The following is a 57,671-nucleotide window of genomic DNA, read 5'->3' as shown; positions in this document are numbered from 1 at the left end:
TAGTTATAAATTAGAATTATTTCAGTCTACAAAGCTAATAAAATATAAGACTAGCTAACCTTTTAGGCTTAGAAAATAAAATTTTGATTCTCGAAAGCTATTTCAGTTTCAAAACATTACATGTCTCTAAAAACTTAAATTTTCAAAATAATTATTTTAAAGCTTAAAGTCATTTCTGTTAACTAAGCCCTTTTACTACAAACCAATTATTTAAAAGTTCTTCCCTATTATACAACATACGCTTTTTGGTAGCCCAATCTATAACTTCAAAACCTGCATGTTCACAAATAGCTTGCCCTGCAGCCGTATCCCACTCCATGGTAGGAGCGAATCTTGGATAACAATCCGCTTGACCTTCAGCGACCATACATAATTTTAGCGAGCTTCCTTTAGAAATCAGATTTACATTACCATGCTTTTCTCGCATTTTCGAAACATAAGTTTCCGTTTCTGGTGACATGTGCGAGCGACTTGCTACAACTGTAAATGTTTTATCTTCTCGTTCTAATGGTAATTTTTTACCAAGATTTAATAATGAATCTATACTATAATCTTCAAGGTTTACCATTACTTTAAAAGCACCTTTTTCTTTAGTTGAAAAATATAACTCTCCTGAAACTGGGACAAAAATGACACCCAATATGGTTTTCTGATCTTCTATCAACGCGATATTAACTGTAAATTCGCCATTACGTTTTATAAACTCCTTTGTACCATCAATAGGATCGACTATCCATAGTTGACTCCAATCTTTACGGTCATTATAAGGAATAGATTTACCTTCTTCGGATAACACAGGAATATTTGTTGCTTTCAAATGCGATATAATCACATTGTGTGATGCCGTATCTGCTTTGGTTAATGGTGAATTATCTCCTTTCAGTTCTATTTCAAAATCCTCCGACTTATAGATATCTAGAATTACTTTTCCGGCTTCTAGGGCTGCGTTGATACTGTGATGCAGTAATTCGGTGAGGTGGTGAGGCGGTGAGGCCGTGAGGCGGTGTGACGGTGAGGCGGTGAGGCCGTGAGACGGTGATTCGGTGATTCGGTTATTCGGTAGATTAGAGCTTTTATTATTCATTTTACTTACTTAGTTTTTTACTTAAAGCCTGTTTTAAACGGTATAACATTTTTCTAATTGTAATGATGTTGTTTTGTAATGTATCATCGAACGTTATATACCCAATTCGTTCTGCTATGACTAACTGTGTTTCTATTTCGGCCAGTGATCCCGATGCAATATTTAAAAATCGAATAAAATCCTTTGTAGAACCTCTACTCGAACCCTCAGCTATATTAGAAGGCAACGAAACAGCTGCTCTTCTAAGTTGAGAGGTCAATCCAAAGTTTTCAGACGCAGGAAAACCCTTTGTAAGTTTATAAATATCCTCTACTAGATTTAAACTTAATTTATAAACTTCTAAATCTTTATGAGTCATAATTAAAATTTTAAAATCCCTATTCTAAAGATTCACCGCATCACAGTCTCACTGCATCACAGTTTCACTGTATCACCGTTTCACCGCATCACCGTTTCACCGCATCACCACTATATAATCATCCCAGCACCAATAGTCTCATTGGTTTGCTCGTCTATAATAATGATACTTCCAGTTTGACGATTCTTCTTATACGCATCATAAAATAAAGGCTTAGCTGTTCTGATAGACAAACGCGCGATATCATTCATCTCCACTTTATCAATACCTTCTATTCTGTGTAATGTATTAATATCTATCTTATACTTTAATTCCTTAACCATACCAATAGACTCGTTTGTGGTATGTTTAATAACCACCTTCGTACGTGCCTGAATTGGTTTTGTACTCATCCAAGTCACTAACACTTCTAAATCTTGACTCACTAAGGGCACATTATTTTCGCGCACAATCATGTCTCCACGACTATTATCTATTTCGTCTTCTAGAGTCATCGTTACAGACATAGGCGCAAATGCTTCCGAAATTTGCTCCCCATTAAGTTCAATGGTTTTTATCGTAGACACGAATCCTGAAGGTAACGACTTCACCTTATCACCTGGCTTAAAAACACCACCATCAATACGACCTGCAAAACCTCTATAATCCTGATTCTCTAGTGTATGAGGTCTTATCACAGATTGAATAGGAAAACGACAATCCACCAAATTATGATCGCTAGAAATATGAACGGTTTCTAAATGGTACATTAACGTACTTCCGCCATACCAATCCATGTTTTCAGAACGGTTAACAACGTTATCTCCATTTAAAGCTGATATAGGAATAAACTGAATATCACTAATACCTAACTTTGATGAAAAGGCTTTAAAATCTGAAACTATTCCGTTATAGACATCTTCGCTATAATCCACTAAGTCCATTTTATTAACACAAACAATAGCATGTGGAATACGCAATAAAGACGCGATAAATGCGTGACGATGGGTTTGCTCTAGCATTCCTTTTCGTGCATCTATAAGTATAATGGCTAAGTTCGCTGTAGAAGCGCCAGTCACCATATTACGCGTGTACTGTATATGACCTGGTGTATCTGCTATAATAAATTTACGCTTTGGAGTCGCAAAATAACGATAAGCTACATCAATCGTAATGCCTTGCTCGCGTTCTGATTTTAATCCATCTGTAAGTAATGATAAATCAACATAATCAAAACCTTTAGATTTACTAGAAGCTTCAACGGCATCTAGTTGATCTTGAAAAATTGATTTACTATCGTATAATAAGCGTCCTATTAAGGTGCTTTTTCCATCATCTACACTTCCTGCTGTTGTGAACCTTAATAGTTCTATGTCTTGATATTTCATGGTGTTGTGTGTTTTCTGTTGTCTGTCTTCAGTTGTCGGTTGTTGATTGTCTGATGTGTTTTAGTAGGTCTTATATTCATGAGGTTACTCATAAATTCATATTATTTTTTATTTTCTCATTTTCATTTTTTGCTTGATCAAAACTGCGAAGCACATCATGAGTTCAAAACAAAAATAAGAATAGACGAATAAAACGAAACAAAAAAAATCATAACTGAAAATTATTTTACTAAAAATTTCTTTTGCTACGGCACAAAAATGGTCTGCCGTTTTCTCAAAATCACTTAAATTTATATTTATAATACGTTTTCATTATTGTAATCTGTTTCCTAATATTTTTGTTTAACCCTTCGCTTCAAATCATTTTTTCCGTAAAATAATTGTTAGGTTGTTTTGGCATTTCGTGAAATTTGAACATCATTTTAAAACGATATAATCTCCCCATTCAAATTATTTCGCCGTTAAACAGGTTCTTATTGAAAGCGAACCTTGAAATAGCACTCCAAAAAGTCTATATTCTAGGCTCTAACTTCTATTCTCTTTTATTTTAAAAGTAACCTTGTTTTTTACGATCTTCCATCGCTGTTTCTGCACGTTTATCATCTGCTCGTCCACCACGTTCAGTAGTTCTTGTAGTTGCAATTTCTTCAATGATTTTATCTAAGGTATTTGCTTCAGATTCTACTGCACCAGTAATTGGCATATCTCCACAAGTTCGGTAACGAATCGTCATATTTACGACTTCCTCTCCTTCCTTTAATTTAATAAATTCTGAGTTTGCTAAAATCACACCGTCTCTCACGACACAGTCGCGTTGGTGAGAAAAATAAAGTGATGGCAAATCAATGTTTTCTAATTTGATATATTCCCAAACATCCATTTCTGTCCAGTTAGAAATTGGAAATACTCTAAAATGCTCTCCGTAGTTTTTACGTCCGTTAAACAAATTCCATAACTCTGGTCTTTGATTTTTAGGATCCCATTGTCCAAATTCATCTCTATGTGAAAAGAAACGCTCTTTCGCTCGGGCTTTCTCTTCATCTCTTCGTGCTCCACCCATCGCTGCATCTACTTTATACGCTTCCAAAGTATCTAATAACGACACAATTTGAAGTGAATTACGAGACGCATCTGCACCAGTTTCTTCTTTTGCACGTCCGTTATCGATAGCTTCTTGTACAGAACCTACTATAAGTTTAACCCCTAGTTTTTCTACTAATTCATCACGAAAAGCAATTGTTTCAGGAAAATTATGACCTGTATCAATATGTATTAAAGGAAACGGTATTTTTGCCGGAAAGAACGCTTTTTTAGCTAAATGCGTCAACAAAATAGAATCCTTTCCTCCTGAAAATAATAATACTGGATTTTCGAATTGTGCTGCAATCTCTCGAATCACAAAAATGGCTTCCGATTCTAATTCTTTTAAATGATTAATTACGTAATTACTCATGTTATTTATTTTAATTTTTGAATAATAAAGTCTAGAATAGTTTGAACAGATGCTTCAATGGACTGATTATCTGTTACGATTTCTAAATCTGGATTGATAGGAGCTTCATAAGGTGCTGAAATTCCTGTCATATTTTTAATTTCTCCCGCTCGTGCTTTTTTGTAGAGACCTTTTACATCTCTACGCTCGCACTCTTCTAAAGAGGTGTTTATATATACTTCTATGAAATTTTCTTTACCAACGATGGTTTTAATATTCTCTCTGTCTTTAATATAAGGAGACACAAAAGCGGCTAAAGTTACAACACCTGCATCTACCATTAAGTTCGCAATTTCGGCAATACGTCTTATGTTTTCAGTACGATCTCCTGGAGCAAACGTTAGGTCTTTATTAATACCTTGTCTTATATTGTCACCATCTAAACTAAAAGTAGAAATGTTACTTTTGTGTAATGCAACCTCTACTAAGTTAGCCAAAGTAGACTTCCCAGAACCAGATAAACCTGTAAACCACACTAAAAAAGATTGGTGATTATGTAAGCGTTTGCGATCTGCTTTTGTTATTTTATAATTATGTCTAACCGTATTTAGACTCATAATTCTCTTTAATTTTTCAAATTATTTAATCGTTTTCTTTCTTTTCTTCGATCTAAACCATAGTTAATGCGATACCAAAGTTTTTCATGTCCAAAATACAATAGCATTTTTGTTACGACTTCGGCACCACCAATTTTAAGTCCAGTTAACGGATTCCCTGAAATCAACCAACCTAAAATAATGGTATCTAAAGTACCTACACCGCGCCACGAAAAGGTTTTAAGAATATGCCGTTTATTAGACGACTTTATTTTCGATTTAAACCAAACCCTTTCATGTATGTAATACAAGACCATTTTAGTAATCATTTCAAATGCCCCCATTTTCATACCAATGGCTAAATCACCAGAAATATACCATGACAATAATAACGTGTCCAAGGTTCCTATAATGCGCCACGTAATCGTTTTAGCGAAATGTCTTTTACTAAATTTCAAACTTTACCAATATTAAAATTTTATAGCCATTCATTTATAGTGTTTTGAACACTTATATCCTTCGTACTTTCTTTTAAATAAAGGGATGATTTTCACCTCTATTAGAACAAAAAACGAACCGATATACAAATCAAAATTGAGCAAAAATACTTAATTAACAACTCATAGCTTTTAAAAAAATCATATTATTCATACAATTGATAAATTGAGAATTATTATTAGGATATTTTAAGATTTCAAATTTTTGAACCAATATTTATGATTTAAACTCAATCTAGTCTTTTTTAAGTTTAATTTTTAGACAAATCGAAACTAAATATCATTATAAAATTTAAGTTTAAGATATTTAATTACATAAAAATCAGCACTAAATGGTTAAAACAAAAAACACTGAAGCATGACAAAAGAAACACTCCTAACGTTTAATTAAATAAAAATGTACGATTTTTCATATAGTAAATAATATTACGTATTTGCAAGTATAATCGACAATAAAACACTCTAGCTTCAACATATTTTGTTAGGCATAGTTATCACAATTTTCATTATCTTTGACCCATCTCAAATTTAAGTAAACCTCCTACATTTCAGTAAATTAATACTACAATTTAAAAGATTTAATTAAATAGAGATTATGACTAAAACTTACATTTTTTGCATTTTGGTTTCCCTTTTTTCATATGGGTTTAGCCAAACAATCGTAACCGTAGATCGTCCCAATATTGTTGGACCAACACAAACAGACCATGTAACCTCTGTCTCTTCTAGCGGGTTTGTTCGTGGATCTGGTGTTAATCTAAGTTCTGCTAATGCTAATTTTACATCAAATGATTGGACTGTTGGTGGAGACCAACCAACTGCGGCAGCTAATAATGACTACATAGAGTGGTCTATTTCAGCTAATACTGCATTCGAAATCACATTAGATGAGTTAGATATTAGACTGAGAAGAAATCCTAATGGTCCTAGTGACTTCCAAATATTTTATAGTTTAGATGGCTTTGCCACTACTGGGACTTCCTTAGACGGATCTCGCACATTAGCAGCGAATTCGAATACTAATATAAACTTAGCTAGCTTAAGTGTTTTATCTGGAATTTCAGGAACTATAACATTTAGATTATATGCATGGGGAGCCGGTAGTAGTGGAGGAATCTTAAGAGTACTTCCTAATGCCGCTTGGTCAATTTCTGGTGTCGTTCCTTCCCCAGGATTAAGACTGGTTGGTAGCGCATCAACAAGCTCAACGAATAGTGCTAATTCTGATATTATAGCTTCTACTTTCCCTTTATTCCCTGTTCAACAAAACATTGATTATAATTCTACATATATAACGCCTTCTGGTCTTAATCTAAGTAACTCTGTTCCTTTAGGTGCGTTTACGATTAGAGACGGTGGTATCGGTACAGATACTGATTCCGATGGCACGACATTAACATCCATTGAGTTTGACGTAGACAAATATGAAAATATAGCTGCATTAGCCATATTAGATCTAGGCACATTCACAATTATCTCGGAAGTTACAACTGTTACTGAATTCACAACATTTAATGGTCTAAACTTAACGGCTGCTGACAACAGCAGTAGACAATTTTTAATTTTAGGGTCATTTAAATCTGTAGTAACAGATAACGAACAACTACAACTAACCATCACTAATGCAATTACACTTGCAAGTGGTAGTTCTCTTTTCGGATTAAATAACGCAGGTGGCGCACAAACCTCAATCGTTGGTGACGATAACCGTATTGAAGTTATTGCAAGCAAGTTTGAATTTGTACAACAACCCACTAACGGAAACCAAAACGAACCTATAACACCTTTTCCTACAATAATTGCTGTTGATGTGAATTCAAATTTAGATTTAGATGCGAATATTACAGGTATTAGCGTTACCGCTTCTCCTAGTAGTAGTATTGCACCAGAAACATATAATATGATCAATGGTGAAGCAACTTTAGATAATGTGGTTTTTACAAGTACAGTTTCAGGCGTAAGTATAAACGCTAGTGCTTCGGATATCTCTGGAACCAGTAACGTCTTTAATATTAACGGCCCATTATTAGCTATCGCTGAGCAAAACTTTGATACAGCTACAGGTTGGACTTACATTACCAATACAGCACCTTTTGGTACTATTACAGATTGGGGCGATACTATCGGTTATTTTGGAGAAATTGCCTTAGCTGATGCATCCCCATTAGATAACATATTGTTTTCTGGAGACATTTTTGGAGAAAATGATTTGAATGATGACGGAAATTCTTTTGCGACTTTAACTTTTTCGGATATCGATGTTACTGGTCGAACAGATATAAGAATAGAATTTGATTGGCAAGTTATTGGTTACCTCAACAATGCAAATGATATACAATATAGATTAGTCCTCAATGGTAGCGCAAGTGGCGGATGGGTTTCTGTTTTTAATGGAATCTCTGGAGATGACAGTAATGACAATGATCAAGGTAGAGCTAAAATTATTATACCTGATGGCAATTCTACCGTAGGGCTTCAAGTGAGACTAAGAAATAATCTTGCAAATGGTTATTCTGGTTTTGATAATTTCAGATTAGTTAGTCAGTTTAGTGGATTAATCTACACTAATGCAGGCGGCTGGAAAGACAACATTAAACCTGATACAACAACAGGAGCTTTAAACGCTCTAGTTATTGATGGTACATATAATGTAGATAATAATGCGAACATCAATAATTTAATAATTAATGATGGTGCTTTTACTGCAATTGACTTTGGTAAGTCCATTACAACAACGAATAACGTGATAAACGAAGGTTCTTTAATCTTAAATTCTATAAGTAATAGTTATTCAAGTTTAATAGTCAATGGTTCAATACTAAATGAAGTCACCTATAATCGTCACGTAAATCAAGTTGCCGATACAGGTTCTACTTCTGGAAATAACGATTTAATATCAGCACCAGTAACTAATGCTAGTCAAACATTCCTTGCCTTAAGAACCGTTAATACAGAGATACCATCTGGCGTTATAAGTGGAGTACCTTCATTTTTATTTGGACCTTTTAATAACAACACAAATGCTTACGTTAACTACTCTGCAGCTGACGATGCATCCGTAATAACATCTGGTATAGGTTATAGAACAGCTTCGGACACCCCTACAGGCTCTACTTTTGAATTTGTTGGAGATGTTGAGACTGGATCTGTATCTGTTCCTATTACAGTAGGCTCTAGCAGCACATTTAATCTTATTGGAAATCCTTACCCTTCTTACTTGAGTCTTTCAGAGTTCTTGTCAAATAATGGAGCTAATTTTAGTTTATCTAGCTACGGAGTTTATGGTTACACTGGTGAATTATCTGTATTTACAGTATGGAATCAAGCTTATTCTGACGCGAACCCTTCTGCGAAATTAGCACCAGGGCAAGGTTTCTTTGTGTCTTCAAAAACTGGAGGAGCCACTATTGCATTTACTCCAGCAATGCGAAGAACAGGAACAAGTGACGATTTTATTAGCGGTAGATCTCAAAATCAAAACTTAGCGCATTTAAATATTGAAGTTGCAAAGGAAAATGGAGCGTATCAAACCGCCTTATACTTTAACGACAATGCCACATTAAGTATGGATCCTGGTTATGATTCTGAACTATTTGAAGCTAACACACCTGCTTTTTCTATCTATTCGCGTTTAGTAGAAGATAACTTAGGAAAAGATATGGCAGCGCAATCTGTAAGCTATTCGGACTTAAACAATGTTACTATTCCTTTAGGGATTAATATTGCACAAGGAGAGCAAGCTGTAGTTAGTATTGCGGAACATAATATTCCTGAAGGTACTACGGTAATTTTAGAAGATAACGCCGCAAGTACATTTACCAACCTATTAGAAGGTGATTATACGTTTATACCAGCTACAACTTTAAACACTACTGGACGTTTCTATTTACATTTCGGACAATCTACATTGGGTGTCAATGATAACTTACTTAATGGTTTAGAAATTTTTGTAAATACTAGTCCTAAGTCAATTGTTGTAAAAGGACAATTAGAAGGTCAAACAGCATTCAAATTATTTGACATACAAGGCAGACTAGTAACCACACAATCACTAAACTCTAATAACACAGAGCATAATATTGATGCTTCTAATCTTACTGCTGGTATTTACGTTGTACAATTACAAAATACAACTGGCAACAGAACTCAAAAAGTTATTATTAGATAAGTCTAATACTTATATCATTTAAGCCAAAAGTGCATCTTAATAAGATGCACTTTTTTTTTGTTTCTAAACCAATAGAACGCGAATTGCGTATAAAGAACTTATCCCGATTAAGCAATAATTATAAATAAAATAATAAACATTTTTTCAGCTACTACACCTACCACTTAACAAATTAAAATACAACAACTTATACACCATAAAAATCTACAACCCAACGCACCACTAACTTAATCTTAATGATTTGTTAATATATTTAAAAACGTGCATTACCCACTTTTGCTATATTTGCAATCCCTTATCACTAGGGCGTTTACGCGCTTTTTTGACATTTTAGCTATTAATAACTCATTATGATGTTGTACGTCTTAAATATGTAGGATTTTTCTTTGAATAGTCCTTTTTATTTATCCATATATCATCTTAAAACTGACACAATTTAACACATGAAACACATTTACACATTTTTAATTGCTCTTTTTATTGGGAGTTTTGGGTTTGCCCAAGGCACTGAAACCTTTAGTAACATACCAACCATTGCCGCTTATAACGATGGAAACTGGACAGGCGATGATGGCTCTACATGGGAAGCTACAAACTCTAGATCAGACCAACCAATTGATGGTAAGGCTATTACTTTGAATGATGATGCAGCCAACACATACATTCAATCTGGAACTATTAGTGGTGGTATTGGAGATATTACAATTACAACTCAAAGAAAATTTAGTGGGAGCTCTGGTACATTAGATGTTTTAATTAATGGTTCAAGCGTGGGAACTATTCCGTACAGCGGATCAGTTCAATCTACAACAATTTCGGGAGTAAACATATCTGGTGACATCGTAATTAGAATAGACAATAACATAGGAGGATCCAATGGAGGTGGTGCAGATCGAGTTGCTATTGACGACATTACTTGGACGGCTGCTGGCCCAACTTGTGCAGCACCAACAACTCAAGCGTCGTTATATAACACTACTGCTTTAGGTACTGCATCTGCAACCTTAAACTGGACTCCTGGAAATGGTGATGAAGTATTGGTAGTTGTAAACGAAGGTTCTCCTGTTGATACAGACCCTGAAAATGGAATAGATTACGAAGACAATACTGCCTTTACTTCTGGAGACGAAATAGGGACTGGGAATTATGTTGTGTATTCAGGTATTACAACAAATTCGGTTAGTATTACTGGCTTAAGTGAGGCAACAACATATCATGTTGCAGTTTATGAATACAACACCATTGATACGTGTTATGAGTTAACTGAGTTAACAGGAAGCTTTACAACAGAATGTTCTACACCTTCTGAAGTCAATACATTTACAGCTACAGCAGGTAACGAAGAAGTAGATTTAACATGGTCTAATGGTAGTTGTTATGATGAAATTTTAGTCATAGCTAAAGAAACATCTGCAGTAACGGTTACACCAACAGGTGATGGTTCTGCTTACACCGCTAATGCTACTTTTGGTTCTAGCGCAGATTTAGGTACTAGTGAGTATGCTGTTTATAAAGGTATTGGTACATCAGTAACTGTAACAGGTTTAACTAATGGAAACACTTACCATTTTTCAGTATTTACAAGAAAAGCTACATCTTGGAGTGCAGCAGTTGCGGATGATGCGACATTAGCTTGTACTGCTCCAGCAATACAAGCTTCTACATTTACAACTTTATCACCTACTACAACAGATGTTTCTATTGAATTTACAAGAGGTGGTGGTGACGATGTTTTAGTCGTAATGAAGGAAGGTTCTGCTGTTGATACGGATCCGACTAGTGGAACAAGCTATAATGCAAACAGCATATTTAATGGTTCTGGAGCAAGTGAAATAGGAACAGGTAATTATGTTGTATTTAATGGTAATAATGGAACTTCAAACCCTGGCACTGGTGGATCTAGCTTAAGCATCTCAGTTTCTGGCTTAAACCCGAACACTACATATCATTTAGCTATTTATGAATATAACACTACAAATACCTGTTATAATTTAATTGAATTCACTGGCGACTTTACAACAGTTTGTTCTACACCTTCAGATGTTACTGCATTTACTGCAGAGGAAGGCACTACTGAAGTAGATTTAACATGGTCTAATGGTAGTTGTTTCGATGAAATTTTAGTCATAGCTAAAGAAACATCTGCAGTATCGGTTACACCAACAGGTGATGGTTCTACTTATACCGCAAATACAGAGTTTGGATCTGGTTCAGATTTAGGTACTGGTGAGTATGTTGTTTATAAAGGAACAGGCACTTCGGTAACTGTAACTGGTTTAACGAATGGTACCACCTATCACTTTGAAGTTTTTGCTCGTAAAGCTACAATTTGGAGTACAGGAGTTACCGCTAATGCTGTACCAGATTTAACTTGGTGTACAGTTTCAGGAACGACTACATTTGATACCTCAATAACTTTAGTAAACTTTGGAACCATTAATAAGGCAAGTGGACAAGGCAGTGGTTATGATGATTTTACGGCAGAATCTACAGACGCTATACAAGGTAGTGATATAGATTTAACAGTGAATTTAAATACTGATGGGGCATATACTATTTATGCAAAAGCCTGGATAGACTGGAATCAAGATGGCACATTTGATACCTCTACTGAAGAATATGCATTAGGAACTGCTAATGATGAAACGGATGGTCCAACAACTTTAAGTCCACTAACAATAAGTGTTCCTGCAGGCGCAACATTAGGAAACACCAGAATGCGAGTGACTTGTCAATATGACTCATATACTGGACCTTGTACAGACTCAACTGATGGTGAAATAGAAGATTACACTATAAACGTTATCGCTGCTCTAAATAATGACACAGACACAGAAGTTTACGTTTCGACACCACAGGTAGCTGAAACAACTATTGTTGCAGCAGATGCTACAACTAGCGGAACCGCTTTTGATGCTTTAGGTTTTATAGTAGAAGATTTTGGATCTGGTGATACAGAACCAACAAACATTACCACGATGCGTTTTGTTCCTGGCCCAAATAATACAGCCGATTGGTCAGACCACATACAAGGTGTTACATTATTAGACGGAAACGTTATGCCTTACTCACCGACAGCCACGATTACGGATACGGAGATTGTATTGACTTTTGGAACTCCAGTTGTAGTAGCTAATGGTACATCTTTAGAGTTTTTATTAGGATTATACTTAAATGAGACAGCTATTGTAGATGGTAGTATTATACAACTACAAATTGATGAAAGCGCAAGTGGGTTCGAGACTGATATGATGGGTTCTGGCCTTGCTGATCCGTTCTTATTAGGAGATGTCGTTGGTAATGAAATGACTATTGATGTAGATGCTACAGAGCTTGTTTTCTCTCAACAGCCTTCTGACACAGAACTTAATGCTGTAATGGCACCAAGTGTAACGGTTTCTGGTGTAGATGCCAATGGTAACTTAGATACAAATTATAATTTAGATATAGTAATTACCTCTACAGGTACACTTACAGGAACTCCTGTAACAGAAACTGCCGTTAGTGGTATTGCAACATTTTCTACATTAACTCACACAGCAATTGGAACAGGCTTAGAATTAACTGCTGATGATGGATTATTATCAACTTTTGTTAGCACAACTTTTGATATTACTGAGCCTGTAGTTGGTGCTACAGATTTATTCTTTTCAGAATACATTGAAGGATCTAGTAATAATAAATATATTGAAATATATAATGGTACAGGTGTTACAGTAACCCTTACAGATTATTCTGTTGAATTATATGCCAATGGTAGCTCAAGTCCAAACAATACAGAAGACTTTAGCTCAGGTTTCCCTGCAACACTTGCAAATGGAGAGGTTATTGTTTTAGAAAATTCTGGTGCTACAATATATGGAGGTACTGCATATAGTTCTGGTGTATGTAATTTTAATGGTGATGACGCTATAGTACTGAAAAAAGATAGTGATATAATAGACATTATAGGTAATATAGGATGTGACCCTGGAAGTGAATGGAGTGAAGGTTCAAATTACACTTCTGATCGTACACTTGTACGAAATTCGGATGTTTGCGGAGGTGTTACTGTAGATCCTGCTAGTTGCACATTCCCTACTTTAGAATCTGAATGGACTGGTTACTCTCAAAACACAATTAGTGGTTTAGGTTCTCATACAGCAACATGTGGCGCACCTACAACCTACACCTACAACGGCACATGGTCACCAAGTGATCCAAATGGAGCAGCTACTGCTAGTGATGATATTGTAATTACTTTAGGAGATGCTACAATTGACACCAACACTACTGCTAATTCAATAACCGTAAATGCTGGTGCTGGTCTTACTGTGGACACCGGTATTACACTTACTGTTACTAACGGTTTATTATTAGAATCTGTTTCAGATAGTTATTCTAGTTTAATACTAGATGGTATTATTACGGGTACTATTAACTATGAACGTCATGTTAATGGTAACACTATTTTAGAAGATGCTAATGCAATTGGTAATAACGATTTAATTACACCACCATTATCTGGTCAAACATTTGGAGATTTTGTTGCTGCCAATAGTAACTTACTTACTAATCCTGGGGATGCTACAGAAAAAGCATTTGCCATATTTGATAAGTCTACGGGTGATTATGAAAACTATAACACAAATGATAATGCTGGTACACTTTTAGTAGCAGGTACAGGCTATAGAGCTGCATCAGACAACACGTCAACACTTATATTTACAGGTACTGCGAATTCAGGAGATATCGACATTAATATTGACCATTCTGGACCTAGTTACCTAGAATGGAATTTAATTGGAAATCCTTATCCTTCGTATTTAGATATTGAAGCCTTTTTAGCTTATGAAGTAGACACAGATATTAAGAATATTGATTTACTAGGGGATACTTCTGGTATCTATGGTTATGACGGCGATTCCTCAAATGGATGGGATATCATAAATCTTGCTAATGCTTCAGGAAGACTCATGACACCAGGTCAAGGTTTCTTAGTAGGTGCAGATGCAGCAAATGTTGCTGCCTACGATTTAGAGTTTAAAGCAGCAATGAGAACCACAGGAAGTGGTGATGATTTTATTGCTGGTCGTGATGCCAATACTTTAACCTTTTTGAAACTTAACGCGCGCACTACAACTCAAAATTACACAACTCAATTTTACTTTAACGCTAATGCTACTAAAGGTTTAGATGCCGGTTATGATGCTACCATTTGGGGAGGTACTGCTCCTAACTTCTCATTATTCTCACATTTAGTTGAAGATAATAGTGGGTTACCAATAGCGCTTCAAACCTTAGATGTAACCGATCTTTCTAATGTTACTATTCCACTTGGCGTAAATGCAAACCAAGGAGAACAATTAACGTTTAGTATTAACGCATCTACACTATCAAGTACGGTTAGCGTGTATTTAGAAGATAACGTGGCTAATACCTCTACGCTTTTAAATACTACTGATTATGTGCTAACACCAAGTACTACTTTAAGTGGTGTAGGTCGTTTCTATTTACGTGTAGCAAATAGCACATTATCTACCATAGATAATACCTTAGACCAATTAAGTATTTACACTAATAAAGCAGATAAAACTATTGTCATTGCAGGTCAATTATTAGAACCTACAACAGCGTCTGTTTATGATGTTCAAGGACGTTTGGTATCTACTACGCAATTACAAACTACTGTTAGATCACAAGCTATAGACGTAAGTAACTTAAGTCCTGGTATCTATGTTGTAAAACTGCATAATGCGGCTCAAAACAAAACTCAAAAAGTGATTATAAGATAAGTCGTCTTATTATATTTCTTACTGTTAAGAAAACGCGTTAAACTAGGTTTAGCGCGTTTTTTTTTTATAAAATACACACTTGCGTAATAACGATTTCTTAACAACGAACGTTACTTAAATGTATGCTATTGTTATTTCTAGTTATGGTTATGTGAGTTATATTATCCACAGGTGGGGATTTCAAAACATTAAGATTCGGACTCCCCCTACAAATTCAGTATTAGAGTTCAAAACATACATTTCAGAAATCAATAGAAAACAACGAATGAATCGCTGCACTTATCCACAGGTCACATTATGCAAGTATCTATGCTCTCACGTTAACAGGTAAAATTTAACTACAACGAAAAAAGTAATTATACCTTAAGTACTTATGGTTTTTTCATAAAATATTACATATCTTGCGCCCGGTTTTGATTATAAGTGAGTTAGTAATTAGCACATTACATTTTGTAATATTATATTTGTAGCTTGAATAAGCTTCAAATATCGTAAACTATATATCATAAAATTAAAGTATGTTTTTCTTGAATTTTGAAGTCTAAGATTTTAGACATAAATTACAGGAAAACATTACCATTTTAGAGATAAAATTAATTTTTAATGTAAACCTTTTGACATTTTAGGTTGTTAAATAAATAATTTTATTATTTTTGAACTCAAATTTAGGGCAAAAGCCATGAAGAAAGAAAACAACATAGATAAAATCACTCGTAAAGAAGCCATTTCAAAAATGGGTAAATATGCTGCTATAACTGCAGTAGGAACGTTTGTGATTTTAAATCCACTTAAATCACAGGCAAGTTCACTTCCTCCAGATCCAGGCGGGTTGCCATGGTAATTAACTTTTAACTTCTATTTTGAATACTAAATTAGCACCAACATATAAAAAAATGTTCGGTGATTATTGGATATTGTGGTATTCTATTTCTAATAGTTACAGTGTTATAAATTCGGATTTTGAGTTACTCTTAGATACGTATTTAGCCTCCAATACACAAAAGGATTTTTCCAATACCCTTTCTGACCAAATCCCTGTTTCTGATAGCTTAAAACTTTCTGAAACTATTCATAATTATCTCAAGGATTGCAATAATCGTTACAGTCCACCCAATACAAGCTCAGACACTTTAGATACGTCTCACCGAAATATTTCTAAGCATTATTTATTTGGCTCTAAAAGAATTCAGATTTATTACAGCTCAGAACTAGTGCTCAAAACGGTTCATCCTGCTATTGCCTATTATTGTAATACAAGCACAGCCAATACAGATGTAACATTCGATATATATTTAAAGAATGATAACCTATATCTTTTTAAGAATGGAGAATTAATGTCTTGTGTTCCTAAAAGAGAGTATCACCTTTTACAAGGTAAATTCATCATGCAGTTACTCTGTTCCTTACATAATAAAGTAGAACAAGATTGGATTGGAACACTTCATGGGTCAACGATAACAGATGGTAATTCGTCCATCCTATTTGTTGGTAAATCTGGAAAAGGAAAAAGCACCTTATCAGCATTATTAGCCACAAATGGCTTTGAACTATTAGCTGATGATGTATCTCCTTTGCTTTCCGAAAACCAACATATATATTATAATCCCTCCTCTATTTCTATTAAAGAAGGAGCTTTTAACCTGCTGCAACCCTTAGTAAAGAATTTTGAAAAATTACCAATAGTCGAATTTAACAAAACTAAAGGCCAATTAAAATATATGCCTTGCACGAAACCAAAACAAGACCATTATCCTTGCCATGCTATTGTTTTAGTGAATTACGTATCCGAGTCAGAAACTTTAATTGAGCCGATTTCTATTAAACACATTTTAGAAACCATAATAGAAGATTCTTGGTTATCACCGAACCCTAAACATGCTCAGCAGTTTTTAGACTGGTTACAAAAAGTTAAATTATATCAAGTAACTTATAGTGACACAAATAGTGTATCTTCTGAAATTTCAGCTTTATTTAAACAATTTAATTACCAAAATCAATAGTCTATATTAGTAGTTTGTATTGAAATCTATGGATAATTTAGCTACTACATATCAATATATTGCAGATATCTTAAGTTTTGAAACCCCAAATTCTAAACTAGAGAAATCGATTAGTGACCCCACATTTAATTGGGATATTATAGTGATAGAAGGTAGCAAGCAATTAGTATTACCCGCCATATATTGTAGATTAAAGGCAAAACAGCTTCTTCATTTATTACCTGAAGAGTTGATTAATTACCTAGAAGAAATCACTAATATAAATAGGTTTAGAAATCTAAGAATACTCAATCAAGTACATAGCATATCACAAATTTTAAACCAACACAATATTGACCATGTGTTTTTAAAAGGTACTGCCCTACTGGCTTCAGGTTACTATAACGACGAAGGAGAACGTATGATTGGTGATATTGATATTTTAGTTGAAAAATCGGAGGTATATAATGCGTTTGATATTTTAAAAAACTCAGGCTATAATAAAACATTTGGTTTTGCGTATAACAAGAAAGATTTTAGACATCTTGATCGCTTAATTTCAGAGAACGAATTGGCTGCCATAGAACTTCACACCGAACTTTTGAATAAAAGACATTGGCCGCTAATGAATATGCCATCTATTCTTAAATCTAAGAAAATTAAGAACACCATTCCTATTCCGAATACACACGACTTAAGCCAACACCTCATATTGAGCTGGCAGCTTAATGATAAGGGACATTATTATAATATCATAAGTTTAAAATCAATTTATGATTTGATTTCTATAGAAACCTACAAGGACAAAAATCACATAGATACTTTGTTAAATTCCAAATATGGTCAATCTTATTTAGTATTGGCAAAATACTATTTTACTGAATTCTCTGATATAACTTCTAATAATTATATGACATACAGAGGTTTTTTTCATAAAATGAAAATGTCCTTTAAACCTCTACGCGTTGTTATTAATTATATCAAACTAATCACAATTTTTATAACGAGTCGCTTACACTTAATTTACACCAATAAAAGTTACACAAAACATATAATAAAAGAGAAATTTTTGAATAAAATAAATCTTTTTAAGAGCTTTTAATCTTCGGCCTTTAAAAATATCGAAGTTTATTTTTTTCTATAATAGATTTTTTAGCTTACATTAATCCATTGCTTTTCAGTTTTATAAAAAAAACAGAATCATTTAAACGCAAAAAATGACACAAAAACATTCGATAAATTAATTTTAAGTCGAATTAAAATCACTTTTATTTTTTTTTGCTTATTATTATAAGAACTTTACCTCTATATTTGTTTTATAATCTATAAAGTTTACCTTTGACAAAATTATTTTAGTATGAAAAAAATACTTTTACTAGCACTTATATTAATATTTAGTCTATCCTCTTTTGCACAAAGACGCAATAGCGATTGGTCTTTAAGTATTGGTGTTAATGCTATAAACAGCTTGGGATCTCAGTCGCCAATTAACAGCCCAGGAGATTGGAGCTTTCAGACCCCAGTTTCTGCTGCAGTAGAATATAATTGGGCAGACCAATTTGCAATAGAACAATCTATTACGTTCAACGGTTTTAATGATGATTCGAGTATCGATTTTAACCCAACGAATGAAGACTATAATTATATATCTTTAGATACGCATGTAAAATATTATTTCGGCGAACTTATTTTTGGTCGTGGTAGAAATGATTGGTTTGACATATACGCCAATGCTGGTGTCGGTTTCTTTCACATTGATGAGACTAATATATCTGCAAATCTAGGTGGTGGTGTTTTATTTTGGTTAAACGAAAATAGAACTTTTGGCTTAAGAGCTCAAACTATCGCAAAATTTGCTTTCGATCACTCTAATAGTGGTTATGACAACAATCACTATCAATATCATCTACAAGCTGTATTTAAGCTTTAATCTTTTAATAAAATTAAAAAAAAAGACTCACAACAGTGAGTCTTTTTTTTGCGCACAATTTCAGAGAACCGCAGTTAATACCCCGCGAACTTAAAATTAAGCATCTGCTTCATACATTTATATAATTCAGGAAATTGAGATTTAAATTCAGAAGGAGTTTCAATAAAATTCTCTAATAAAACAGCAAAAAACTCATATTGATTGGTGTAAGCATATGCTCTAAAATATTTTGAAGCAATTAAATCCTGCCTAACAGCTTCGTGATTTTGCAAATACGTAGTTAATCTATTAAAGCCTTGGTTAAAAATCAAGCTACTTATATCATTATTTTTAGAAGCATTTAAATGTATGGCATGTCCAAATTCATGGATACCAAGATTAAGATTATCATCTTCAATGTTATGCCCATGTTTAAAATCTTCCCAAGAAAACACAATAGCCTTTAACCGAGGATTCACCTCACCTTTGTGGAACTTTTTATTAATTTGAGAGTAATAGGCATTGGGATATATCATAACCGTTTCAATAATGTCTAATTGATATTTTTTAAATCCAAAGCTTAACATGGTTGCAGTAGCCGCAATCGTAACTTTCATTTCATCGGTAACTACAAGGTCTTGCTTACCAACAAATGTATTCGTTTGAATAAATTTAGAAACCCTGTGCTCAAATTGAAGTTGATCTTTCCTTGATAAATTTCGAAAGAAAGAATGCTCGTTTTTTAAAATCTCATATTGAGTTCGTGTTAAATTATTCAGCGTAAAATAACGCTGTGCAAATAATGGCTTTTTATATATTGAGGCGTAAGAATACTGAAAAATCTTTATCAGTCTATACAGTATAAAAACACCTATTAAAACAATACCAATTGGTACTATATAATTAGAAATTAACTCCATTTCAAAAATTTCTTGTTCAGTCTTAGATACCATTAATAACCTAATTTAATAATTATGTACTCTAAATTTTGCTTAAAAATGTGAGTCTGTGTTTTTAAAATTTTAATTATGCTTAAATATAAAAATATAATGAAACATAACCATTTTAAATAGGAATGTCCATATGGTATAAGTACAATTTAATAAGCAAGCATAAGTAAATTATAAACAAAACTATTATCTTAACACCTAATTTCATTTCGCAAAAACTAAATACAACATTAGATCTGATGAGTACAAACGTAAAATCACAAAACAACCTAGTTCCAATTTTAATTATTGCCGGACTCTTCTTTATTTTTGGTTTTGTAACCTGGATTAATGGTGCCCTCATACCTTTTATGAAAACCATTAACGAACTTACGGATGCTCAATCTTATTTAGTAGCTTCAGCGTCCTATATTTCGTTTGTGGTGATGGCGCTTCCTGCATCGTATATTCTAAATAAAATAGGCTATCGCAAAGGCATGTCACTCGGTTTATTTATTATGGCTATTGGTGCTCTGATATTTATTCCAGCAGCGGAAGCCAGAACCTATTGGGTATTTCTAACCGGGATTTTCATTCAAGGTATCGGTATGACTATTTTACAAACAGCTTCTAATCCATATATCACAATTTTAGGCCCTATTGAAAGTGGAGCCAAACGTATTGCCATTATGGGTATAGCAAACAAAGTCGCAGGTGCTTTAGGATCTATAATTTTTGGCGCCATCCTTCTTTCCGGAATTGATGTCGTAAAGGAACAATTAGCTACGGCCTCTGATTCTGAAAAAGCCGTACTTCTAGACACTATGGCGGATAGTGTTTTTGTACCCTATGTAATTATGGCCATCGTTTTAATTATTTTAGGTGTGTTGATAAGAAAAGCTCCGTTACCTCATGTTGAGGCCATAGAAGATGAGGCAATAACTAAGGAAGGATCTTCTAACAAGACGATTTTCCAATTCCCACATTTATGGTTGGGAGTTTTAGCATTGTTTGTATACGTAGGTGCAGAAGTTATTGCAGGCGACACCATAATCGCTTATGGTATTTCCTTAGGTTTTACAGGCGAAGAAGCTAAATACTTTACAACTTACACCTTAATGGCTATGGTTGCTACGTACGCTTTAGGCGTCTTTTTAATTCCGAAATATATTAAACAAAAAACGGCATTAATTATTAGTGCTATTTTAGGAATTATATTTAGTCTTATAATTTTATCAACTACAGGATTAACATCTGTTTTATTTGTTGCTGCTCTAGGAATCGCAAATGCATTAGTATGGCCAGCTATTTGGCCACTAACTCTAGACGGTTTAGGTAAACACACTAAAACAGCCTCTGCGTTATTGATTATGGCAATTTCTGGTGGTGCAATAATTCCACCGTTATACGGGAAAATAGTTGATAGCAAAAAATTAGAACTCATCAGTTCAGGAATCAACGAATCAGAAGCTTTAGCAAATGCTTCAACAAGTAGTTATTGGATTCTTATCCCTTGTTATGCTCTCATTTTATTCTTTGCAATTTGGGGACATAAAATAAGAGGCGGCTCTAAAAAATAACATGTGCTCTATGACTAGAAGTAACAACAATCATTATTGATTCATTTTAACATTAGTATCTATTCTAGTTAAAGCTAGCAACCATCACGTAAAACTAAAAAGCAAGTACCCTTAGAAAAGGATACTTGCTTTTTTATATTAGACTTAAAAAATCTAAAGTCTATGGAAAAATACCGCGTTGTACATAGGCTTTTTCTATACGCTCAATAGCGATACAAAACGCTGCCGTCCTCATGTCTATACCTCCTCTTTCTGAATAATCGTAGACTTTATTAAACGAACCATTTAGCTTCTTAGTTAGTTTCTCCATAACTTCTTCTAGATGCCAAATCTCACCACTTCTATTCTGTAACCATTCAAAGTAACTACCAATAACTCCTCCTGAATTACATAAAATATCTGGTATTATAAAAATACCTCTATCTTTTAATATCTTCTCCCCTTCAACATTTGTTGGACCGTTAGCTCCTTCAGCAATTAATTTTGCTTTTATATTGGGTGCATTCTTTTTTGTAATTTGATTTCCTAATGCAGCAGGAATACAGATATCACAATCTATTGAGAAGAATTCACCTTTTTCCACTGGTTTAGAGTCAGAATAGTTTACAATAGTTCCCTTATTTGATTCATTATATTTAAAAAGGTCTTCAACATTTAAACCGTCTTGATTTTCAATACTACCTTGAGCATCTTGAACACCAACTAATTTAGCACCATCTTTTTCTAAAAAATGTGAAGCCCAGTACCCTACATTACCAAAACCTTGAACAATAAACTTTTTACCGTTTAGATCCATATTGTTTTTCTCAGCCCAAAACTTAATAGTTAAATACACACCAAATCCTGTTGCTCTATCTCTACCTTCTAATCCTCCACTCCCATCTGGCTTACCTGTAACAACATGCTGATTCGCGGTACGCTGCGCTGGAGGTCTCGTACTCATATAAGTGTCTGCAATCCATGCCATTGTTTGGCTGTTGGTATTAACATCTGGAGCAGGTATGTCGTGCTCTGGACCAATATTATCAGCTAAAGCAAATGTAAAACGTCTAGTTATACGCTCTAATTCGTTTTCTGAATATAATGCAGGGTCAATTTTTATACCTCCTTTAGCTCCACCATATGGTAATCCGGCTAAAGACGTTTTCCATGTCATCCACATTGCTAATGCTCTTGCCGCATCTAAGTCTACCGTAGCGTGGTAACGTAAACCACCTTTATAAGGCCCTAAAGCTCCATTATGCTGAACGCGATAACCCGTAAAAACCTCAACTTCACCGCTATCCATTTTTACCGGAAAATTCACTAAAATTTCATTATTAGTGATACTTAATATTTTCCTAATATTAGGGTGTAGATTAATGTGATCTGCAGCACTATTAAATTGCTCCATTACATTATCCATCATTCCTTTTAAAGGTACCTTTTTTACTTTTGGTTTGGTAATATTTTTTGAATTTCCCATTTATGTGGTCTTATTTTTGGAATTATATATTTTTATAACGCAAAAATAACACTTTCCATAATATAAAGGGGTTATATTATTAAATAACTAAATTAGATTTTACTAAAAAATTACTATTGTTTCGCAATACCATTATGAACGACTAAATAAATGGTTTATAGGAGGCCCTAATAGAATATTTCAATTTTTAAACCACGTAATTAGTTCTTAAAAAAGATAGGTTTAATGGCGTATAAACAGATATAATTTAAACGATAACTTCTGATAAGCACTGAAGAATAATTACATTAATGTCTTTATAATAAATAGAGTCATTTTATTATAAAGACATGAATCAAAAGCTAGTTTCGTTTTAGCACGTTTGCAATAAGCAAATCATCAACATTAATCCTTAGTTTGAATTTTAGATGATGTAGAACTCAGAATCACATAACCTATTATGGCAGAGATTAGCGACCCTATTAAAATACCAATTTTAGCTGAATCAATATATTCTGGAGTGGTTGCAAATGCTAAACTCGCTATAAATATAGCCATAGTAAATCCAATACCTGCAATAAATGAAACACCTAAAATATGCTTAAAGCTAATTTCACTTGGCACTTCTATCAATCTAATTTTTTTCGCTAAAAGCACAATCAAACTAATACCGATACCTTTACCTAAAACTAAACAAATAATAATATTAGTTACTAAAGCTATCTCAAGATTCTCGGTGCCACTAATTAATACTCCAGCATTTGCCAGCGCAAAAATTGGAATGATAAAGTAAGCCACCCAACCATGTAAATTATGTTCTAAATGTTGCAGCGGTGATTGAAACTTAGAAGACCAATCTTCTAAATCATCTATATGCAAAATTTGTTCCGTAGAAAGAATTGGTTTTTTTAATACGCTTGCCGTCTTAATATCATTATAAACGTTTTCTAATTGCTCTAAAAATGTTGATGTATCTATCTTCTGTCTAATAGGAACAGAGAATGCTAATAAAATACCTGCTACTGTTGGATGAATTCCTGCTTTTAAAAATAAGAACCATATAATTACACCTAAGAAAAACACTAGAAATTTAGAGTAAAATCCTTTAAAGGATAAAAAATATAGGAAAGCAAGCATCACTAAAGCTATTAATAATAGGGTAATATTTATACTTCCGCTATAAAATAAAGCAATAACTAATACTGCACCGATATCATCTACAATGGCGAAAGCAGTTAAAAACACTTTAAGACTTAAAGGCACCCGTTTTCCTAAAACATTTAAAATAGCTAATGAAAAAGCAATATCAGTTGCCATTGGTATCCCCCAACCTTTGGTGGTGTCTGGATTTTGATTAAGCACTAAGAAGAAGATTACAGGAACCAACATACCTCCGATAGCACCAACTAAAGGAAATGCAATTTTTTTAGGAGAATTCAATTCACCTATTGAGAGTTCGCGCTTTATTTCTAATCCAATCAGAAAGAAGAAAATCGCCATTAACCCATCATTAATCCAGAGAATTAACGGTTTTTTAAACTCAAAAGTTTCAGTTACAATTCCTATATCATATTGCCATATTTCTCTATAAACATCACCATAAGGCGAATTTGCCCAAACTAGTGCTAATATTGTAGCAAACAACAGTAAAATACCACTAAAGCTTTCAATTTTTACGAATTTTTGAAATGGTGTGAGAAATACTTTTTTAATCATATAATTGGTTTTGTTACAAACAAGGTTTAACTTCAAATATAAGATTTACAGATGAAACACGTTAAAAATAAATGTTACATTTTTGTGAAAACTCATCATAAATTCCAAAAAGCAAATTTTGTCATATAAAAAAAAAGTCTTTTCAATTTAATCGAGTGCTCATTTTACGAGATTTTTAAAAAATCTTAAGATAATTATCGATTCGTAAAAATAATTCGTAAAAAAAGACAAAGCACGCAATTTTAATTTATTATTTGATTGGGTAATCCTATCTTTGCCAATTAATTTAAAATTATCACCATGAAAGTCCGTGAATATTTTATTCTAGTTTCTATAATTCTTGTTTTGGCTATTATCGGAATAGCTTTTGTTTGGCAGCCTATTTTATGGGTATTCCTGTTAATAGTTCCACTCATTATTATGGGTGTTTTTGATATTTTACAAACGTCTCATACTATACGACGTAACTTTCCATTGCTAGGACGATTTAGATACATGTTAGAATCTATACGCCCAGAAATTATGCAGTATTTTGTTGAAACTGATACTGAAGGAAGACCGCTTAATCGTATTTTACGATCTTTAATTTATCGAAGAGCAAAAGGAGAAAATGACACGGAGCCTTTTGGTACACAGATGGACATTTATCATTCTGGATACGAATGGTTAGAACATTCTATGTATGCCAAAACAAATCCTAAAAACATAGGTGAATTTCCACGTTTATTAATTGGAGGTAAAGATTGTAAGCAACCTTATTCTTCAAGTTTATTAAATATCTCAGCGATGAGTTTTGGGTCCTTAAGTAAAAATGCTGTAATGGCATTAAACAAAGGTGCCAAAATGGGGAATTTTGCTCATAATACAGGTGAAGGTGCTATTAGTGATTACCATTTAAAACATGGCGGAGATTTAATTTGGCAAATTGGTACAGGATATTTTGGTTGCCGACATGATGACGGTACATTTAACGAAGTCACCTTTAGAGAAAATGCATTGCGGACAGAAGTTAAGATGATTGAGATTAAATTGTCTCAAGGTGCTAAACCTGGTCATGGTGGAATTTTACCGGCTTCAAAAAACACCGAAGAAATTGCAAAAATCAGACACGTAAAACCTGGGATTGCGGTACACTCTCCTCCATCGCACTCAGCATTTTCGGATCCTATTCAATTTATGTATTTCATAAAAAAACTTAGAGATCTTTCTGATGGAAAACCTGTTGGTTTTAAATTATGCTTAGGTAGAAAGCAAGAATTTATGGACTTCTGTGAAGCTATGATTTTCACAGGGATTCTTCCAGATTTTATTACTGTAGATGGAGGTGAAGGCGGCACTGGTGCTGCTCCTGTTGAATTTTCTAATTCTATGGGTATGCCTTTGCGTGAAGGCTTAATTTTTGTGCATGATACCTTAGTTGGTTTCAACTTAAGAAAAGACATTAAAGTTATTGTTGCCGGAAAGATAATTACTGGTTTCCACATGGCAAGAGCCTTAGCATTAGGTGCTGACGGCTGCAATAGCGCACGTGCTATGATGCTTTCTATAGGATGTATACAAGCATTACAATGTAATACGAATACATGTCCTGTTGGCGTAGCAACACAAAACCCTTCTTTAGTAAAAGGGTTAGTTGTTGAAGATAAGGCACCAAGAGCAAAACGCTATCACGAAGCTACAATTCACAGTTTCTTAGAACTTGTAGCTGCTGCTGGACTTAATAGTCCTGCGGAATTAACACGAGACCATATAAGCAAAAGGGTTGGTCTTTACGTGGTAAAAACATACCATGACATTTACCCTCCTATTGAAGAAGGGTCTTTATTAAACATTGATACGATACCTAAGGAATACGAAAAGTTTTTCCAGTTGACACGTATCATGAAATAATACGGATACGCATTATATATTTTTAGCTGTTAACTTTAGTAAAAACATAAGTTAACAGCTTTTATTTTTTCTAACCTATATTTCTTTTTGCTACAGAGAAATAAAAATTCGCTTCTCTATTCAAATCGTATCTTTGTACGAAACCATTAAATCATTAATCCAATTTTAACTTTCATCTCAAAACCCGCTAAAGAGTTACTAGAATTCTTTAAGAGCACTAGCTTTTCAAAAGCCGTTTTAATTGGCATTGCTGTTACAATTCCTATTGTTTTAGGAATTATAGCTAATCATTTTGAAATTGGTCTTGCCCTTTGCTTTGGTGCATTTTGGTGTTCACCAAGTGATGTTAGCGGACGTTTAAAACACAAACAAGTTGGGATTCTTTTTTCTGCAATTTTAGTCGTCCTAATTAGTTTTATTGGTGGTTATCTCAATATTTCAAATTTTCTACTCTTCCCTATTTTAGGTGTATTAACGTTTAGTATTGCCTTTCTATCTATATATGGCTTTAGAGCTTCGCTAATCAGCTTTTCGGGATTATTAGCATTGGTTTTAAGTTTTGCACATACCTCTGAAAACTTAGAGGTTTATGAATATGCTTTATTCATTGGACTTGGTGGCTTGTGGTATTTATTACTTTCTACATTATGGTATCAACTCAATCCAAAAGCTCAAACCGAACAGACTTTAAATGAAACATTTTTACTCACTGCTGATTTTCTAGATATAAGACGACAACTTATTGGCGACCAACCAGACCGAGAGAGCTTACAAACACAATTGATGACCTTACAGAGTGCGCTGACAGAACATCATGAAACCTTACGGGAAATATTAATTTTATCTCGAAAAAGCTCAGGAAAATCAAACTACCAAAGTAGACGCCTATTAGTTTTTGTTCAACTTGTAGATATATTAGAAACCGCGATTGCAAATCCTGTAAATTATGATAAAATGGATGTGCTTTTCGGAAAATATCCAGAGTTAAAAACTGATTTTCAAAAATTGATTTTAGAATTATCTTATCAACTTCGATCTATTGCTAAAAACATCAATAAGTCAAAATTATTTCCGTCAAACAAAGTGCTTTCTGATGCTTTGCAAACCCTTGAAAATGATATTTTAAAGTTTAAAAATGAAAACCACATAGAAGATTATGAACGCTATCTAATGCTTCAAAATTTATTAGACTATCAGAAAAAACAGTTTGAAAAATTAAAGAAGATTAAGTGGCTATTAGGGAATCCGGAATTATCATCAGACGATTTCATTAAAAATGATAAATTAAAGCGCTTTATAGGTTCACAAGATTACGACCCAAAATTAATTCTTACAAATCTGAGTTTTAGATCAACCATCTTTAGGCATTCGTTACGATTAGCCGTTGCGGTAATGTTGGGTTACGGTATTGGTTTATTCTTTGATTTTCAGAATCCTTATTGGATAATACTCACCGTAATTGTGATAATGCGACCAAGTTACGGACTTACAAAAACACGCTCTAAAGACCGAATGATTGGCACACTCATTGGTGCAGCTCTAGCAAGTGGACTCGTGTTTTTAATTTTCGACCCTTATGTTTATGGGGCATTGGGTGTATTATCTTTAGTCATTGCATTTTCTATGGTACAGAAAAATTACAAAGCCTCTGCTACCTTTATTACATTGAGTGTTATATTCATCTATGCGATATTACAACCCGATATTTTAAAAGTTATCCAATTTAGAGTTATTGATACTTTGATTGGAGCAACTCTCTCTTACATGGCCATGAGATGGCTTTGGCCTGCTTGGTCGTTTATGGAAATTGGAGATGCCATTAAGGACAGTTTAAAAGGCAATACCGCCTTTTTTAAATCTATTAATACCTTTTATCAGAAAAAGGGAGCTGTGCCAACAAGTTTAAAAGTAAATCGTAAAGAAGCTTTTTTACAAATGTCTAATTTAAGTTCTGCATTTCAGCGGATGGCTCAAGAACCAGAGTCCAAGCAAAACCATATCGATGATATTTATGAATTAGTGGTCATTAATCATAGCTTTTTATCGTCTTTAGCCTCTTTGAGTTCATACATACAAAACCACCCAACAACTGAAGCTTCAGACGATTTCATACTAATTTCGGACAAGATTAATAACAATCTCGATAAGGTCTGTACACAATTGAATGCTATAAATTTCGAAGATCCTAGAACCAATAGTTCAATCTATAAACCAGAACCTTTTGATTTCCCTTTTAATCGTATTGCAAATGATACAATTTCGCAAACAGATAGCGAACGAACCCACAGAGAAGCACATTTAGTTTGGGAACAGTTGTATTGGTTATTTTCATTAAGTGAAAAAATGCTAAAACTAACATCTAAGTTTAAAATCAATTAATATTTTATTAAACCACATTAAGCTTTTAAAATATTGACAAAAAAAACGTCTTTCAAAATGATTTTGAAAGACGTTTTTTTGAAATATAATAGATTGCATTTAAGCCATAACCATTGCATTATCGCTTTCTACAGTCGAGATCTTAGTTGCTATAAGGTTATTGACATAGTCTTCCCATTTTTGCGCTATAGCAATTTCATTATTTAAAACCATTTCATCGTCGTTATTGTATAGCATTAATTCTGTAGCGTCCTTTAGATTATGATGTGTAAATGATAGTTGGAGTTTATCAATAACATCGTAATGCTTCGTTTTGTCCTTAACACGTTTGTTTTCTCTTATTGTTTTACAAGACACTAGCGATTTTAAGTCTACAACTTGCGCAAACGCTAGTTCACTTGTTTCTTTGTAGAAAAACAACTTTTCTTCAGCTTCATCAACTCCTATAGCGAAGTTACTATCAACTTCAATTTTAGATAATTTACAATTGTTTTGCGTTGCTTCAGACTGCAATGCCTTTCTTAATTTTCGTTTTCTTTTTTTACTTCCGTTTATAAATAGTGCAAATGGTAAAATAACGATAGCGATTATAATCGCATCGATAATAAATAATCCTGTTCCCATGATTTTAATTGTTTTTGATATTAATTTAAGTGTATAAAAAATGATATGACGGTTTTATGTCATAGACAGACATCATATTACATGATGTTATTACACTTATTTTACCAAAAGGAATGAAATGGAAAAAGAATCTCCCGTAAGTAAAGCGTATTAAAACTATGAGGCTCTGCAATACTAAACTGAGAGCGTAGGACAGCAGAAAGATGCTTACTGCGATTAGTAATTCCATTAGAATTCTCTAAAACCCTATCTACGCGAGACGGCTCAGTATCATTGAAGAAAACAACACTATAGTTCTCTGTTTGAATATCAAAAAACGAATGATGCGTTGTAGAATACGCAGCAATTTCATTAGAGCTATCAATACTTAATGACGATTCTAAATCACTATTTAGCAATTGTGTATCACAAGCATGGGCAGAAGTACCCAAACTAGCAAGAAACAATAGTATACTAAAAAGTGTTTTAATCATTTTTAAATTCAAATTATAATACAAAGTAAATCTATAATTCAATATTCCTATGCAAAATGACTGTTAAATTATTGTCTTTTTTTAACATTTTAAATTGTATTAACAGAGCTCAATATAAAATTAGAATTACTAGACATATTAAAATACATTGATAATCTCATAGTATTCTTCAAATCAAAACGGAGCCTAAAAGGATTGCTGAGCATCCCTTATGCTCCATTCTGAAAAATAGTTTCAACAAAAAAACGCTCAAGCTAGCTTATAATATTAATTCCTTTTAAAACAGAACGGTGCATAAGGGATTGCTGCGCATCCCTTATGCTCCATTCTGAAAATAGTTTCAACAAAAAAACGCTCAAGCTAGCTTATAATATTAATTCCTTTTAAAACAAAACGGTGCTCAAGGGATTGCTGCGCATCCCTTATGCTCCATTCTGAAAATAGTTTCAACAAAAAAACGCTCAAGCTAGCTTATAATATTAATTCCTTTTAAAACAGAACGGCGCTCAAGGGATTGCTGCGCATCCCTTATGCTCCATTCTGAAAATAGTTTCAACAAAAAAACGCTCAAGCTAGCTTGGCGTTTTTTCTTTTGAAACTATTTATTTGTGACCGCGAAGGGATGCCGAAATAGTTTTTTACATAAAAGCTAAACCATCTATAAACAACACCACAAACTTACAAAAACATCTTAAAACAAGGACACACATAATACTCAAGCAAAAACCTAAGCAAAGTTAAACCAACCTAAACAAATTAAAAAGTGACACAAAAAATGACATAAAAAATCATAATGTGTCACTTTTTAATTATATTTGAATATAAGTTTAAATTATTATGGCAAAAGTTACATTTAAGGTAAGAAAAGGAACAAACAAATCAGCGTCTATACAATTATTTTTCAATTACGGAAGCAACAAACGCTTAAGATACTCTACTGGTCTTAAAGTTTCAGATATAAAGAATTGGGATGATTCCAAAATGAGAATTAAAAATGTTGTCGTTGAAGTACAAAAGAACGAAGTCAACAATAAATTAACCGACATACATGCATTAATAGAAAGGACATATACAGACTTAGCTATCACAAAAAGCATAGAAGTCACTAATCAAATGCTAAAAGAAGTATTAGACCAGTATTTAAATAAAAATCAAGTAGCAGAAGAAAAACCTCAACACTTAGAATTATTGCCATTCTACAAATGGTATATCGAACACTACCAAAAGAACCCATTAATAACGACTGGAGCACCAATGGCTAGTGGAACAGCAAAAACATATCGCAATGCCTATTCATTATTAAAAAAATTTAACGATACAGTACTAACGCTTACTTACGACAAAATAAATCTTGAATTTTATGATGAATTCTTAAACTATCTACACGACAACAACTATTCTTTAAACTATATCGGTACTCAGATTAAAATTCTAAAAACAATCATGAATGCTAGTTTTGAAAAGAATTATCACTTTAACTTAGATTTCAGAAAAACATATTTTAAAAAACCGTTTGAAGAAGTTTATAATATATACCTAAACACAGATGAACTTGAAAAAATATTTGAATTAGATTTTTCGAATTTTGAACCAAAACGAATTAACAAAGATTTTGTCATCACTAAAGACAAATTAGAAATCGCACGCGATCTGTTTTTAATATCAGCTAATACGGGGTTGCGCGTGTCAGATTTTAACAATCTTTCTTCTAAAAGCATAATAACAGAAAAAGGTTCTAGTTATATTTCAGTTATCACTAAGAAAAATTCAAAGAGACTAACTATACCAATTAATAGTACAGTTAATAATATATTAGACAAAAGAAACGGAAATCCACCAAATAGGATGACGGAGCAACATATAAACTATTGCCTAAAAGAAATTGGTGAGCTTGCACAAATTAGCGAACCTATTAATAAAGAAATAACTAAAGGAGGTATTAAAGTATCTAATACCGTTAACAAGTTTGAACTTATAACAAATCATACTGGACGAAGAAGCTTTTGCACAAACGCATACAAGAGCGGAATGCCGACAATTGACATCATGGCAATTTCTGGACATAGTACCGAAAAAGTATTTTACAATTATATTAAAGTTGATGATTTAGAGCGCGCCGAAAAGATTTCAAAACATAAGTTTTTTTCGTAATTAAAAAGCATGATCTAATCATGCTTTTTTTACTTTAAATACTATATTTAGCTGAATTTTTATTAAAAATAGCGATGAACAAAGAACATGAAGAATACCAAGTAGGTGAATTTTCTTCTGCAGAATTAGAGTTTTTAGACTATCAAGGAGATAATATAGAAACAAGCAAAGAACAGGACGATGATTTTTACGAATTATCCTCTTCGATACATACTGGGGTATTATTACACATAAAACTTACAGAAAAACTCAATAATATAAATCCAGAATCCGCCTCTAAAAATGAAGTTCTAAATCTAATTCTGCAGATTAATAGCACTTCCGAATCTGTAAACTCTTTAATTAAAGATGTCTATCATTATTCTGGTGTTACCAATACCTTTTGGCTTCATTGTCCTCTAACAACATACAGAAATTATTCACAAACATTAAAATCTACTTATTTAACTAAACATGAAGGCAGTACTGATTTAGATTTCCACAAGCACGAATACTTATTCTTTCTTAAAAACACAAAAAAAGAAAAATATAATAACACGAATCATATTCACAATTCACTAAAAACAAAAGACCTTTTCCTTATTACAGAATACTACAAGGTGATAGATTATGAAACGGAAGAACTACTACAAATAAACAACCAAAGAAAGTTAGATTTTATTTCTAACGAAATATTCGACTTAGGATACATAATCCAATTAGCTAAGACAAAAAAAGATGTATACATTAATTTGATTCCAGTGCCCGAAACTAATGATTTTGAGAAATTAGATGAAACTGTATTGAGTAAATCACAATTACCGAATTTTAGTTTAATTGAAAGATATGAAATGCTAGATCAACTTGGATTCATAAAAAAACTACATGAAATAACAGAAGTTAAAAAATCAAAAAACAAACTACTAGCAATAACAATGAATTGTAGTGTTGACAATGCTAGAAAGTTGCTTGATAACACTTATAAAGTAAAAAATCGAGAGCTAAACAAAGCAAGAAAAGTAAATTCAGAAGAAGAAGTTCAAGGTTTCTTTAGAAGAAATGACATAAATATATAATTACAAACAAAACCAAAAAACACACAACACACTTAAATACTGGTAGTTATAATCGTATTAAAACTTAAAGGGGTCTAATTGTTTCAAAAACAGTTAGACCCTTTTTAAGACCCGCCTCTCCTTTGTTTCAACGAAACGATAAAAAAAGGAAATTATGATTCAACTAATTCAAATTACAGAAGAAAAGCTAACGTCTAACATCTTATTAGCGCTAAAGCAAGAGCTACAACAGTTCAAAAAAGATTTTCAACCTCAACAACCTCCTACATGGGTTTCGCGCAAAGAAACCGCCAAAATGCTCGGAGTGAGCTTCACTACACTTACTAACTGGCACAAAAAAGGTGTCCTTACTGCTTATAGCATAGGAACACGAGTTTACTACAAACTCGATGAGGTTCACAATGCACTAACTCCAATTGCGTGCTGACCAAAACACATAAATAGGAGGGGCAAAACCTCAGCTAGCATATCACTGGCTCACTAAATTATTTTTAAAATTTTAACAACTAAAAATCAGTTAGTTAACTGCTTTTTAAAAAAAAAGAAGGGTATAACTATTCACTTTACCCAAGGTGCATAGTATTTATTAATACCAAGTCCGAGCTGTGTCTTGTTATAAACAAATTTAAATATGAAAAACAAAGTAGAAATTAAAAAAGAGTATAACGATTTAATAAAAGGTATTAACAAAAACAGATATGATAAATGGTACTGCCTTAAAGATATAGTTGCTATTAAAAATATCAGTTACAAATCATTAAAGAATATGGTTAAGAGGATTTTTGAAAAGTATCACCCACAAGGAACAATCAAAAAAGAAAAAGGTAGATACCACATTCATTATTCTATTCTAGATGCATTTAAACTGAAAACACCTCAAAAAAATAAGTCACCAACCATATATAGCCATAATTGGAAAAGCAATATAGTTTGGACTACTAAAGATTATTACGATCGTGATTATCACCAATACTTAATAAATCATTTGAAGGTATTAACACGAGATGTTAACTATCTCGAAACGATAGAATATGATAAACAAGATAGACTTCATGTGCACCTATTGGCGGATGAAGAACCAACGATTTTAAAGCCCGTTTTAGAAGGCTTACTCCAAACTTTTCTAGAAGATAATAGAAACTATAGAATATACTGCGAAAGCGTCGCAAATACTGGGTGTAGCGTTGATTACCTATTCAAAAATCAACAATAAATTAAATTTAAATAGATGAAAAAAAATGCATCACAACCAATTATTGAAATGGTTAAAAATTCAATAATCAAAATTAATTATAACACTAAAAAAGAAAAACTATGAAAGAAGTACAGAAAAATTTAATTGGAGCTTACATGCTCAGTACAAACAGAGAATATATACTTATTCATGATGTTCACATAGAGGGAATGTATCAACACCTTAAACAAATAGGGATGTTAAGCGCATTATTCACCTACCATGACCCAGAAAACTTAGAATTAGAATTCAATGAACACCAGAAGAATGTATTAAAGGAATATATCAGCATAATGTATGAAGAAAATGCTGTTTATACAGATGATATATTATTAAAGGAGTTTAACCATCTAATAGAAGTAAACTTATTGCATGAGTTGTTTGAAAATTAAATAAAAGGAATAATAAATAAAAATGGACAATCCTCTCTACAAAAACACCCAGAGAGGAACATCCAAATTAAGTAAAAATTAAAATAATAAATATTATGAATAACAAAAAAGAAGTTAAAAGCCTACAGATTGTAAAAGACCTAAAACATCATCCTTTTTTATGGGAACTACTAAAGATACACACAATCAATAATGAAGGTAAAGATCACAACTATCCCAAAGAACAATTAACGATACTTATCAACCACTTGATTCACGAAAGAATGCATGGAGATATCCTGGGGGTTTTACTTAGTGAGGTGAGAAAAAACGCACCCACAGTAGACGGATATAAAATTTATCACCTCGAGGATTTAGAGCTAAGCAATTGCCCTATGCTCGTTGGATTAATCAGTGATTACATACTAAAAATCCCAAACGACAGAACTTATTCTGTTAAAGGTTTCATGGCTGAACTTCAGTGGACATTCAATCATCAACTAGATGAAGAAATTGTTGAAATAGCATTAACCGAAGGAAACGAAAATACTACACTTCAACAAAATTCAAGTTATAATGATGAAGTGGAACTTTCCGAGACATCGAAAAAATTACTCAGCAATTATTTAACACGGAAAGATAGAGAAGAAATGGATAAACACTATTTAGATAAATATATCATAAGCGAATATAAGCGTCTACGGAAAGAAGGTCTTCTACATGAGGTTTTTGAGAGTAAAGAAATTTCAGATGCAGACTTTAACGATGAAGATTGGGACGAATACATAAAAATTGTCGAAGCTGGAAAAGACTCTAAGAAACCCAAAGGTATATAACAAACAGTTTTGGACACCTCCCTCCCCTCACGTACTTCCATACTTGGGAGGGAAACCAAAACCCGTGACCGCTCTTACATAAAGAAATAATTAAACAATAATTTACACACATGATCTGGCAAAGAAAATTTTTAGGTAAAATTTTAGCCATTTTACTGTACCTTTTGCACCTACTCACTCCCCTATTTACAAGCCATAACATTAAAATTAACTCCCTAAAAAGCTAAATAGCGTAATAAACTCGATGAGGTTCTCAAACCGAATTCAAAAAATCAAATAAAATTTAAAAATGGATAAAAACGAAATAAATAATAAAATTGTACTAAAACAAAAAGAAATAGACTTAGAACAAGACTTCAATAAAAAGAATAAATTAAGACGTGATTTACAAATACTTCAATTAAGATCAGAAATAATTGTAGCAAAACAAAAAATTGATAAAATAAATCGGACTACTTAATTACATTAAGTTATCTTAATAGGACTAGCTAACCTACACGCCCCACCTTTTCCCTTTGCTGTAATAGAATACCTATCCATTAGTCTGTCTTCATAAATTATATTAAACTCATAAACAACATCATTCAAAGATTTTTCCGAATTATTAATCATAAAAATCCACCTCCTATTTGTTTCATTAATTATTCCTTGATCAAACTTAGGTTCTAATTCAAAAGGCAAATGCTTATTTCCCTCATCACACACTAAATCCCCAGATATAATTTGAAAATCTAATAATTTACACCACTCTCTTTTATTATTTATATCAAAATCTATCCTATTTTCACCACCCCTAAGAGCCACAACATTCAACCACAAATGAGGTTGATATTTTAGTTCTAAATCTTTAGTTAAAATTTCAGCAACCCTCTCTAAATGAGATATTTTATTGCTTTTATTGTAATCTTTTATAAATAAATAAATTAGCGATAAAGCTGTGGCTACAGCCCCAAATGAAGCACAAATATAAAATGTTTTTTGCCAATCAAGATGATGTATTAACAGAACCAACAGCATAAGTTTATAATTAGAAGTCTACTTTAAATAATTTACTTGTAGGCGATAATGTTAAAATAGAATTTTGGTCAATATATTCAGGATTAATGATTTCCTCATCTCCAAATTTATCGGATAGAGTACCTTCTTCATTAATTGTTGTTATGTACTGAATTTTACGACCAGTTGAAACAATACCTTCAATAAACTTACATACTGAAACAAAATGAGCTTTATCAACCCCGTCAAAAATCCCATCATGAATCAAAAACCTAGGAAAATTATTTGTATTAATAATATTATACAATAATACTGACAGATCGTAAATTAATGTCCTACCTTGATTCTTTCCTTTCCCAAACATATCGGGAAGAGAAATATCAATTTCTAATATACTGTTTTTTCTTGACCCGCCGATAATAGATAACTGTGAAGTATCTTTTTTATTCAAGTAAATTTCATTATATACTGAGTCAAAATTTTCTGAAAATTTTAAAATAAAATCATTTTCATCATTAAGAAATTCGAGCGACTCACTACTCATCTTTGTTAACTCGGCGAGTATTTCATCTAGCTCCTTTTGTAAATCAAAAAGAATTTTAGTGTTAGCTTCTAAATCACCTAACTTATTCCTTTTCTCGTTTAAATTATAAAAAGCTTCTGTTAAATCTGTAATCGCCTCTTTTGCTGCTAAAAACGTAAATATTTTAGCTCTAGTTTTTTCACTTTCTTGAATTAGCTCATTTCTTAACTCAATATTACCTTTAATTTTATCAATTTCCAATTGCAAAAACTCCTTTCTAGATTCATTCAATTTTTTCCTAAAATCAATCGCCTCTTTTAGAGTTTTATTGACTTTTAAAGCAAATTCTTCAGAAATCTCTTTATACATAGAGTTTATCCTTCGCATATTAATTTTACTTGGCAAAGTAAAGCTGCTTTTATATGATTTCAATTTTTCAGTATCTATGAAATTTTGATATAAATTATTCTTTATTCTTTCCGTTAGAATATTAGCCTCCTTTTCCGCGTCATCATATTGCGCTCCCAATTCAAATTTATCTAATGCGTTTGAAAGCTTTTTGATTTCAAGTTTAAGTTTACTTGTTTCAATTTGAGCTTGCTTTAAATCGGTAATATCATATTTTTCAGCAACATACTTAGAGACTTCCTTAATCGTTGTAGATATACCACTCTGACGAACTCTGTGCTCATATATTCTATTAGTAATATTATTGTTTAAACCTAAAAGATAAAATTGATAAACATTAATCTGTGTCTCAGAAATCTCCGAAATATATTTTATTGGATCAAGGAATTTTGCTTTCTTAAATTTTTGAATTTTTACATAAAACAGCATCAAACTCCTAAACCATTTTTCTGGCAAAAAGACACCTTCGTAATTATTACGCTTAAAAATTAAATTGCCAAATTTTTTCTTTAATTCTTTAATTGAATAAGTTATTAAATCTTCTGATAATGCCCCAAATTCTATGATATTGGGTTCATCTACATTTCTTTTAACGATATAACTAGTACTATCTATTTCAAATTCAAGAACTATATTATACCCAGACATTAAAGACTTAGCCTTATATAACCTTTGATTATGTGTTTTAGAGAAAGATGAAAGAAGAGCAAAATCAATTAAATCCAAGAATGTTGATTTCCCAACACTATTTAAAGACTCCTTTGGGGTATCATCGTCTTTAATTCCATGAATAAAATTTAATCCATTTTTAAATTCGACAGCATCGAAAAGCCCGATAGGCTCTGAATATATTTTATTGAGATACATTAGTGAGTTTTGTGATTTTGTTAGATTGTATTGTCACTGATTCAATTAACCATAAATAAGTCAGTGTATCATAAAAAATATCTAAATCGATATTAGTATTTTTTTTTAAATTTTGATACAACTCTTCTGTTGTTAATTCGCCAGCTCTAAGTATAAATAAAATATCCGCACCTAAAACTAATGGATTATAAGATATATTTTGGTGTTTTGTTGGTATTATCATAAACCATCAAATAAACTAGTTTGTTTTGGCTCTATTTCAGTTTTTTCAAAAATAGTACAATCATCAAAGAAGAAGAGAACAATGGATTGAGCAATACTTTGATATATAGGGTTTTTAACATGTATTTTTGGTATAAATATATTAGTTAAATTATCTAAAATTTGCATTTGTGTATAGTTCTTGTCTGATCTCTTAAGTTTTTTGTAGTTATTTAAAACATAATAATGAAATACGTTTTGCTCTTCGCTATCTAATACTTGGAATGCTTTTTCAACAAAATAAATTTTAGAATAAAGTTTAGTAAAGTAAACCTTAACCTCTTCTCTTTCATCATTGTCTTTAAAGTTGATTTCAATTTTATCCTTTATATGTATTAGCTTATCTTTTGTTTTTGAAGATTCAGTGTTATAAGATTTATCACTTTTTACCACACTTAAAACAGTGTCAAAAATATTTTGGATAATTCCTAATTCATCTTTTTCACCTAAGCCTTCATATGTATTAAAAGTATTTTGCTCAATAACAGTATCACGTCCAGAGGTAATATTATCATCTCCACTAGTTTTAATAGACATATTTTATTTTTTTATTTTTGTATCACGTCCAGAGGTAATATTATCTTTTCCTTTTACAGATATATTATTATTTATTTTAATCACCTTATTTGCAACAAACAAAGAGACAAGGAATGATAGTATTGAGCAAGTTCCTACAATAATTTCAAATGATTCCATTATTCTATTTTAAGAGTACAACCAAATATATGAAAATAAAACAATTTTATCTCAACCAAAATTAAGTGACACTAAAAGTGACACGATTAAAATAACAAAAACTCCAACTAATTAATAAACAATTAGTTGGAGTTTTATTTTGTGACCGCGAAGGGATTCGAACCCCCAACCCTCAGAGCCGAAATCTGATATTCTATCCAATTGAACTACGCAGCCTTAAATTCTTGCCAAAGCAAGAATCTCATTTATATGTATTTAAGATAATTTTGCTTTTACAATACTCGATATTGTTTTCCCATCAGCTTTGCCAGCTAATTCTTGACTCACCATTCCCATAACCTTACCCATATCCTTCATGCCTTCAGCTCCTGTTGCCGCAATAGTTTTCATCACTACAACGGTAATCTCTTCGTCAGAGAGTTGTGCAGGAAGAAACCTACTAATTACTTCAGCCTGTGCTATCTCTGGCTCTGCTAAATCATTACGGTTTTGTTCCAAAAAAATAGCAGCACTATCCTTTCGTTGTTTTACCATTTTAGATAAAATCTTTATTTCTTCATCCTCAGAAATCTCTTCTTTAGATCCTGTTGCTGTTTGTGCTAATAATATTTCTGATTTTACAGCTCTCAATGCAGCCAAAGCTGTTTGGTCTTTGTCTTTCATTGCTACTTTCATAGCTGTCATTATATCTACTTGTAAACTCATAATCGTGTTCCTTTAAATAAGACTGCGAAGATACTAAAAAGTTCTTCTTAGCTTACAGAAGAATAACAGATACTGTTTAAATTTTATCTAAAAAAAAGTCCAAAAAGCTAAAGGCGCTTTTTGGACTAGATTTTAGTGATTTAGCACTCTAACTTAAACGTGCTATTAATCTACGTTATCGTGTAAAAATGAATTATTACTTCTTAATTGAATGTCGTCATTCTCGTCGGTTCCAACAGACATTCTTGAAGCTTTTGTTTCTGATGAATGCTGAGCATCTTCTAAATTAACACCTTGCCTTTTGTAAGCAGGTACTTTTTCGATTTCGTTTATTTTAGCATCATTAAACTTATAATTGAAATCCTTCATTTTTCTTCTGCGCTCATCGGCACGCGCAATAAGCATTTCAGAAATTGGACTGTTCATTGGGTCTATTTCGTCTTCAGACACCTGCTCAGTTTTTTCCATAGGAATTGTTTTCTTTTCAAAAACAATCTCTTCTTTTACTTCTGTTTTTTCTTTTTTAGTATTTATAGACGATTGAAACGTTTCAAAATCATCTAAAGCATATCGTTTTTCTCCTTGCTCATTAACTTCAGTTACTGCGATAATTTCAACAGGTTCATTAACATCAATAGATTTAACGTCCTCATCTAAACTAAAGAACATCTTTTCTTGTTCAACCTTTGGCTCTTCTACCTTTTCAGGTTCTTTATTTGCTATTGGTAAATCGAATGAAAATGTTATTTGCTCTTCTTTTACTTCTTCAATTGGTTCTGCTTTATTTACTATTGGTGTAATAACAAATTCTTCAGGTTCTATTGTAGCTTGTGGTTTTGTGTCTAAAACTTCATCATAAACTACATTCATATTTTTTAAGAAATCTGTAGTTGCGATTAAGTTTGTACCATTATTATCTTCTGCTTTAGGCACATCTTTAACCTCCTCTTCTTCAATTAATGTATGACGAACAATTGGAGCTTCTTTTTCTTTTTCTAAAACAATATCTGGAGTGATAATCGCAGGCTCTTTTTCTTGAGTACTAGTTTCAGTAGTTTCTCCTAAAGCATGAATCACTTTTTTAGTTTCTGTATTAGAAATTTCATTTTGTTGATCTAAATCAAATCCTGTAGCAATAATAGTTACTGAAATAGATTCTTGTAACTCTGCATCTTCACCAACACCCATAATAATATTGGCTCCATGACCAGCTTCATTTTGGATGTGATCATTGATTTCACCAATTTCGTCAATAGTAATTTCTTGAGATCCAGAAACGATTAGCAACAATACGTTTTTAGCTCCTGTAATTTTATTATCGTTAAGTAATGGCGAATCTAAAGCACTCATAATCGCTTCTTGTGCTCTTGTTTGACCAGAAGCTGTAGCAGATCCCATTATTGCTGTACCACTATTACTTAATACGGTTTTAGCATCACGTAAATCAATATTCTGAGTGTAGTGATGTGTTATAACTTCCGCAATACCACGAGAGGCTGTAGATAACACTTCATCTGCTTTAGAGAAACCTGCTTTAAACCCGAGGTTTCCATAAACTTCTCGAAGTTTGTTATTGTTAATCACAACTAACGAATCAACATGAGAACGTAATTTTTCAATACCGCGTTGGGCCTGTGCATTACGCATTTTACCTTCAAATTGAAATGGCATCGTTACAATTCCAACCGTTAGAATATCGAGTTCTTTAGCCATTTTAGCAATGACTGGCGCAGCACCTGTACCAGTACCACCACCCATTCCTGCAGTTATAAATACCATTTTTGTATTGGTATCTAACATTCTGCGAATGTCTTCTAAACTTTCTATTGCCGCTTCTTCTCCAACATCTGGATTTGCTCCTGCTCCTAAACCTTCTGTTAAGGCAACACCCAATTGTATTTTGTTTGGAACACCACTATTATGAAGCGCTTGCGAATCTGTATTACAGATTACAAAATCGACTCCTTTAATACCTTGTTGAAACATGTGATTGATGGCATTACTTCCACCTCCACCGACACCAATTACTTTGATGACGTTTGATTGATGCTTTGGCAAATCAAATGAAATATTTCCAAATTCGTTGCTACTACTCATTTTATTATGGATTTACTATTATTCTATTCTTTGTAAGTAAAAACAACTTGTGAGCTGCTCTTACAGTTTTATTTATTTTATTCTATCTAATTTGAATTCTCGCGAAATAAAAATGCCTTGCACTTATTCCGCATTATCCAAAAAATCCTTTACACGTTCTGTTAACTTATCTAAAAACGAACGACGTTCCTTTATTGGTGCTTCTTCTCTAACTTCCATTTCTGGCTCTGGGATTTGATCTTCCTCAACGGCTTCAATCACCTCTTCTTCGATGGCTTCAACTTTTTTACGTTCTTGACGTTTTAAACCATCCATAACTAAACCAACAGCTGTGGCAAATAATGGACTTGCTATATCTTCGTCGCTATCACCAGCTAAATGCTCGTTTGGATACCCTATTCTGGTATCCATCCCTGTGATATATTCAACCAATTGTTTTAAGTGTTTTAATTGGGCTCCACCTCCTGTTAAAACAATACCGCCAATCAGTTTTTTCTTCTGCTCTTCGTGACCGTAATTTTTTATTTCAACATAAACTTGTTCTACAATTTCCACAACTCTAGCGTGAATAATTTTAGACAAGTTTTTTAACGTAATTTCTTTTGGCTCTCTTCCTCTTAATCCTGGAATAGATACAATTTCATTATCCTTATTTTCTCCTGGCCATGCAGAACCAAACTTCACTTTTAACAGCTCCGCTTGTTTTTCTATAATTGAACAGCCTTCTTTTATATCTTCAGTAATTACATTTCCACCGAAAGGAATTACAGCGGTATGACGAATGATGCCATCTTTAAAAACAGCTAAATCCGTTGTTCCACCTCCTATATCAATCAACGCAACACCAGCTTCTTTCTCTTCTCTACTCAATACTGCATTTGCAGAAGCTAAGGGCTCTAAAGTGATCCCTTCAAGATTTAAACCTGCACTTTTAATACAACGACCAACATTTCTAATTGAGGATACCTGCCCCACTACAACATGAAAATTAGCTTCTAGTCGTCCTCCATACATACCGATTGGTTCTGTAATTTCAGCCTGACCATCAATCTTAAATTCTTGTGGTAATACATGAATTATTTCTTCACCAGGAAGCATTACTAATTTATGCACTTGGTTAATTAAACGATCTATATCGTCTTCATCTATTACTAAATCAGAATTTGGACGCGTGATATAGTCACTGTGTTGCAAACTGCGAATATGCTGCCCCGCAATACCTACGGTTACATCTACAATTTTTTCGCCAGCCGCAGCTTCAGCTTCTTGCACAGCTTGCTGAATAGATTGAATCGTTTGCGTGATATTATTAACCACACCACGATGCACACCCATACTTTTAGCTTTGCCTAAACCTAAAATCTCAACTTTATCGTATTCATTTTTGCGACCAATCATGGCCACAATTTTTGTGGTTCCTATATCAAGACCAACTGAAATATTTTGTTTGTCCATAGCTTACTTTTTGGTGCAAATAACTTGTTTATCAAATTTTAGATTCACCACACTGTAGCTATCTAAAATTTGGTCCTTTATGGCCTTTTGGTAAAACGCCTTAAAGTTGTTTATCTTTTTTTCGAGTTGTTTTAAAGTTCCTAAATGAACTATAAAATCACTTTTTCTAATTTTAAAATCAATGGTATTATCATCGTTTTGACGAATCTCAATGACATGCTTCTTCAAAAAATCATCCTCGTCTGCAAATTTCGCAAATTCAAAGACAGTTTCAAGCTTATTTTTCTTAATATTTCCGGTGACGAGTGGCACTCTTGCTGCATAATTATGTGACAAAGGCATAAAACCGCCTTCATCATCTATATAATATGATGCATTTGTGTTAACTCTTGCTATAGGTCTCTTTTGTTCGATTTCAGCTGAAAGCCTACCGTTTACTGACATAAACACCTCGGCTTGCTTAATCATTGGATTAGAATTCAGGGCAATTTCTAATTCGTTCAAATCTATAATATCTTTGGGTTGCTCCGAAACAGGTTCTTGATTTAGTATTAACAATTTACTAACATTCGCTTCGGTAATAAATAATTTATTCTCCCCTAAAAATTTTATCTCAGGCTCACTCACTTTTCGAACCTTATTTCTTTGATTTGAAAACGCAAACAGAAAGCCGACCAAAACAACCAACCCTATGACTTTAATATAGTTAAAATTAATTTTCGACATAAAACGCTTCTTTTATATGTTTTACCTCTTCTCCGATATCTCCTGCCCCAATAGTCAATACAATTTGAGCATCAGATTTTTTTATTTCATTAATTAAATTCGATTTTTGAACTAATTTTTTATTTGAATTTTCAATCTTATTTAAAAGCCACTCCGAAGTCACTCCTTCGATAGGAACCTCTCTTGCTGGATAGATATCCAACAGCAATAATTCATCAAATTTTGAAAGGCTTTCCGCAAAACCATCTATAAAATCTCTTGTTCTACTAAATAGATGCGGTTGAAATATGGCCAATACTTTTTTATCAGGATACATTTCTCTAACCGCCTGATGTACTGCATTAATTTCTTCAGGATGATGTGCGTAATCATCAATAAAAACAAAATATTCCGTTTTAATTTGATATGTAAATCGTCGTTTCACCCCTTTATAAGTCTCCAAAGCTTGAGATAAATCTTTATAAGCACAGCCATACTCAGCAGCCATTGCTATTGCAATAATAGCATTAGAAAGATTATGCCTACCTGGTAAACTAAATTTGAAATCCTTATGCGTTCCGGTTGGTGTTTTTACATCGAACACATAATGACCATTTTCTATAGAAATATTTTGTGCACTATAGTCCGAATCATCCTCTATACCATAAGTGATACCTTTTAGCGGCAAACCATTTTTTACAAATAACTTTCCGTTAGGCTTAATACACTCTGAAAAATCCTTAAAGGTTTTTACTAACTCTTCTGCGTTGCCGTAAATATCTAAATGATCAGCATCCATGGACGTAATGCAAGCTAAATCTGGTGATAAGGTTAAAAACGACCGATCAAACTCATCAGCTTCTACAACGGTAACTTCAGTTCCGTTGATAATTAAATTGGAATTATAATTCTCGCTAATACCTCCTAAAAATGCCGTAACAGGTGCATTACACGCATTTAACAAATGACCTAAAATACTTGTCGTTGTTGTTTTTCCGTGCGTACCAGCAACTGCAAGACACATGGTTTGCCGTGTTATTTCACCTAAAACCGCTGAGCGCTTTAAAAGATAAAAACCATTATCTTTAAAATAGTTAAATTCAGAATGCCCCTTTGGAATTGCAGGCGTATAAACCACCAAGGTTGATTTTGAATCCAAATACGTCGCATCAATTTCAGAAACACTATCATTAAAATGAATCTTAACACCCAAATCTTGAAGCGATCTTGTAATATCTGTTGCTGTTTTATCGTAACCAGCAACTTGCTTACCATTGGCTACAAAATAACGCGCAAGAGCACTCATACCGATTCCTCCGATACCAATAAAATAGACGTTATTTACAGTTTCTAAATTCATTTATTTCTCAATAGTTTTTCAACTTCATCAACAATAGCATTCGTAGCATTCACTAAAGCTAAGGCTTCAATATTTTTACTTAATTCTTTTTGTTTTTCCTCATTAGACATTAATTCTGAAAATTCGGTTTGAAAATCAGTATCTAAGTCATTTTCTCTTATCAAAATAGCTGCCTTTTTATCTGCAACCGATTTCGCATTTTTAGTTTGATGATCTTCAGCTACGTTTGGTGACGGGATAAAAACCACAGGTTTAGCAACGATACATAACTCCGAAACCGAAATGGCTCCCGCTCTAGATATGATGACATCTGCTGCAGCATATGCTAAATCCATTTGGTTTAAAAACGCATGAACTTGCACATTCTTCAAATCATTATATTGCTTGTATTGATCGTAATACAGCTTTCCGCATTGCCAAATCACTTGTATGTCTTGCGCTTCAAAAAACGAAATATTCGCTTCTATGAGTTGATTAATTCGCCTCGCACCTAAACTCCCACCTAAAACTAAAAGTGTTTGTTTATTATGTATTAAACCAAAGGCAGCTTTACCCTCACTATGTTTATGTTTTACTTGCAGCAAATCCTTTCGAATTGGATTTCCTGTTAATCTAATTTTAGCTTTAGGAAAGAATTTATCTAAACCTTCATAAGCCACACAAATTGTATTGACTTTTTTCGCCAATAACTTATTCGTAATTCCCGGGAATGAATTCTGTTCTTGTATTAAACTCGGAATTCCTTTTGAAGACGCTACTTGCAATAATGGTCCACTTGCAAAACCACCAGTACCAATAACAGCATCGGGTTTAAATGTGTTTACAATTTTCCTTGAACGCCACAAACTACTGATCAACTTAAAAGGGAATGCCAAATTCTTTAAAGTTAATTGCCGTTGAATCCCAGAAATCCACAAACCTTCAATTTTATAACCTGCTTGTGGCACTTTATCCATTTCCATTCGATCTGAAGCCCCTACAAACAAGAATTCTGCATCAGGATGGCGCGACTTTAATTCGTCTGCAATCGCAACCGCAGGATATATATGTCCTCCCGTTCCTCCTCCTGATAGGATAAATCGATATGTCTTATTATTTTTCAAACTTTAAAATTCCAACGTTTTAACTTTAGTAAAAACAGCCCTAAAATCCCCTCAAGGGGACAATAATTCAATTCAAATTACTCTAAATTCAAATCTTTTTTTCTTGGCTCTTGACTCTCTTTTATTTTTTCATTTAAATAGCTTCACTTAAAACCGACAATGGATTATCCTCCAAGTCTTCTTGTTCTTTTAACTCTTCTCGTTTTGCACTTACACTTAATATGATTCCTATTGATAAACACGTCATCCAAATAGAGGTTCCACCACTACTAATTAATGGTAGTGTTTGACCTGTTACCGGAAATAACTCAACCGCAACCGCCATATTAATCAAAGCTTGAAACACAATTGGCAAGCCCACTCCTAGAACCAATAATTTACCAAAAATGGTATCTGATTTATGACTCACAATTACAATTCTAAATAACAACCACATATATAAAACCAACAAAAATATACCTCCATACAAACCGTATTCTTCAATAATGATGGCAAAAATAAAATCTGATGACGATTGCGGCAAAAAGTTCTTTTGAATACTTTTCCCAGGTCCCAATGGCGTAATTCCTGTAGCGATTGCAATCTTAGCTTTCTCTATTTGATAATCGGCCTCCGTATCCTCTCCATTCGAGAAATTTTCAATTCTACTCATCCAAGTATCAACTCGGTTTGGCATGGCATCCGGAAATGCTTTAGCCACCAGAATAAAAATCGTTAAACCAACAAACCCAGACAATATCATTAGCGCCAAATACTTTAAAGGATAACCCCCTATAAAAGCCAACATCATAATCATGGTAAAAACAATAGCTGTCGTAGAAAAATTAGCTGGCAGTATTAAGATTAAAATCAAGAATACTGGTGACCACAAAGGCAGAATCGTTTCTTTAAATTGAACCTCTTTATCTTTAATTTTTGACAAGTAGCGAGCCACATAAACCATTAATACTACCGCTGCCAGCGTTGATGTCTGAAAAGACATCCCCACTATAGGAATTTGTATCCAACGACTTGCATTTGCTCCATCTATAGTAGTACCTTGTAACATGGTAACCACCAACAGCACAAGTACAATTGGAATCATAACCATAGACAAACCGCGGAAATATTTATAAGGCACTTTATGTATACCAAACATAATAGCAAAGCCTAAAAACAAATGCATAAAGTGCTTTATAAAGAAAGAAAATGTACTGCTATTCCCTCCATGATATGCCAAGTTACTTGCGGCGCTATACACAGGTAAAAACGAAAATATAGCCAACAGCGTGACTATAGCCCAAATGGCTCTATCCCCTTTTATCTGTTTGAATAAATTTTGCATTTCCCGTTTTCTTATTTCTGCATATGCAGAAATCTAATTATGTATTCTTTATATTTTGAATCCCTGCTTACACAAGAACTACAGCGTTCTATAAATTACGAACCGCATTTTTAAATTGTCTTCCTCTGTCCTCATAGTTTTCAAATAAATCGAAACTAGCACAAGCAGGAGATAACAATACATTATCACCAGCATTAGCCAATTTGTATGCTATTTTTACTGCTTCACTCATGTATTGTGTCTCTATAATAACATCTACCATGTTTTCAAAAGACTCCATAAGTTTTGCATTATCCACACCTAAGCAGATGATAGCTTTTACTTTTTCGTTTACAAATTTGAATAACTCTCTATATTCATTGCCTTTATCTACGCCTCCTACAATCCAAACTGTTGGAGCATCCATACTTTCTAAAGCGAAATAGGTTGCATTAACATTGGTTGCTTTTGAGTCGTTGATATATTGCACTTTATTAATCTTTAAGACGTGCTCTAAACGGTGCTCAACACCTTGAAAATTTTCAAGACTTTCGCGAATCGTTTGTTTTCTAATTTTAAGTAAATGCGCCACAGTAGAAGCTGCCATTGCATTCTTCACGTTGTGTTTCCCTTCTAATGCTAAATTATCTGTTGGCATAATGATTTTATTATTATCTATTGTTATTATTATATTGTTGTTGTCTAAATACGCTCCTTCATCAATTTTCTTCGTCAATGAAAAAGGCAATTTTTTGGATTGAATTTGATGCGTTTTCATATAGTCTAAAATGACCTCATCGTCCGCATCATATATAAAATAGTCCTCTTCTGTTTGGTTCTCTACCACTCTAAATTTTGAAGCGATATAGTTTTCAAATTTATAATCGTACCGATCTAAATGATCTGGTGTAATATTGGTTAATACTGCAATTTTTGGTTTAAAATCAATAATATCATCTAATTGAAAACTACTAATCTCCAAGACATAGTTATCATGATTTTTCTCTAAAATTTGCTTCGCGAAACTATCTCCTATATTACCCGCTAACCCAACATCTAGTTCTTGTTTTAACACGTGATGCGTCAACGTTGCCGTAGTCGTTTTACCATTACTACCGGTAATAGCTACCAAAGTTGCTTCGGTAAATTTTGAAGCAAATTCAATTTCCGAAACCACTTTAATTCCTGCATCACGGATTTGTTTCACCAAAGCCACTTTATCTGGAATACCAGGACTTTTCATGACGATGTCTGCATTCAGAATTTTTGATTCTGTATGCTGTTCATCTTCAAATTCAATCTCATTATTTAAAAGAACGTCTTTATATTTTTCTTTAATCTTTCCTTTGTCTGATACAAATACCTCGTATCCTTTTGATTTTGCTAAAAGCGCTGTACCTACTCCACTTTCTCCTCCACCTAATATGACCAGTCTTTCTTTTTTCATTTTAGTATCAAATACCCACAAGGTTTTTAAAACCTTGCAGGATTATAATCCTTATCTAATTTTCAAGGTTACTATTGTTATAATAGCAAGCAGAATTCCAATAATCCAAAAACGCGTAACAATCTTACTTTCATGATAGCCCGATTTCTGATAATGATGATGTAAAGGCGACATTTTGAAAATACGTCGTCCTTCGCCAAACTTCTTTCTTGTGTATTTGAAATAGCTAACTTGTAATACTACTGACAGATTCTCTGCTAGGAATATTCCACATAATATTGGAATCAACCATTCTTTTCTTACCGCTATAGCAATTACAGCTATGATTCCTCCAATCGTTAAACTCCCGGTATCCCCCATAAATACTTGAGCCGGATACGTATTATACCATAAAAACCCAATTAAAGCCCCTACAAAAGCTGCGATGTATATTGTGATTTCTTCCGCTCTTGGGATATACATAATATCTAAGTATCCTGAAAAAACGATATTACTAGAAACCCATGCAAATATCCCTAGGGTTAATACAATTATAGCCGAAGTTCCTGCTGCGAGACCATCAATGCCATCTGTAAGATTTGCACCATTTGAAACTGCTGTAATAATGAAAATACTAACCAAAATGAACACTACCCATGTGTACTTTTCTAAACCTGGATGGATCCAAGTGATTAAATCTGAATAATCAAACTCATTATCTTTTAAAAAGGGAATCGTTGTTTTTGTTGACTTTTCTTCCGCTTTAAATAATTTTGCTGCTTGAGCATCTGGATTTTCAGCACGAATTTCATTCTGTTGCTGAATAGGTAATTTTTCTTTTAACGTTACATCTTGATGAAAGAATAATGTTGCTCCCACAATAATTCCCAAGCCAACTTGACCCAACACTTTAAACTTTCCTTTTAATCCTTCTTTATCATTTTTAAATTTCTTGATATAATCATCAATAAAACCAATGGTTCCCATCCAAAGCGTGGTAACAATGAGAAGTATGATATAAATGTTTTCGAGTTTCGCTAATAACAGCACAGGAATAAGCGTCGCTAGAATAATAATGATTCCGCCCATTGTTGGTGTTCCTGCTTTTTCTACCTGACCTTCTAGCCCTAAATCACGAATCGTTTCACCAACTTGTTGTTTTTGCAAAAACCGAATGATGCGTTTACCAAAAATTGTAGAAATCAACAATGACAATATAATTGCCACAGCCGCCCTAAAGGTTATAAACCCAAAAAGTGATGCTCCAGGAAATTGGAACTGTTGCTCTAGATATTCGAATAAGTAATACAGCATTCTTAGTTATTATTTATTTCTGTAATCGTTTTAAATAGTCTTGAACGATTTTATAATCATCAAAATCAAAGCGCTCGCCTTTAATTTCTTGGTATGTTTCGTGCCCTTTACCTGCAATTAGAATAATATCATTTGGTCCAGCCATTTGACACGCTGTTTTAATCGCCTGCTTCCTATCTGTTATAGACAAGGTCTTTTTAAAATTCTGAGATTCTACTCCTTTTTCCATCTCTTCAATTATGGTTTCAGGCACTTCGTTTCTCGGATTATCACTTGTTAAAATCACTTTCGTACTTAAAGCCGAAGCGATATGCGCCATTTTTGGTCGTTTTGTTTTATCTCTATTTCCTCCACAACCTACAACCGTAATCAACTCTTCGTTTTTAGTTCTGATATCGTTTATAGTCTGCAAAACATTCTTTAAGGCATCTGGCGTATGTGCATAATCTACAATGGCCGTAATCTTCCCTTCGGACATAAAATATTGAAAACGTCCCGCTACATTTTCGAGCTCACTTATGAGTTTCAAAATTTCAACTTTATCTAAACCTAATAGTTCAGCTGTACCATATATCGCTAGAATATTGTAGGCATTAAAACTTCCTATTAATCGTGTCCATAATTCACTTTCATTCAACTTTAACAGCAATCCACTAAATTCATTTTCTAAAATTTGCGCTCTATAATCCGCATAATTTTTTAAGGCGTATGTATACTTTTTGGCTGCTGAGTTTTGAAACATCACCAAACCATTTTTATCATCAATATTGGTTAATGCAAAAGCATCTTTTGGTAATTGATCGAAAAACCGTTTTTTCACATCTCTATATTCTGCAAACGTGTCGTGATAATCTAAATGATCGTGCGATAGATTTGTAAAAATGCCGCCTTCAAATTTTAAACCTTCTGTTCTACTTTGATGAATACCATGAGAACTCACTTCCATGAAGCAAAATTCTACACCTTCATCATTCATTAGCTGTAAATATCTATTTATAGTTAAAGAATCTGGCGTGGTATGCGTGGCCTTATAAGTCGCGTTATCTACCATGATTTTTACGGTAGATAGCAGCCCTACTTTATAACCTGCCTTTTTAAACAACTGATACAATAAACTTGACACTGTTGTTTTTCCATTCGTTCCTGTTACACCAACTAATTTTAAATTCTCAGATGGGTGACCATAGAAATTAGCCGCCATATAAGCCATGGCCTGATTAGAATTAGCGACTTCAATATAAGTAATGCCATCTTCTAAATTCTCAGGAAGCACCTCACAAATTATTGCCGTAGCGCCATCTTTTATTGCTTTTTCAATAAAATTATGACCATCTGTGATAGTACCCGATATGGCTACAAAAATATCATTGACTTCTATTTGACGTGAATCAAATTCAATTTTACCCACAGTAATACTTGTGCTGCCAACGACTGCATTTATTGTAACCTTATATAATATGTCTTTTAATACCATCATGACGCTTCTAAAACAATGGTTTGATTGGTTTGTAATTTTTGATGTTTTTCTACAGACTGTTTTTTAATCACTCCATTTCCATTTAACTTCACCCTAACATCAATCTGCAAATTCTCTAACAATGCAAGAGCATCCATAGCTGGCATACCAACAACACTTGGCATTAACTCCTTATACTTACGCGCGTTTTCATAGTAACTTTCAAAATCTTCGTTAACCAAATTATCACTAAAATTCAACGATTTTACTTCATCTATAATTGGCGTGTCGGTATATATTTTTTGAGCAACTCTTTTAAATACTGGCCCAGCCACATCAGATCCATAAATACCTACTTTTGTGCTTGGCTTATGAATAACTACAATACACGAGTATTTTGGATTGTCCGCAGGAAAATAACCAGCAAACGAAGAAATATATTTCCTATTCTTATTCCATTCTTCCGTATTTGCATAATCCGTTCTTGCCGTACCTGTTTTACCAGCCATAGAAAACGTCTCCGAATACATACGAGCACCCGTACCACGAATAACAACATTCTTTAGAATATCGCGCATTTCATTCAAGGTCTGGTTAGAACATATTTTCTCAACAAGCACTTCTTTTTTAAACACTTCAATGTTTTTATCAAAAGACTTTACCGATTTCAAAAAACGTGGTTTTATCAATTCCCCATCATTAGCAATAGCATTATAAAACGCTAAGGTTTGCAATGGCGTCATTCTAAGATTGTAACCATAAGCCATAGAAGGCAACGCGTTTCTACTCCAGTTTGAAGCTCCAGGCTTAGGAATATCTGGTTTCCCTTCTCCAATGATAGCAACACCTAAAGGTTTATCTAGTCCCCAAGAACTCAATCGATTTAAAAACTTCTCTGGTTGTTTTGAGTAATGCTCATCTATAATCGTTGCCATACCGATATTAGAAGACACTTCCAATGCGCGTGCAGCAGAAATCTCTCCATAACCATTACCCGAATCTGTAATAACACGACCATAAAAAGACTTTCTTCCTTTTTTAGTATCAACAACTGTTGACGTATCCACAACCTTATCTTCTAATGCCGCCATCAAAGCCATCACTTTAAATGTAGAACCTGGTTCATGACTTTCTCCAACCGCATAGTTTAAGCGTTCGTAGTAGTTTCCGTTTTTGTTTCTCCCAAGATTTGAAATCGCTTTAATCTCTCCTGTTTTCACATCCATTACCACCACACAACCGTGATCTGCTTGGTAAATCTCTAATTGCTTCAACAAAGAATGATGTGCAATATCTTGAATATTGACATCAATAGTCGTGTAAACATCGTAACCATCTTGAGGCTCTATCTGGTCGAAATCAGCGATAGGTTTCCATTGCCCATTCCCTATTTTTTGCTTTAGACGCTTACCATTTTTACCCTGCAAATATTTTACACCAAAAGCACCATCGATTCCTGGTCTTGTAAAATTACCATCCTCATCTTGTCGCTCGTATCCAATAGTACGTTCCGCAATACCTCCCATCGGATGCTCACGTCTTGTCGTTTGCTCAACAATCAAACCTCCTTTAATTGCCCCGAGGTTTAACAAAGGAAAATTGCGCATTCGGATATAATCGGAATAGCTAATATTTCGAGCTAACAAAAAATATCTATTTTTATTTTTTCGCGCTTTACGAATGATATTCTTGTAATAAGACACCGGCTTACCTTTGTAAGCATGAAGCGAATCTGCCAAAGCTCCGATGTACTTTTCAAATGTGACTTCTTTAGCCTGAATGGCATCAATTCTAATATCATATTTTGGAATCGAAGTCGCTAACAAACTCCCATCCGCAGAATACACATTACCACGATTTGCAGGAATATCAAAATCCTCTAAAGTTCGTTTCTCAGCAAGCGCTCTATATTCATCACCTTGAATAAACTGAATACTCACCAACTTGAACACCACAGCCAAGGCGAATACAAACATGCAGCCTGCTACGAAGTACAATCTGTTTAATATGTTTTTTTCTGTTATTGCCAAAGTTTAATGTTGTTACTATTGTGATTTTACTCGATAATCGAGATTTAATTTATTTTAAGACTGCTTAAAAAGCTATTTCAAATTCCAAACCTTTTTACTTTACCGGTTTAGATGATTTCACTATTATTTTCGTTGGTGGATTTAAGGAAATTCCAATATCCTTTTCTTTCATTTCTGCCTCTACAAAAGATTCCTTTTTAAGCTGCATCAACCTCCCTCTTTTATCTACAAATGCCGAGCGCAATTCTTTAACTTCATTGGTTAAATTTGCTATCTCATATACTTTTTGATCTGCACTATGCGAACTTGCAATCATTATGATAGCTAGAAACGAAATAAAAATGATGATACGCCAATTTTTGAACGAATCATCACTGATTAGAAACTTACCCCTTAATATGCTGTATATGTTTTTTTTCATATTTTTTTGGCAATCCTCAGTTTCGCACTTCGCGCTCTATTGTTTTGTTTTATTTCTTCTTTAGAAGGCACAATTAAACCTCCAACTTTTTTTAATGGCACTTCAAAGTTCCCAAACATATCTCTCTCTGGTTCCCCTTCAAATAATCCATTCCGTATAAAACGCTTAACTAGTCGATCTTCTAAAGAATGGTATGAGATAAAACTTAAGCGACCATCTTTTTTTAAGATTTCAGGTGTTTGAAGCAACAACTCTTTTAAAACTTCAATTTCTTGGTTAACCTCAATTCGAATGGCTTGATAAATTTGTGCTAAAACCTTATTCTCTTTTTGATGATTTAAAAATTGTTTTAAAACCGCTTTTAACTGCTCGCTTGTTTTAATTTCAGCATTCTTTCGTTCATCAACAATTACTCTAGCCATTGCTGGTGCATTTCGCAATTCACCATATTGAAACAAAACAGCTCTTAATTGCTCTTCGTCATAATTATTAATAACTTCGAAAGCAGACAGCTTACTGTCTTGGTTCATTCGCATATCTAAATCCGCCTCAAAACGTGTTGAAAATCCACGCTCAGCAACATCAAATTGATGTGACGACACTCCAAAGTCCGCCAAAACACCATCAACTTCTTTAGCTCCATAGAATCTTAAAAATCGCTTTACAAATCTGAAGTTCTCATTAATCAATACAAAACGATCATCATCAATTGTATTTGCTAATGCATCTTTATCTTGATCAAAAGCGTACAACTTTCCATTTGGACCTAATCGTGACAAAATCTCTTTACTATGACCTCCACCACCAAAAGTGACATCCACATATACTCCATCTGGCTTAATTGCCAAACCATCAACCGTTTCTTTTAGTAATACTGCGTTATGATAATCCATTGTCGTCATCCTCTTGTCCCATTACTTCCTCGGCCAAATCTGCAAAATCTTCAGCCGCATCATCAATAGCTTGTTCGTATTTATCTTTATCCCAGATTTCAAGAATATTTACTGCAGACGCCAAAACAACTTCTTTAGTAATACCTGAAAAACCTATTAAATCTTTTGGAATCAATAAGCGACCAGCGCTATCTACTTCCACCATTTTAACACCAGCCGTAAAACGTCTGATAAAATCATTATTCTTCTTCTTAAAGCGATTGAGCTTATTAATTTTCTCCATCATTTTATTCCATTCGGACATAGGATAGAGCTCCAAACACGGTTGAAAAACTGCGCGCTTTAAAACAAAACCATCTTGCAAAGCTGCCGACAACTGCTTTTTAAGCACAGCAGGTATCATTAGCCTTCCTTTGGCATCAGCTTTACATTCGTATGTTCCTATAAATGAATTCAAAAGGTTTCGTTTACCACTTTAACGGTTAAGATTCAAAGATATTGAAAAAATCACCACTTTTTACCACATTCTACCACATTTGTTGATAAGTTTTAGTTTGAAATTACCTCAATATATTATGACGTCAATGAATTCAACTTTTAAACAAATATTTTAAAGTGGGAATTATTAACATTGACCAACACAACTCCCTTCTAATAAAAAAAGTTGATATTTTTTCCATATTATTTATATTCTAAAGGATTTGGTTATATTTGTTTCTAACACACAAGCACGAACTCGCACATGGCACACCTTTTAAAGAAAGAAAAGGATTTTAGATATATTGAAGTAGGCGAAGGCACACCAATTATTGTGTTGCATGGTTTAATGGGAGGCCTCAGTAATTTTGACGGAGTCACTAAATACTTTAGCTCTAGGGGCTATAAAGTTATCATTCCAGAACTTCCTATTTACAGTATGTCGTTGTTAAAAACCAACGTTAAAAGCTTTGCTAATTATCTCAAGGATTTTATTGAGTATAAAGGTTTAGATAACGTTATTTTACTTGGCAATTCTCTTGGTGGCCATATTGGTTTGTACCACACAAAATTATACCCTAAAAAAGTAAAAGCATTAATTATCACTGGAAGTTCAGGACTTTATGAAAGCGCAATGGGAGGTGGCTACACCAAACGGAGTGACTATGAAGTAATGAAAAAGAAAGCGCAAGAGGTGTTTTACGATCCGGCGGTAGCGACCAAAGAAATTGTAGACGAAGTCTATGAAACCGTAAACGACCGTAATAAGCTTATAAAAACCTTAGCGATCGCCAAAAGTGCCATAAGGCACAATATGGCTAAGGATTTACCAAAAATGACGACACCTATTTGTATCATTTGGGGGAAAAACGATAATGTCACTCCACCTGAAGTTGCGGAAGAATTCCATGAACTTTTACCTGATTCTGAATTGCATTGGATTGATAAATGTGGACACGCAGCAATGATGGAGCATCCAGAAGAATTTAATACAATTCTTATGGGCTGGCTAGAAAAGCGTGAATTTTAGGTAAAAAAAAGCTTAAAGACTGGAAAGTCGGAAGCACGAAGTAAAAATATCACTCAAAGGTGCAGAAACGCAAAGTTTATACTTAAAAAAATGTGACTGGCATTTGTCCTTTTGGAAAGCCCCATTTTTTACTTCACAAAAGACTAAGTTTAATTAAATAAGATTCTCGTTTTTACGGGAACTGAAGATGAAAATAAAATCAGCTGAATTTGTAGTTAGTAATTCTGAAGTGGCAAAATGCCCCAAGAATGCCCTACCCGAATATGCCTTTATTGGGCGAAGTAATGTTGGAAAATCGT

Annotated in this window: 48 protein-coding genes and 1 tRNA gene (1 of these 49 running past the window's edge); 18 read left to right on the top strand and 31 right to left on the bottom strand. The window is 33.4% G+C overall.

Annotated features, from left to right (window positions below; genetic code table 11):
• Nucleotides 1-178: 178 nt before the first annotated feature.
• The 6 genes from cysQ to HM984_RS02900 form a co-directional block, all read right to left on the bottom strand.
• Nucleotides 179-1,084, bottom strand: a complete 906-nt coding sequence (gene cysQ / locus HM984_RS02925) for a 3'(2'),5'-bisphosphate nucleotidase CysQ (RefSeq protein ID WP_179348053.1) — start codon at nt 1,082-1,084, stop codon at nt 179-181.
• 1 nt (nt 1,085) lies between these two features.
• Nucleotides 1,086-1,442, bottom strand: a complete 357-nt coding sequence (locus HM984_RS02920) for a four helix bundle protein (RefSeq protein ID WP_179348052.1) — start codon at nt 1,440-1,442, stop codon at nt 1,086-1,088.
• Between the two features lie 110 nt (nt 1,443-1,552).
• Nucleotides 1,553-2,809, bottom strand: a complete 1,257-nt coding sequence (locus HM984_RS02915) for a sulfate adenylyltransferase subunit 1 (RefSeq protein ID WP_179348051.1) — start codon at nt 2,807-2,809, stop codon at nt 1,553-1,555.
• Nucleotides 2,810-3,356: 547 nt separating this feature from the next.
• Nucleotides 3,357-4,262, bottom strand: coding sequence for a sulfate adenylyltransferase subunit CysD (cysD, locus tag HM984_RS02910; protein WP_115807812.1), 906 nt, complete (start codon nt 4,260-4,262; stop codon nt 3,357-3,359).
• 5 nt (nt 4,263-4,267) lie between these two features.
• On the bottom strand, nt 4,268-4,858 hold the full coding sequence (cysC, locus tag HM984_RS02905; protein ID WP_179348050.1) for an adenylyl-sulfate kinase: 591 nt from the start codon (nt 4,856-4,858) through the stop codon (nt 4,268-4,270).
• Between the two features lie 8 nt (nt 4,859-4,866).
• A complete protein-coding gene (locus tag HM984_RS02900) occupies nt 4,867-5,295 on the bottom strand; it encodes a DUF2061 domain-containing protein (protein WP_179348049.1) in 429 nt (142 codons plus the stop codon).
• 634 nt (nt 5,296-5,929) lie between these two features.
• Here HM984_RS02900 and HM984_RS02895 point away from each other — a divergent pair.
• The 6 genes from HM984_RS02895 to HM984_RS02870 all read left to right on the top strand — a co-directional run bounded on the left by HM984_RS02895 (nt 5,930) and on the right by HM984_RS02870 (nt 19,185).
• Nucleotides 5,930-9,502, top strand: coding sequence for a T9SS type A sorting domain-containing protein (locus HM984_RS02895; RefSeq protein WP_179348048.1), 3,573 nt, complete (start codon nt 5,930-5,932; stop codon nt 9,500-9,502).
• A gap of 443 nt (nt 9,503-9,945) precedes the next feature.
• Nucleotides 9,946-15,276: a T9SS type A sorting domain-containing protein gene (locus HM984_RS02890; RefSeq protein ID WP_179348047.1), complete on the top strand. Its 5,331-nt coding sequence runs from the start codon at nt 9,946-9,948 to the stop codon at nt 15,274-15,276.
• 679 nt (nt 15,277-15,955) lie between these two features.
• Complete coding sequence (locus HM984_RS02885) at nt 15,956-16,117, top strand: hypothetical protein (RefSeq protein WP_179348046.1); 162 nt, start codon at nt 15,956-15,958, stop codon at nt 16,115-16,117.
• A 19-nt stretch (nt 16,118-16,136) separates the two neighbouring features.
• On the top strand, nt 16,137-17,276 hold the full coding sequence (locus HM984_RS02880; protein ID WP_179348045.1) for a phosphoenolpyruvate carboxykinase (ATP): 1,140 nt from the start codon (nt 16,137-16,139) through the stop codon (nt 17,274-17,276).
• A gap of 28 nt (nt 17,277-17,304) precedes the next feature.
• On the top strand, nt 17,305-18,357 hold the full coding sequence (locus HM984_RS02875) for a nucleotidyltransferase family protein (protein WP_179348044.1): 1,053 nt from the start codon (nt 17,305-17,307) through the stop codon (nt 18,355-18,357).
• Between the two features lie 255 nt (nt 18,358-18,612).
• A complete protein-coding gene (locus HM984_RS02870; RefSeq protein WP_179348043.1) occupies nt 18,613-19,185 on the top strand; it encodes an outer membrane beta-barrel protein in 573 nt (190 codons plus the stop codon).
• A 74-nt stretch (nt 19,186-19,259) separates the two neighbouring features.
• Here the strand turns inward: HM984_RS02870 and HM984_RS02865 are convergent, their stop codons facing one another.
• Entirely contained in the window at nt 19,260-20,117 is an 858-nt protein-coding gene (locus HM984_RS02865; RefSeq protein ID WP_179348042.1) for a zinc-dependent peptidase, read from the bottom strand.
• Between the two features lie 236 nt (nt 20,118-20,353).
• On the opposite strand from HM984_RS02865, the gene HM984_RS02860 reads away from it, so the two are divergent.
• Nucleotides 20,354-21,673 (top strand): sugar MFS transporter, encoded by a 1,320-nt coding sequence (locus HM984_RS02860; protein WP_115807821.1) that lies wholly within the window; start codon nt 20,354-20,356, stop codon nt 21,671-21,673.
• A 160-nt stretch (nt 21,674-21,833) separates the two neighbouring features.
• On the opposite strand, the gene HM984_RS02855 is transcribed toward HM984_RS02860, so the two are convergent.
• Both HM984_RS02855 and nhaA read right to left on the bottom strand, forming a co-directional pair.
• Complete coding sequence (locus HM984_RS02855) at nt 21,834-23,138, bottom strand: Glu/Leu/Phe/Val family dehydrogenase (protein ID WP_179348041.1); 1,305 nt, start codon at nt 23,136-23,138, stop codon at nt 21,834-21,836.
• A 384-nt stretch (nt 23,139-23,522) separates the two neighbouring features.
• The gene (gene nhaA / locus HM984_RS02850) at nt 23,523-24,833 is read right to left on the bottom strand and encodes a Na+/H+ antiporter NhaA (protein WP_115807823.1); all 1,311 of its coding nucleotides are present in this window, start codon (nt 24,831-24,833) and stop codon (nt 23,523-23,525) included.
• Between the two features lie 300 nt (nt 24,834-25,133).
• Here nhaA and HM984_RS02845 point away from each other — a divergent pair, with 300 nt between their 5' ends.
• A complete protein-coding gene (locus tag HM984_RS02845) occupies nt 25,134-26,723 on the top strand; it encodes an FMN-binding glutamate synthase family protein (RefSeq protein ID WP_179348040.1) in 1,590 nt (529 codons plus the stop codon).
• 150 nt (nt 26,724-26,873) lie between these two features.
• Nucleotides 26,874-29,102 (top strand): FUSC family protein, encoded by a 2,229-nt coding sequence (locus tag HM984_RS17745; RefSeq protein WP_371312046.1) that lies wholly within the window; start codon nt 26,874-26,876, stop codon nt 29,100-29,102.
• 99 nt (nt 29,103-29,201) lie between these two features.
• Here HM984_RS17745 and HM984_RS02835 read toward each other — a convergent pair whose 3' ends face one another.
• On the bottom strand, nt 29,202-29,726 hold the full coding sequence (locus HM984_RS02835) for a hypothetical protein (protein ID WP_179348039.1): 525 nt from the start codon (nt 29,724-29,726) through the stop codon (nt 29,202-29,204).
• A gap of 101 nt (nt 29,727-29,827) precedes the next feature.
• On the bottom strand, nt 29,828-30,199 hold the full coding sequence (locus tag HM984_RS02830) for a hypothetical protein (protein WP_115807827.1): 372 nt from the start codon (nt 30,197-30,199) through the stop codon (nt 29,828-29,830).
• Between the two features lie 837 nt (nt 30,200-31,036).
• On the opposite strand from HM984_RS02830, the gene HM984_RS02825 reads away from it, so the two are divergent.
• The 7 genes from HM984_RS02825 to HM984_RS02795 all read left to right on the top strand — a co-directional run bounded on the left by HM984_RS02825 (nt 31,037) and on the right by HM984_RS02795 (nt 36,306).
• Complete coding sequence (locus HM984_RS02825) at nt 31,037-32,350, top strand: site-specific integrase (protein WP_179348038.1); 1,314 nt, start codon at nt 31,037-31,039, stop codon at nt 32,348-32,350.
• Nucleotides 32,351-32,424: 74 nt separating this feature from the next.
• Nucleotides 32,425-33,405, top strand: a complete 981-nt coding sequence (locus HM984_RS02820) for an intermediate filament family protein (protein ID WP_179348037.1) — start codon at nt 32,425-32,427, stop codon at nt 33,403-33,405.
• Between the two features lie 154 nt (nt 33,406-33,559).
• A complete protein-coding gene (locus tag HM984_RS02815) occupies nt 33,560-33,832 on the top strand; it encodes a helix-turn-helix domain-containing protein (protein WP_179348036.1) in 273 nt (90 codons plus the stop codon).
• Between the two features lie 204 nt (nt 33,833-34,036).
• Nucleotides 34,037-34,618 carry a hypothetical protein gene (locus tag HM984_RS02810; RefSeq protein WP_179348035.1) on the top strand — a complete coding sequence of 194 codons (582 nt, stop codon included), beginning with the start codon at nt 34,037-34,039 and terminating at the stop codon, nt 34,616-34,618.
• A gap of 101 nt (nt 34,619-34,719) precedes the next feature.
• Nucleotides 34,720-35,031 (top strand): hypothetical protein, encoded by a 312-nt coding sequence (locus tag HM984_RS02805; RefSeq protein ID WP_179348034.1) that lies wholly within the window; start codon nt 34,720-34,722, stop codon nt 35,029-35,031.
• A gap of 95 nt (nt 35,032-35,126) precedes the next feature.
• Nucleotides 35,127-35,846, top strand: a complete 720-nt coding sequence (locus HM984_RS02800) for a hypothetical protein (RefSeq protein WP_179348033.1) — start codon at nt 35,127-35,129, stop codon at nt 35,844-35,846.
• 289 nt (nt 35,847-36,135) lie between these two features.
• Nucleotides 36,136-36,306, top strand: a complete 171-nt coding sequence (locus HM984_RS02795) for a hypothetical protein (protein WP_179348032.1) — start codon at nt 36,136-36,138, stop codon at nt 36,304-36,306.
• Between the two features lie 5 nt (nt 36,307-36,311).
• On the opposite strand, the gene HM984_RS02790 is transcribed toward HM984_RS02795, so the two are convergent.
• From HM984_RS02790 to mraZ, 20 genes are all read right to left on the bottom strand, one after another.
• A complete protein-coding gene (locus HM984_RS02790; RefSeq protein WP_179348031.1) occupies nt 36,312-36,857 on the bottom strand; it encodes a hypothetical protein in 546 nt (181 codons plus the stop codon).
• Between the two features lie 16 nt (nt 36,858-36,873).
• Nucleotides 36,874-38,640, bottom strand: coding sequence for a DUF2326 domain-containing protein (locus tag HM984_RS02785; protein WP_179348030.1), 1,767 nt, complete (start codon nt 38,638-38,640; stop codon nt 36,874-36,876).
• Nucleotides 38,627-38,863 (bottom strand): ABC-three component system middle component 6, encoded by a 237-nt coding sequence (locus tag HM984_RS02780; RefSeq protein WP_179348029.1) that lies wholly within the window; start codon nt 38,861-38,863, stop codon nt 38,627-38,629. Before HM984_RS02780 ends, HM984_RS02785 begins: the two co-directional genes overlap by 14 nt.
• A complete protein-coding gene (locus tag HM984_RS02775) occupies nt 38,860-39,438 on the bottom strand; it encodes a hypothetical protein (RefSeq protein ID WP_179348028.1) in 579 nt (192 codons plus the stop codon). The genes HM984_RS02780 and HM984_RS02775 overlap by 4 nt, the downstream gene beginning before the upstream one ends.
• Nucleotides 39,439-39,441: 3 nt before the next feature.
• Nucleotides 39,442-39,597 carry a hypothetical protein gene (locus tag HM984_RS02770; protein ID WP_179348027.1) on the bottom strand — a complete coding sequence of 52 codons (156 nt, stop codon included), beginning with the start codon at nt 39,595-39,597 and terminating at the stop codon, nt 39,442-39,444.
• A gap of 142 nt (nt 39,598-39,739) precedes the next feature.
• Nucleotides 39,740-39,813: transfer RNA gene (locus tag HM984_RS02765), tRNA-Arg, on the bottom strand.
• A 39-nt stretch (nt 39,814-39,852) separates the two neighbouring features.
• A complete protein-coding gene (locus HM984_RS02760) occupies nt 39,853-40,302 on the bottom strand; it encodes a GatB/YqeY domain-containing protein (protein ID WP_179348026.1) in 450 nt (149 codons plus the stop codon).
• 165 nt (nt 40,303-40,467) lie between these two features.
• Complete coding sequence (ftsZ, locus tag HM984_RS02755) at nt 40,468-42,399, bottom strand: cell division protein FtsZ (protein WP_115807829.1); 1,932 nt, start codon at nt 42,397-42,399, stop codon at nt 40,468-40,470.
• A gap of 123 nt (nt 42,400-42,522) precedes the next feature.
• Complete coding sequence (ftsA, locus tag HM984_RS02750) at nt 42,523-43,854, bottom strand: cell division protein FtsA (RefSeq protein WP_020895768.1); 1,332 nt, start codon at nt 43,852-43,854, stop codon at nt 42,523-42,525.
• 3 nt (nt 43,855-43,857) lie between these two features.
• The gene (locus HM984_RS02745; RefSeq protein WP_115807831.1) at nt 43,858-44,580 is read right to left on the bottom strand and encodes a cell division protein FtsQ/DivIB; all 723 of its coding nucleotides are present in this window, start codon (nt 44,578-44,580) and stop codon (nt 43,858-43,860) included.
• Complete coding sequence (murC, locus tag HM984_RS02740; protein ID WP_179348025.1) at nt 44,567-45,919, bottom strand: UDP-N-acetylmuramate--L-alanine ligase; 1,353 nt, start codon at nt 45,917-45,919, stop codon at nt 44,567-44,569. Before murC ends, HM984_RS02745 begins: the two co-directional genes overlap by 14 nt.
• On the bottom strand, nt 45,916-47,022 hold the full coding sequence (gene murG, locus HM984_RS02735) for an undecaprenyldiphospho-muramoylpentapeptide beta-N-acetylglucosaminyltransferase (RefSeq protein ID WP_179348024.1): 1,107 nt from the start codon (nt 47,020-47,022) through the stop codon (nt 45,916-45,918). Before murG ends, murC begins: the two co-directional genes overlap by 4 nt.
• A gap of 133 nt (nt 47,023-47,155) precedes the next feature.
• Entirely contained in the window at nt 47,156-48,346 is a 1,191-nt protein-coding gene (locus HM984_RS02730; RefSeq protein WP_115807834.1) for an FtsW/RodA/SpoVE family cell cycle protein, read from the bottom strand.
• 88 nt (nt 48,347-48,434) lie between these two features.
• Complete coding sequence (gene murD / locus HM984_RS02725; protein ID WP_179348023.1) at nt 48,435-49,772, bottom strand: UDP-N-acetylmuramoyl-L-alanine--D-glutamate ligase; 1,338 nt, start codon at nt 49,770-49,772, stop codon at nt 48,435-48,437.
• A 51-nt stretch (nt 49,773-49,823) separates the two neighbouring features.
• Nucleotides 49,824-51,065: a phospho-N-acetylmuramoyl-pentapeptide-transferase gene (gene mraY / locus HM984_RS02720; RefSeq protein WP_115807836.1), complete on the bottom strand. Its 1,242-nt coding sequence runs from the start codon at nt 51,063-51,065 to the stop codon at nt 49,824-49,826.
• Between the two features lie 13 nt (nt 51,066-51,078).
• Nucleotides 51,079-52,542: a UDP-N-acetylmuramoyl-L-alanyl-D-glutamate--2,6-diaminopimelate ligase gene (locus HM984_RS02715; protein WP_179348022.1), complete on the bottom strand. Its 1,464-nt coding sequence runs from the start codon at nt 52,540-52,542 to the stop codon at nt 51,079-51,081.
• Entirely contained in the window at nt 52,539-54,497 is a 1,959-nt protein-coding gene (locus tag HM984_RS02710; RefSeq protein ID WP_179348128.1) for a PASTA domain-containing penicillin-binding protein, read from the bottom strand. The genes HM984_RS02715 and HM984_RS02710 overlap by 4 nt, the downstream gene beginning before the upstream one ends.
• Nucleotides 54,498-54,645: 148 nt before the next feature.
• Entirely contained in the window at nt 54,646-54,972 is a 327-nt protein-coding gene (locus HM984_RS02705; protein ID WP_115807839.1) for an FtsL-like putative cell division protein, read from the bottom strand.
• Complete coding sequence (gene rsmH, locus HM984_RS02700) at nt 54,969-55,865, bottom strand: 16S rRNA (cytosine(1402)-N(4))-methyltransferase RsmH (RefSeq protein ID WP_092466896.1); 897 nt, start codon at nt 55,863-55,865, stop codon at nt 54,969-54,971. The genes HM984_RS02705 and rsmH overlap by 4 nt, the downstream gene beginning before the upstream one ends.
• Entirely contained in the window at nt 55,852-56,322 is a 471-nt protein-coding gene (mraZ, locus tag HM984_RS02695; RefSeq protein WP_115807840.1) for a division/cell wall cluster transcriptional repressor MraZ, read from the bottom strand. The genes rsmH and mraZ overlap by 14 nt, the downstream gene beginning before the upstream one ends.
• A gap of 285 nt (nt 56,323-56,607) precedes the next feature.
• Here mraZ and HM984_RS02690 point away from each other — a divergent pair, with 285 nt between their 5' ends.
• Nucleotides 56,608-57,372 carry an alpha/beta fold hydrolase gene (locus HM984_RS02690; protein ID WP_179348021.1) on the top strand — a complete coding sequence of 255 codons (765 nt, stop codon included), beginning with the start codon at nt 56,608-56,610 and terminating at the stop codon, nt 57,370-57,372.
• A gap of 187 nt (nt 57,373-57,559) precedes the next feature.
• Nucleotides 57,560-57,671: the 5' portion of a ribosome biogenesis GTP-binding protein YihA/YsxC gene (gene yihA, locus HM984_RS02685; protein ID WP_179348020.1), read on the top strand. The gene runs 506 nt beyond the window's last position; only the first 112 of its 618 coding nucleotides appear in the window; its start codon is at nt 57,560-57,562; its stop codon lies beyond the right edge, outside the window.

The organism is Winogradskyella pacifica (genome assembly GCF_013403915.1).
Classification (GTDB): domain Bacteria; phylum Bacteroidota; class Bacteroidia; order Flavobacteriales; family Flavobacteriaceae; genus Winogradskyella; species Winogradskyella pacifica.
The sequence above is the reverse complement of the archived record's forward strand: the minus strand, read 5'-3'. Positions and strand labels throughout refer to the sequence as shown.

Bases quoted from the DNA above. Each gene is read 5' to 3' on its own strand.
- cysQ (WP_179348053.1), bottom strand. From the start codon at position 1,084: ATGAATAATAAAAGCTCTAATCTACCGAATAACCGAATCACCGAATCA.
- HM984_RS02920 (WP_179348052.1), bottom strand. From the start codon at position 1,442: ATGACTCATAAAGATTTAGAAGTTTATAAATTAAGTTTAAATCTAGTA.
- HM984_RS02915 (WP_179348051.1), bottom strand. From the start codon at position 2,809: ATGAAATATCAAGACATAGAACTATTAAGGTTCACAACAGCAGGAAGT.
- cysD (WP_115807812.1), bottom strand. From the start codon at position 4,262: ATGAGTAATTACGTAATTAATCATTTAAAAGAATTAGAATCGGAAGCC.
- cysC (WP_179348050.1), bottom strand. From the start codon at position 4,858: ATGAGTCTAAATACGGTTAGACATAATTATAAAATAACAAAAGCAGAT.
- HM984_RS02895 (WP_179348048.1), top strand. From the start codon at position 5,930: ATGACTAAAACTTACATTTTTTGCATTTTGGTTTCCCTTTTTTCATAT.
- HM984_RS02890 (WP_179348047.1), top strand. From the start codon at position 9,946: ATGAAACACATTTACACATTTTTAATTGCTCTTTTTATTGGGAGTTTT.
- HM984_RS02885 (WP_179348046.1), top strand. From the start codon at position 15,956: ATGAAGAAAGAAAACAACATAGATAAAATCACTCGTAAAGAAGCCATT.
- HM984_RS02875 (WP_179348044.1), top strand. From the start codon at position 17,305: ATGGATAATTTAGCTACTACATATCAATATATTGCAGATATCTTAAGT.
- HM984_RS02870 (WP_179348043.1), top strand. From the start codon at position 18,613: ATGAAAAAAATACTTTTACTAGCACTTATATTAATATTTAGTCTATCC.
- HM984_RS02865 (WP_179348042.1), bottom strand. From the start codon at position 20,117: ATGGTATCTAAGACTGAACAAGAAATTTTTGAAATGGAGTTAATTTCT.
- HM984_RS02860 (WP_115807821.1), top strand. From the start codon at position 20,354: ATGAGTACAAACGTAAAATCACAAAACAACCTAGTTCCAATTTTAATT.
- HM984_RS02855 (WP_179348041.1), bottom strand. From the start codon at position 23,138: ATGGGAAATTCAAAAAATATTACCAAACCAAAAGTAAAAAAGGTACCT.
- nhaA (WP_115807823.1), bottom strand. From the start codon at position 24,833: ATGATTAAAAAAGTATTTCTCACACCATTTCAAAAATTCGTAAAAATT.
- HM984_RS02845 (WP_179348040.1), top strand. From the start codon at position 25,134: ATGAAAGTCCGTGAATATTTTATTCTAGTTTCTATAATTCTTGTTTTG.
- HM984_RS02835 (WP_179348039.1), bottom strand. From the start codon at position 29,726: ATGGGAACAGGATTATTTATTATCGATGCGATTATAATCGCTATCGTT.
- HM984_RS02830 (WP_115807827.1), bottom strand. From the start codon at position 30,199: ATGATTAAAACACTTTTTAGTATACTATTGTTTCTTGCTAGTTTGGGT.
- HM984_RS02825 (WP_179348038.1), top strand. From the start codon at position 31,037: ATGGCAAAAGTTACATTTAAGGTAAGAAAAGGAACAAACAAATCAGCG.
- HM984_RS02820 (WP_179348037.1), top strand. From the start codon at position 32,425: ATGAACAAAGAACATGAAGAATACCAAGTAGGTGAATTTTCTTCTGCA.
- HM984_RS02815 (WP_179348036.1), top strand. From the start codon at position 33,560: ATGATTCAACTAATTCAAATTACAGAAGAAAAGCTAACGTCTAACATC.
- HM984_RS02810 (WP_179348035.1), top strand. From the start codon at position 34,037: ATGAAAAACAAAGTAGAAATTAAAAAAGAGTATAACGATTTAATAAAA.
- HM984_RS02805 (WP_179348034.1), top strand. From the start codon at position 34,720: ATGAAAGAAGTACAGAAAAATTTAATTGGAGCTTACATGCTCAGTACA.
- HM984_RS02800 (WP_179348033.1), top strand. From the start codon at position 35,127: ATGAATAACAAAAAAGAAGTTAAAAGCCTACAGATTGTAAAAGACCTA.
- HM984_RS02795 (WP_179348032.1), top strand. From the start codon at position 36,136: ATGGATAAAAACGAAATAAATAATAAAATTGTACTAAAACAAAAAGAA.
- HM984_RS02785 (WP_179348030.1), bottom strand. From the start codon at position 38,640: ATGTATCTCAATAAAATATATTCAGAGCCTATCGGGCTTTTCGATGCT.
- HM984_RS02780 (WP_179348029.1), bottom strand. From the start codon at position 38,863: ATGATAATACCAACAAAACACCAAAATATATCTTATAATCCATTAGTT.
- HM984_RS02775 (WP_179348028.1), bottom strand. From the start codon at position 39,438: ATGTCTATTAAAACTAGTGGAGATGATAATATTACCTCTGGACGTGAT.
- HM984_RS02770 (WP_179348027.1), bottom strand. From the start codon at position 39,597: ATGGAATCATTTGAAATTATTGTAGGAACTTGCTCAATACTATCATTC.
- HM984_RS02760 (WP_179348026.1), bottom strand. From the start codon at position 40,302: ATGAGTTTACAAGTAGATATAATGACAGCTATGAAAGTAGCAATGAAA.
- ftsZ (WP_115807829.1), bottom strand. From the start codon at position 42,399: ATGAGTAGTAGCAACGAATTTGGAAATATTTCATTTGATTTGCCAAAG.
- ftsA (WP_020895768.1), bottom strand. From the start codon at position 43,854: ATGGACAAACAAAATATTTCAGTTGGTCTTGATATAGGAACCACAAAA.
- HM984_RS02745 (WP_115807831.1), bottom strand. From the start codon at position 44,580: ATGTCGAAAATTAATTTTAACTATATTAAAGTCATAGGGTTGGTTGTT.
- murC (WP_179348025.1), bottom strand. From the start codon at position 45,919: ATGAATTTAGAAACTGTAAATAACGTCTATTTTATTGGTATCGGAGGA.
- HM984_RS02730 (WP_115807834.1), bottom strand. From the start codon at position 48,346: ATGCAAAATTTATTCAAACAGATAAAAGGGGATAGAGCCATTTGGGCT.
- murD (WP_179348023.1), bottom strand. From the start codon at position 49,772: ATGAAAAAAGAAAGACTGGTCATATTAGGTGGAGGAGAAAGTGGAGTA.
- mraY (WP_115807836.1), bottom strand. From the start codon at position 51,065: ATGCTGTATTACTTATTCGAATATCTAGAGCAACAGTTCCAATTTCCT.
- HM984_RS02715 (WP_179348022.1), bottom strand. From the start codon at position 52,542: ATGATGGTATTAAAAGACATATTATATAAGGTTACAATAAATGCAGTC.
- HM984_RS02710 (WP_179348128.1), bottom strand. From the start codon at position 54,497: ATGTTTGTATTCGCCTTGGCTGTGGTGTTCAAGTTGGTGAGTATTCAG.
- HM984_RS02705 (WP_115807839.1), bottom strand. From the start codon at position 54,972: ATGAAAAAAAACATATACAGCATATTAAGGGGTAAGTTTCTAATCAGT.
- rsmH (WP_092466896.1), bottom strand. From the start codon at position 55,865: ATGGATTATCATAACGCAGTATTACTAAAAGAAACGGTTGATGGTTTG.
- HM984_RS02690 (WP_179348021.1), top strand. From the start codon at position 56,608: ATGGCACACCTTTTAAAGAAAGAAAAGGATTTTAGATATATTGAAGTA.